This is a genomic window from Pelotomaculum sp. FP, assembly GCF_004369245.1.
GTDB lineage: Bacteria > Bacillota > Desulfotomaculia > Desulfotomaculales > Pelotomaculaceae > Pelotomaculum_C > Pelotomaculum_C schinkii.
On record NZ_QFGB01000015.1, the window covers coordinates 1 to 57,671 of the forward strand.

Sequence of the window (57,671 nt, forward strand, 5' to 3'; positions counted from 1 at the left end):
TTAAGGTTGAGTACGTTAACCCAAAACATACCAGCCAGAAATGCCCTGTATGTGGAGAACTCAATAAAGCTATTGATAGAAAATACAGATGCGGTTGTGGATATAAAACACATCGCGACAGGTTAGGAGCGATTAATATCATTTCTGCAACTGTGGCAGATGGTAACAGTCTGTCAGCCTGGTCTGCTATATGCACTGGACTAGGATGGGCTGATGGCACAGCCTGAACTTGGGGTCATACTCCGATAGCAGAAATGCACTTCGGTTTAATCACCCAAGAATCCCACGGCTTCAGCCGTGCGGAGTGTCAACCATACCTATACTGATCAATTGAGATAGAAATTGATTGGCGCTAACACCTTCTTATTTGGCAGTCTCAACTATTTTTCTGTGCAGGCTTGTTGGAATCCTTCGAGAAATACGTCCATTATATCTTCACTGCTTGATGGTTCCGGTATAGATAAGCGGTTCTCAAAAGCTGCTTTAATCCATTCACTTTTGGCAATAATGGAATCATTAATAGCTTCCTCTATTGTATCACCTGTGCCAACACAATAACGAAGGTCGGGATATTCAACAATAAAACCGCTATCATCGAGATCAGGTCTTACGGTAAAAGGATAGGAAAGATTGAGGTAATAATTCAGATTTTTATCTTTTATCGGCTTATCAATTAGTTTTTGCCTCCAGCTCAACAGCTATCACCTCTCTATAACATCATAAATGATGTCAAAAACAATGTAAATATAATCCAAGAACTGCTAATTTGTGCCTTGAAGAGAAAAAAATTTTTTCGAGAAAGATCCGTATCCTGAAACTTTTTAATTTTTCCCGTGTATTGGATAGTAGCGGTTGGAAGGGGGGCGCTCCCTTGGATATGGATGATCACCAGGTAATCAGCTTGTGCCGGGAAGGACGGGAAGAGGGTTACCGCCAGTTGCTGGCCCGGTATGAGGGCTATATCTACAGCTTATGCTACCGTCTGACCGGAAACCGGGAAGACGCCCTGGACTTAACACAAGAAACTTTCATAAAAGTGATCAACGGTCTGAACGGCTTTCAAATTAACCGGGCCTTTAAACCGTGGTTGCGCCAGGTAACTGTAAACGCATGTTACAACTTTTTAAACCGGCGGGTGCCTGCCGGTGTATCCCTCGAACAACCGCTTGATGAAGGCTTGACCCTGGCTGACGTACAGCCGGCAATTGAGGACCCGGCCCGGGAGGTGGAATGGCGGGACACCCGCCGTCTCCTTTGGGAGATGGTTGAACGGCTGCCGGCCTTGTACCGTCTGGTCCTGGTCCTTCGCCACCAGGAGGGAATGAGTTACCGGGATATTGCTGAGGTAACCAGGCTGCCTGAAGGTTCAGTTAAAACGTACTTATTTCGGGCCCGCCGGCGTTTGCGGCAGGGTATGGCGGAGCAATACGGCTGGGAGGGATAAAATGAACTGCAACCTGGAAAACTTGCAAGCATATATGGATAATGAACTGGATGACTTTGCCAGGCAGGAAATGCAAAAGCATTTTAACTCCTGCCGTTCCTGCCGCCGGGAACTGGCCCGCTTGAAGCTCATCTGGCTGGAATTGGCGGAAACGGAGACAGTTGCGCCTCCTCCCGAACTGCCTTACCTGCGCCAACAGGTAATAACTTCAACCATCCGCGGCCGGGCAGGAGAACAAAAAGACAGCGCCGGCATTTGGGATACGCTGGAGATGGCCTGGCAGCCGTTTTTATTAGGGGCCAGTTTTTTGCCCGGCGCAGGTCTGATTCCCTGGTTGAACCAGACTGTCAATCCGAAAATGCGCAAACCAGGCGCCATTTCTTTTAGCAAAAGTCTCTGGCAGTTTGCCCGGAGAAATTTGACCAAGGGGGATAAGCCTTGACTCCGATCCTGGTAATTATGACAGCAGCTGCAGGCATGTTAGTCCTCCTGCTGATCATGCCTTTTGACTTTACAGGCCGGGGTGAATGGGGGGACATTAAATATATTGAGGCCAGGCTTAAGTGGGCCGGCGGACTGGCGGCGATAGGCTTCGCAGTACGGGAAGGTTCTTTTAATACTACACTGAGCATAGGCGGGCTGACGCTATGGCGGGGAGGGAAGAAGGAAAAAAGCTTACCGCACCCTGGAAAACAAAAAACGGTCAAAAAGAAGAATGATTTTAACTTGCGTAAAACAATTGAATTATTGAGCGACGGAGAACTGTTTAAGGCGGGTATAGCTTTTTTGCGCCGTCTGGTCAGGGCTTTCAGGTTGGATATGAAGCTGTCCGGCCGGTACGGTGCAGACGATCCCGCCCTTACCGGCTTATTAGCCGGACTGGTGGCTCTGATCAACGGGGACAGGATCAAGCTCAAGATGCAGCCTGTTTTTACGGAAGCTGTTTTTGAATTAAGAGGCGCCTTGCGGAGCAGGGTTATCCCTGCGGAACTGCTGGGCATATGTTTAACCTTGCTTTGGCAGAAGCCGGTCAGAAGAATATGGTTGTCCGTCATTAAAAACAAGATGAAGTTTAAAAAGGAGGCAGCGCAGCATGTTTAAGGAGAATGTCGAAGCTATTCTTTCCAGCCTGAACAACATGGTTTCAACCAAGACGATCATAGGTGAACCGATTATTCATGGAAACACCACCATTATTCCCATCCTCATGGCCAGTTTTGGCTTCGGCCTGGGCGACGGGGAAGGCAGCGAACCGAGCCGGGGCACCGGCAAGGGCAGCGGCGGCGGAGCCGGCGCCAAACTGTCGCCGACTGCTCTGATTATAATGCAGGGCGATGATGTAAAGATCTATTCCCTCGCGCAGAAGGGCACTATGGAAAAGCTGGCCGAACTGGTACCCGTGATAATGTCGAAAATGAAAAAACCCGGTGAGGACGACTAGGATACGAGGAGCATTATCAACAGGATGAATTGAAAGGTGTAAACCCGGGGGAGCGGCTACCGTAAGCCGCTCCCTTTTGATAAGAAGCGATTCCCATATCTATAAAGAATTTTGAAAAAGGGAAAAAGACTGAACAAATTTATCCAGTTGTTCTCATTAATTTATAGAAGATAATTTTCAATTGGTCTGATGTAAAAATAATATATAATCATTTAATTTAATTATATACGTCACTTTTTTGCCGGTAGGTGTGTTATTATTTAGTAGGCTGAAATTTTGTAAATAGTTAAGGAGGATGATACCTTGAGAAAGAGTTTGTTTTTTGTTGTTATGGTGACGTTGATAACCATGGTCCTGGCTGTCCCTGCTTTTGCCGCCGGGGAGGTACAACTGCAGGTTAACGGCGACACGGTACCTTCGCCTGACCTTTACCTTGACAACGATGTAACAATGATTTCTGCCGACACTTTTGCCCGTTTATCCGGCGCCGATTTCAGCGAAAACGGGGAAGTCTTCACCATTACCGAAAACGGGAAGGCCCTAGCCCTGACCAGCGGCAAAGATGAAGCCGTGCTCGGAGACCAACCCGTAGCGCTGCCTCGTGCGGCGGTTAAAACCAACAATGTTGTTTATGTCCCGCTCCGTGCGGTCAGCAGCGCTTTTGGTTTTGAAGTAGGCTGGGACGCAGAGAAATTGCTGGTGTCACTGACCAGGGAGGAGACCAGGGACGGCATGACCCCGCTTGAGCTCCTGGCCAAGTCCAATGCCGCCTGTCAGGCCGTTAACACCTATTCTATGGACGGTTCCTTCGACATAGACATGGAGATTATGGCCGACGGGAAGGTCATGGAAGACGCCCCTAAAAATCTGGGCATGTCGTTAACCGGTCAGATTCAGAGCGATCCCCTGCAAATCTATATAACGCAAAAGGTCAATGCCGACGAAGCCGGCCAAATCCCTGAGATGGCTGTGGAAATGTACATGGATGAAGAAAAAATGTACATGAAAATGCCCGGTCAGGAATGGCAGGCCATGGATCTGCCTTTCTCCCCGGAATTTTGGAAACAGCAGCAGGATATCCAGTCCGATCCGCTTAAGGCTGTCGCGCAGATGAAGGAAATGGGGATGCTGGTGAACTACGGCAACGACACGACAGTGGACGGCAAAGACTACTATGTGTTGAATGCTTCTCTGGATGTTGATAAGTTCATGGAGAATTTCCAGGAAATGTTCCAACAGGCCATGCAGGCTGCGTCCAGCGGGGCGGCACAGGAAAATCCGGCCGATATGCAGCAGGAGTTGCAAAAGGTAATGGAAAACGCCAACCTTGATTACTTCTACACAATTTTGATCGACAAGGAAACGCTGATTAGCGACATCATCAATTTCGATGCCAAGATGGATCTGACCATGGAGAACCCGGACCCTGACACCAACCCTGGCACCGACCAAAGCGGAGAGCAGGCTCCTGAGGAAATAAGGATTCGGTATGACATGAACGGTCAGTTTACCATCAGCGGTCTGGGCGAACCATTTAAAGCCCCCGTTATTGATGACAGCGTGAAAAACCCTGTTGAGTAAACCGGACCTGTAATTTTTCGTGACCGGCGGTCAGCCGCCGGATAAAACGCAGTCAATGAACCAACAAAAATTTATAGAAGATAATTTTCAATTGGTCTGATGTAAAAATAATATATAATCATTTAATTTAATTATATACGTCACTTTTTTGCCGGTAGGTGTGTTATTATTTAGTAGGCTGAAATTTTGTAAATAGTTAAGGAGGATGATACCTTGAGAAAGAGTTTGTTTTTTGTTGTTATGGTGGCGTTGATAACCGTGGTCCTGGCTGTCCCTGCTTTTGCCGCCGGGGAGGTCCAACTGCAGGTTAACGGCGGCACGGTACCTTCTCCCGCCCTTTACCTCGACAACGATGTAACAATGATTTCCGCCGGCGCTTTTGCCCGTTTATCCGGCGCCGATTTCAGCGAAAACGGGGAGGTCTTCACCATTACCGAAAACGGGAAGGCCCTAACTCTGACCAGCGGCAAAGATGAAGCCGTACTCGGAGACCAACCCGTAGCGCTGCCGCGTGCGGCGGTTAAAACCAACAATGTTGTTTATGTCCCGCTCCGCGCGGTCAGCAGCGCTTTTGGTTTTGAAGTAGGCTGGGACGCGGAGAAATTGCTGGTGTCACTGACCAGGGAAGAGACCAGGGACGGCATGACCCCGTTCGATCTCCTGGCCAAGTCCAATGCCGCCTGTCAGGCCGTTAACACCTATTCTATGGACGGTTCCTTCGACATAGACATGGAGATTATGGCCGACGGGAAGCTCATGGAAGACGCCCCTAAAAATCTGGGCATGTCGTTAACCGGTCAGATTCAGAACGATCCCCTGCAAGTCTATATAACGCAAAAGGTCAATGCCGACGAAGCCGGCCAAATCCCTGAGATGGCTGTGGAAATGTACATGGATGAAGAAAAAATGTACATGAAAATGCCCGGTCAGGAATGGCAGGCCATGGAGCTGCCTTTCTCCCCGGAATTTTGGAAACAGCAGCAGGATATCCAGTCCAATCCTCTTAAGGCTGTCGCGCAGATGAAGGAAATGGGGATGCTGGTGAACTACGGCAACGACACGACAGTGGACGGCAAAGACTACTATGTGTTGAATGCTTCTCTGGATATTGATAAGTTCATGGAGAATTTCCAGGAAATGTTCCAACAGGCCATGCAGGCTGCGGCCAGCGGGGCGGCACAGGAAAATCCGGCCGATATGCAGCAGGAGTTGCAAAAGATAATGGAAAACGCCAGTCTTGATTACTTCTACACAATTTTGATCAACAAGGAAACGCTGATTAGCGACATCATCAATTTCAATGCCAAGATGGATCTGACTATGGAGAACCCGGAACCTGACACAGACCCTGGCACCGACCAAAGCGGAGAGCAAGCTCCGGAGGAAATAAGGATTAAGTATGACATGAACGGGCAGTTTAACATCAGCGGTCTGGGCGAACCATTTAAAGCCCCCGTTATTGATGACAGCGTTAAAAACCCTGTTGATTAAACCGGACCTGTAATTTTTCGTGACCGGCGGTCAGCCGCCGGATAATACTTAGTCAATGAACTAACAAATGCCGGCGAAAGCCGGCGTTCATAAGGAAGTATTGTTAACAGGGAACGGTGCAGCCAGAGGGCTACGCCGGTTCTCTGTTTTTGCGCAACATTTCATCAGTTGGTTCGTGGATGTTCAGGATGCCCAGGCTGCCTATATGGTTTTTACAGATCAAGGAATACCCTTTCTAAACGATTACTCAATCTGCTAAGCAGCTCATTGGTGATCGTCCCAGCGTTTACCGCCACCTGCTCTGCTGTAATTTCTTCGGAGCCATCCTTACCAATCAGCGTGACAACATCACCCCTCTTTATATCAGGAAGCCCGGTAACATCGGCCATAAGCTGGTCCATACAGATTCGGCCAATAATCGGCGCACGGCACCCATGAATTAAAACATGGCCTTTCCCCGTGGAAAGGCTGCGCGGGAAACCATCTGCATAGCCAGTGGAAATGACAGCAACTTTCGTTTCTTGCTCCGCGACAAACTCCCGGCCATAGCCAACACTCTCTCCCGATTCAATCGTTCTGGCCAGGACAACCTTCGATTTCAAGGCTAAAACGGGCCTTAAATCCAATGAGCATTTGGTCTGTGCATCAAATGTGCTTAAAACGCCGTAAAGCGCAATCCCGATTCGGGCATAGCTGCATTGTAGTTCAGGATAATTCAAAACCCCGTAACTGCTTTGTATGTGGATTTTGGGAAGCTGAATGTGTTTTGCCTTTAACCTGTGCAGAAGCTCATAGAAATGCTGAATTTGTGCTTTGGTAAAAGCAACATTGCCGGTTTCCGTGCTATCCGACACACACATATGGGAAAAAATCCCCCTAACCTTAAGATTTTCACAGTCAAAGATAGAAGCTATTTCAGATACATGCCGATAATTTTCTCCCAGCCTGTTCATACCTGTATCCACCTTAATGTGAATCTGTATCGGTTTGCCGAAACGATTCAACTCCCGCGCGTGCTCCGCATCCACTACGGTTTGCGATAAGCGGTAGCGAAAAAGCTCGGAGGTTCTTGCTTCAGATGTATAGCCTAAGATAAGGATTTCCCCTTTCGTTCCTTTCCTGCGCAGATGGATAGCTTCATCAATCGTGGCAACGGCAACGGAATCAACACCGATGCGATTCAGATAAGCCGATATTTCGGCAGCTCCATGCCCATATGCGTTTGCTTTTATAACAGCCATGATTTCGCATCCGACAGGAAGCGCATCCCGCAGGACCTGTACGTTATGGCGCAGGTTGAGCATATGGATCTCGGCCCATACCCGATCCTGATGCCGTTGCCTAGAATTGGACTTATGGGTACGTTTCCTATTCAAAATCATGACAAGCACGATGGCAGCGGCAAAGGAGCCTGACGCAACGGCCAGATAATGAATGACACTGTTATCTATCAGTAGCCCTTGCAGCCCTGTCGCTTTCGCAAAACCACGAACTACCACGATAACCGCCGGATGAATCAGATAAATAAGCATGGATAGGTTACGCAGATATTTAAGGTTTTTCCCTTTCCAAAAATGCAGGCTCTGAAACAGAAAAAACATGCAGGGCAAAAGCATCAAATACATGCTGTCGTGCTTTGGAAGCTTAAGACTGTGCAGCAGCAGTCCTTCTGTGAGCATGAACACAAAGGACACCGCAAGTCCAATTAAGCAGGTTTTCAGAGGTATCCTTTTCGTCTGTCTTGCAAGCAGCGCACCCAGCATGAAGAAAACAGGGGCGAAAAACAAGCCGTTTCGCGTGTAGTCGGAAAACCAAAACAAGTTCTGGTAAACTGCTTTTAGAAACGGAATTTTTTCAGAAATACCGTAATAGCTGTCACCGAATAGCCCAACGATATACAAAATCAGGCTGATGATAAATGCCTGTCTGGATGGCAGCCTTTTCAGCAATAGCCAAGTAATGCAGGCGCCAAAGATGGCTGCCGGAAGATACCACAAATGATAAAACGTACCGTCAAAAACAATGTCTTTCAGGAGATTGGGCAAGCACCTCCATTCTCCCAGTGTTCCCGCATAGATATTCAGCGGCAGATAGAGCAGGATGGCGATGCCGTATAGGAAAGCAGTCTTTTTCAAAAGCACCGCCAATCCATAGAAATTCAGCTTTTCTGCTTCCGTTTTTGAAAACAGGAAAAACCCTGAAACCATAAAGAAGAAAGGAACCGCAACACGGGCAAGAACCCTGGTTAAAACAAAATCGGCTGTTTCATTTAATCCCGCCAGGGGCGATGTATGAATCGCAACTACAAGGAAGGCTGCTATCACCCTGAAATAGTCAATGCCGGCGTATTCTTTTCTTTGAGGTATCGTCATCAGCGATCCCTCCATAAGGTCACCACAATGCCGTCCTCGTTGTTGCCTGAAACCTGATAAGGAACTCCATCGGAAATTTCTATAATCGCTTCATGATCACGCTGGACAGGAACATAGAAAATCTCAAAATCACGTCTATTGCGCTTGAAACGCAGGTGAGCGCCCCGGTAGGGGTATTGTTTCAGATAGTCCGTATATTCTTCCAGCGTCAACGCTCTTTCTTTCATCATTTGTGAATGGGGATACCCTACATAGCGGAAATGCCACGGTTCATGGGCAATGTGTGTAATCTGCTCACGCCCGGCCGGATAGCGTTCGGTAAATCCATATTGGATCGAGAACTCCCGAAAACGCCCGCAGATGCCGGTGTATGGAAAATCAGGGCGAATAACATCAATATCATCCTTGTTCTCGGCCAGATCAATCGCAAGGCCCGTCTGGTGTTCGCTGCACCCGGGAATGGCAACATATTTTCGGGTGAAATCCTCCCCGTGTTCATGCAGAGAATCCGCATAGATTGTCTGCTGTTCCCGCATGGTTCGATAGCCGCTGACCGGAACAATCTGATGCTCGCAGCCTAAAAAGGCCGTGACCTCCGCCAGCATTTTTGCGGCTTGCCTTTCCAAAAGAATATGCGTAGTATGGGGGCGCACGGATACAAGGCAATCCTTTGGCATATCGCCCCTAAAGGGATGCAATGGATTGACAAGGATCAAATTTCCTTTGGCAATGTCCGTCCTCCCAAATCGGAGCGTTCTCATGACTGCATCGCCAGCCTGATCAACTCATCTACAATCTGCTCAAAGGTCATCCCGATACCTTTTAGCATATTGGGGTAGCGGCTATGGGAGGTAAAGCCGGGAATGGTATTCACTTCGTTAAAGACGATTTCATTTTCAGGGGTCAGAAACAGATCCACCCGTGCAAAACCTGAACAGTTTAGCGTCTGATAAATGGTTGCTGCCGTTTGCTTGATACGATTTGCCGTATCTGCGTCAATGCGGGCGGGCATATGGATTTTAGAGGTTTTCAGCGTATATTTTTCCGTGTAGTCAAAGAAGCCTTGGGACAATTCAATTTCATCGACTTCGCCAATCGTAAGTGTTTCGTTGCCGAGCACAGCGCAGCCGACTTCAAAACCTGCAATGGCCTCCTCAATGATAACCTTATAGTCATGCCGGAAAGCCGCTTCAACCGCACCTGATAAATCACCCGCATTGTAAATCTTGGTGATCCCGAAGGATGATCCGGCATTGGCCGGCTTAACGAATAACGGGTATTGCAAATGAGCGGTCTGTTCTGATAACCTCTTAGCCGGGATTTGAGAAGGCAGGACAATGGAGTTGGGGGTTTTTATCCCCGCCAAGTGTGCCAGCCTGTGAGCAATATCTTTATCCATGCACAGAGCCGAACTAAGCGTCCCGCATCCAACACAAGGGATGCCTGCCATTGCAAGCAAGCCCTGGACCGTGCCGTCTTCGCCGTTTTTACCGTGCAGAACAGGAAACGCCACGTCAATGGGAATCGCCGTCGCCTTGCCGCCATCCAACACAAGCATGCCATGTGTATTGCGATCCGGTGAAATGACAGCCGGTACGCAGGAATCATGTTGCCGCCAGGTGTCGTTTTGAATTTGCCGGATGCCGCCACCATATTTCATCCATTCTCCTTGACGGGTAATGCCCAGCAGAATGACATGATACTTTTCAGGGTGAAGGTTTTCGATTACCGAACAAGCCGATTGCAAGGAAACCTCGTATTCGGTGGAATGGCCGCCAAACAAAACGGCTACTGTTTTTTGTTTCACAAAAATCACTCCTTTGGTCTGATCTTTCAAAAATACAAAAAGCCTGCCCTGATTCGGTAATTTCATCTTACCGAAGTCGGACAGGCAATATTGGAATTTTGGCTGATCAAAACCTTAAGAAAGACTTATGAAGAACTTATGATTTCCCTAAGATAGCTGTTTGCTTTTGCTCAACTCCAAATCTCCGGTTGGGAGAACAACGGTAAACGTTGTCTTGCTCACGTCGCTTTGGGCTGTAATCGTACCGCCGTGGGCGGTAACAATCTCTTTGGCGATTGCCAGGCCAAGCCCAGCGCCCCCTGTTTGTGAAGAACGTGAGGCATCCAGTCGAAAAAACCTTTCAAAGATGGTTTCTAATTTCTGTGGCGGAATGGGATCGCCCTTGTTTGCAAATTTTATTATGACGTCTTTCGCCTGCACGGAAGCTGTGATGTCAATGGTACTGCCGTCATAGCTATATGCCATCGCGTTTTTCAGAATATTATTAAACACACGCGAGAGTTTATCTGCGTCCCCCCATAAAACCAACTCATCCGGCGCTTGGACAATGGCCTGCTTGTTTTGCGGCGACAGCATCGGATAGAATTCATCCGCCATTTGCCGCAGCATAAAGGACAGGTTGATTTTCCCCTTGTTCAGCACGATAGAGCTTAGATTAAACCGTGTGATTTCAAAAAATTCATTGATCAGCTGCTCCAGACGATATGCTTTTTCCAGCGTAATGCCGGTGTATTTCGCTCGTTGCTCGGCCGGCATATCGGGCGCTTCATCCAGCAGGCTCAAATACCCGATGACGGAGGAGAGCGGCGTCCGGATATCATGTGCAAGATTTACGACCAGATCATTTTTGCGCTGCTCCGCTTCCCTTGCCTCACGCTCGTTTTTGAGGGCAGTCTTTTTGATCTGATTCATGCTGTCTTCAATTTCCCGAAGCTCTGCCGGAAGCTTGATGTCTATATCATCCGGCCGCACCAGAGCCGTGCTCGCTACGGCGATATCCTCAATATAACCGACTGTCCTGCTCCAATAAATATAAATGATGATCAGGACCATGACAAACCAAACCAGCGGGATTAAGAGGGTGGCATAATCCAAAAGTATATTTAAAAAATAATATAGGGGCGAGGGCTGCCAAGTGATGCTGTAACCTATATAGTAAGCGGTAACAATGATAGCCGCATACAGTACCGATGCCAGGATTTCCGTTCTTGCGCACCGAAAGATCGTCTTTTTCATAAATTCGGAACGAAACTGTTTATCCTTCAATTTTATAGCCGACCCCCCATACCGTTTTGATGTATTGCGGCCGTTCCGCGCTGTCGAGCATTTTCCCCCTTAGATGCCGAATATGCACCATTACGGTATTATTGCAGTTGGCAAAATACTTGTCGCCCCATACCTCGTGGAACAATTCTTCCGAGCTGACAACACGCCCCCGATTGGACGCCAGGACCCACAAAATAGAAAACTCTGTGGGAGTAAGGGAAAGCGGTTTTTCATTCAGTATGCATTCATGCTTGTCCTTATTTAATACCAAGCCGGAAAATACGATGGAATTTTCCTCCTGGCTCGGTTCAGCCGGATTGTATTTTGTAAACCTCCGCAATTGCGCCTTCACCCGCGCAACCATTTCAAGAGGCCGAAAAGGTTTTGTAATGTAATCATCCGCACCTAACGTAAGGCCGGTAATCTTGTCAATTTCTTCATCCTTGGCGGTTAGCATAATAATAGGGAAATTATGCTTTTCTCTGATTTGCTGGCAGATTGAAAAGCCGTTTACATCGGGAAGCATGACATCCAATATCGCTAAATCTATGTTCTCCTTCTCAATACATTGCAAGGCGTCATGTCCATTATAAAACTTAAGTACATTGTAGTTTTCGCTTTTTAGATATACTTCAATTAAGTCTGCAATAGACTGTTCATCATCTACCACCAGAATTTTTCCCATTATAATCCAATCAACCCCTTAAGCAGCAACAAAATACCATGATCAGTATCAAAAAACCGTCATTCATTTTGCTGTTTTCACTTATCAAATCCTTAAAATTATCTTAAGGCAAAACTTTTTTTCTGTTTTTCTCAATCTGCCATCGATAGGCCTTTTTGCATCCTTTGGGATAGCCCATGACCGGCCGAATCGCACACCGCCATCTATCCTATTTTCTTCACAGAGTCTTTATATCCTGCGTCCTGCAATAACCCATTTAATAGCAGCATCCCGATACCGTATTTACCGATTGTAGTGTTCAGTTTCGGGTAACGCCAAATCAGGCAGCAGGTAGTCTCCAACTTGTGAATAAATAATCTCTTACATTTGTTTTAGCTCCAATGCGTTTGTAGTTGCTGTTTCCAGCTTATTTACAATACCGTTTGACGACTATCCAATGTTTATTTGAGATTACTTCCTTATCATATCCCCGCCAAAGCCGGCGTTTTTGTTAATCCATATATGTATTGTATTATGGAACTGCATGGCGAATGAATTTGCCGGCAGCTGTGTTGGGCGGATTTTGTTCAAATTGTCAGTTGACATAGGTATATTCGTTATATAGGATTAGAATGATAGGCGTCAATTAACTAACATCTTCCATGCGGCCTGTTGGGCGGCGGGGTAAGTGGCGCCGGTATTAAAACGGGGAGGAGACTATAAGTGAAAAGAGTAATTTTTACAGTGTTGGCGGTACTTCTGGTTCTGGGCGCCGCCGGATGCGGCAGCAAGGAACAGTCATCGTCCGGACAACAGCAGTCTCAAAAGGTTGAGTTGGGTATTATTCAAATTGTGGAGCATCCGGCTTTAGACGCCGCCCGCAAAGGTTTCCTGGACGTATTTGCGGAAAACGGCTACAAGGATGGCGATAAGCTTGCTGTTGACTACCAGAATGCGCAGGGGCAGCAAGACAACCTGCAGACCATTGCCAACAAGTTAGCCCAGGACAAGAAGAGCCTGATCCTGGCTATCGCTACCCCTTCCGCCCAGGTCATGGCCGACAAGACGAGTGAGATTCCTATTCTGATAACTGCTGTGACCGACCCGGTAGAGGCAAAGCTCATCAAGAGCATGGACAAGCCGGATACCAATATAACGGGCACCACGGACATGAACCCGATTAAAGAACAGTTGCAGCTTATCAAGGATATCGTCCCCTCAGTAAAAAAAGTAGGCATCATTTATAACTCCAGCGAGATTAATTCCCAGGTGCAGGCAAAGGCTTGCAAGGATATAGCCCCCGAACTGGGGTTGGAGATCGTGGAAGCTCCGATTACTGCCAGCAATGAAGTGATGCAGGGCGCCCAGTCCCTGGTCGGCCGTTGTGACGCCGTCTACGTCCCAACCGACAACATGGTTGTGGCGGCCATCTCCAGCGTTGTCAAGGTGGGTGAAAGCAGCAAGCTGCCTGTCTTTGCCGCTGAGGAAAACTCGGTCAAGAGTGGCGCCATCGGCACTTACGGTATCGACTACTATAAGCTTGGACGCCAGACCGGTGAGATGGCCTTGCGTATCCTGAAAGGTGAGAAGCCGCAGGAAATGGCCATTGAGAGCCAGAAGGAACTGACCCTGACGCTGAATCCCGCAGCTGCCGCGCGCATGGGCGTGACGCTGCCTGAAGAGCTAAAAGCAAAGGCCACGCTGGTCGAGTAGCAAAAGCAACTTTTTAAACAGCAAAGGTGATAATATTGTCGTTGCACATTTGGATGGGCGCCCTGGAGCAAGGATTACTCTGGGGCTCCATGATCCTGGGGGTCTACCTGACCTTCCGGATCCTGAACTTTCCTGACCTCACGGTAGACGGCTCCTTTACCCTGGGAGCCGCGGTAGCTGCGCGCCTGATTCTTGGCGGCTGCGACCCGTGGCTTGCGACCATGGCCGCTGTCCTGGCCGGCGCCGCAGCGGGGCTGGTTACAGGACTGCTCCACACGCAACTGAAAATCGACCCCCTGCTTTCAGGTATTCTTGCCATGATAGCTTTATACTCTGTTAACTTGCGCATAATGGGTACGGCAAACCTGTCGCTGCTGCGCGTGGACACCATTTTTACCTCCGTCAGCGGTTTCACCGGCCTAAGCGCCTCAGCCCTTGCGCTGGGCGGCGCCGTCTCTCTGCTTGTGGTCATTGGCCTCTACTTTTTCCTGCAAACAGAAGTTGGTCTGGGGGTACGGGCGACCGGCGATAATCCCCAGATGATCCGCAGCCTTGGTGTTAATACCAACACCACCAAACTCATCGGGCTTTCCTTGAGCAACGCCCTTGTTGCCGTATCCGGGAGTCTGGTGGGACAATACCAGAGCTTTGCCGATGTCGGCATGGGCATCGGGATGATCGTCGTCGGCCTGGCCTCGGTCATCATCGGAGAAGTCCTGGTCCGCACTCCGACGATCTTCCGGGCGCTTGTGGCAGCCCTGGTCGGCTCAATCATCTACCGCGCCGTCATTGCCGGAGTCCTGCAATTGGGCATGCCGGCGACGGATTTAAAACTCCTCACGGCGGCTATAGTGACAGTCGCCCTGGCCTTCCCCGTTTTCCGGGCGCGTTTCCGCAAAATTCCGTTATCCCGGGAAAGGAGTGGTCAGAGTGCTTGAAATAAAAAACATCACCAAGGTCTTTCACCCCGGTGATATCAATGAAAAAACCGCCCTGCGGGACCTTTCCCTGCATCTTGCGCCCGGTGAGGTCGTTGCGGTGATCGGCAGCAACGGGGCCGGCAAGACCACACTGCTGAACGCCATAGCCGGTGTTTTTCAGATCGACGAGGGGCAAATGCTGATTGAAGGACAAGAGGTCGGCCGAAAGCCCGAGCATGTCCGGGCCGCTTATATCGGGCGCGTTTTTCAGGACCCCAATCTGGGTACGGCGGCAACCATGACCATTGAGGAAAACCTGGTAATGGCCCTGCAGCGCGGTAAGCCGCTGCGCCTGCGGCGGGGAACTGCAAAAAATAAGCGTGAACTGTTCCGCGAGCGCCTTGAGCCGCTTGGCCTGGGTCTGGAAAACAGGCTGACTTCCAAGGTCGGCCTTCTTTCCGGGGGACAGCGTCAGGCGTTGACGGTACTGATGGCAACCATCGCCAGACCAAAGCTCCTGCTTCTTGACGAGCACACCGCTGCGCTCGATCCAAAAACGGCAGCGGTGGTGCTGGACCTGACCACCAGGATTATCGCTGATGGAAACTTGACAACCCTCATGGTGACGCACAATATGGAACAGGCGCTGACCGTAGGCACACGTACGATCATGATGCACGAAGGCAGGATCATTCTCGATATCAGCGGTCCGGAAAGGGCTCGTTTGGAGATCCCCGACCTGCTCAAGATGTTCGAGCAGGCCAGCGGCAAAGCTTTAAATACCGACCGTTTACTCCTGGCCCAATAAACCGCCGGCGGAAATCACCCGCCGGCTTTTTTATTGACAAAGGGTTGACAGGGGTGCGGGGTTATGGACAACTGTCTTAATCTGGCAAGACAAGCAGAAAAGATGGCAGTTGATAAGTGATTTTAAAAAACTACTTAGCTTTGATTTAGCGGTTTATGGTAAACTAAAAGGATAGTATTAATAAAGCATAAATGGTAAAGGTGTCTTTAGTTATGTATAAGGATCGGATTTCCAGCGAGAAATTGTCGATCATGGCTGACGAGGCAACCCGCTGTATGGCCCGGGATGTATATGAGAAGGGGAAAGCCCTCTACGGTCATGACCGGATCAAATGGGTCAAAATATTTGGGCCAAGGATTTACTCGACTGTTGATGACGATAAAATGTATACTGTGACGGTACACATTGATAATTTTTCTCAAAGCACCTGCACTTGCGCAAAAAAACGTCTTTGTGAACATATTGCCGCAGTCTTTATTCATTACTACGGCCCCAGGGTGATGGAATTTGAAAATTCACCAAAGATGAATTTTTCGGCAAGCAAGAAAGCCCCCCCTAAAAACACCAACCTAAACCTAAAAAATCAGGCGGTTCAGAGTACTCCTGACAAGGAAGGACCTGTTGAGCTTTGGTATGAGTATTTTGAGAACACCTACGGCAGGATCAGGGAATCCAGGAAGAGGCCATCTCTATCGTATTCGGATTTTTTTGCCAGTGAACTGTATATTAGCGCCAGGTTATATGACGAGTTTATGGACGTGGTGAACGTTTACAGCCAAAGCTGGCCTTCCTTAAACAGGGACTTATACCGGTTTCACAGCGACCTGTTTTTTATGGACATGCTGGAAAAACAAATAAAGGATGTCCAACCGGCATACGTGGACCATTATCAAATGGAAGAAATATGGGATGATTTTATGCGGGCCTTTGCCGCCATTCTGTCCAATAAGCAACAGGAAAAAAATAAACCGTTGTTTCAGACGTTTTTTCAGAAGGCTATACAAGTTGCCCGCGAACGTCTTTTTGTGGTGAAAACCCCTCTTTTTAGCTGGTTAATGGTCTACCGCCTGTTGTGTGTCACTTCGTATAATGATTGTCTGGAAAAAGAGACACGTTACCTGGAAGAATTCTTAGCTGGGCATGAGCCGAACCAGCAAAGCTATTATTACGCGGTCCTCGGGCTGGCCAGCCTGAGATTGGCGGCCAACAGGGAAGAGGACGCCCTGTCCGTGCTGCGGCAGCTTAGAGACAAGCGCATAGATGACCTGCTCTTTTACCTGGAGTATTTTGCCGGGGCGAGGGAATGGGAAAAACTCCTGGCTTGGGTCAACTGGCTGGCTCCCGATATAAAGGGAGCAAATGCTGTTGTATTGGAGGATATCTGCGAGTACTGCCTTCAAGCGGTTGAAAACAGTAAATTCGGGCAGGAATTTATCAAGCTTATTCGCTCCTGGCTGCCCCGCAGCCTGGACTGCTATGCCCAATATCTTCTGGAGGAGGACCTGTTCAGGGAATGGGTTGAATTACACATGAGCTACCGGGGATACACCTGGGATAATATCGACAAGGATGTATTGCGGCTCATTGAAGCAAAGGACCCGGCCGCCCTGATACCCCTTTATCACCAGTGGTCGGCCATGCTGATAGAAGGGAAAACCAGAAAATCTTATCAGGCGTCGGTCAGAGTGCTCAAAAAATTGCGCGCGCTCTATAACAAGAGCAAAGCCATCAAGGAATGGAATACCTTCATTTACAGCCTGGCTGCGCGTTACCCGCGGATGAGGGCGCTGCAGGAAGAGTTGCGGAAAGGAAAGCTGATTTCTTCATGACGGATAACTGCATCAGCGTTTTTTCGGAATGGCTGCCCGGTAAAGGTTTCATGATCTGGGCAGCGGGAGCCGACCATACAACCGTTTTTCATGAATTGAAGTACCTGCTTTTTGCCAGGCACAAAGCTTCATATTACGGGACCTTTATCGATACCGGCAGCCACCGGGGCAGGGAGGCGCTTTACCTTTCTCCCCTGACTTCGCTGGACTTCTTCACCACCCGGACCTGGTCCGGAGAGCTGGACTGGCGTTGGAGCGACGAAACCAGAGCGTTGATGGAAGCAGCGCCGCGGTTCAGAAAAGCCCTGGCCGCCGGCTGCTGGAAGCCGGATTTCGACAAGTGGCGGGAAGGCAAGCGGGGGTGGCGCATGGACTGGGAGCGCGCCTCCGGTTGCGGCGACTTGCCGGTCATAGTGCCCTTTATTGATGAATGGGCCGACCTGATTATCAATAATCTGATCGAAGAAAAACCGGAAATCGGCCGGACCTGGGAAAAAATTCTGTCGTCATATCCGGTACTGATTTCCGCTCAGGATAGAAGTCAGCCTTTAACCGGTGATGAAGAAACGTGGCTGGAAGCCGCCGGCTGGCAACAGGACCACACCCCTTTTCGGACTTGCCTGGAACTTGCGGAACCGGACGGAGAAGACACCGCCTGGCTGCTTAATATTATTTTACAGGACAAAGAGGACCGCGGCAGCCTGGCAGTCTGGGAACCTGGCGCCATGCGGCCGGATTGGCAGGAGCATAGCGACCGTGTCGAACGCGATATTCAGAAATGGATCGACATCCTGCCGTGGCTGCAGGATAACCGCGGGGAAGGATCAGCAGGACTGCGCCGGGAACTTAATGAGGTTGATGCCTGGGAATTTCTCAATACCGGCAGTATCCAGCTGGCGCAGGCCGGCCACACCGTCTTTTTGCCCAAATGGTGGCAAGAAGTACAAAAGCTTGTGCCGTCGCTTAAAATCAGGACCCGCTCCTCGGTGGGCTCATCGAAAGAAAGCCTCCTGGGTGTCAGCCAGATTGTGCAATTTGACTGGAATCTGGCTGTCGGCGGCCTGGAACTGCCGGAAGAAGAGTTCAGGAAGCTGGTTGCAAAAAAACGGCGTCTGGTGCGGATCCAGGGCAAGTGGATCCAGCTCGACCCTGCTTTTGTGAAGAAAATCCAGCAATACCTTCGTAAAAAGGACGGTATTTCGCTGGGTGAAATCCTGCATATGCGCCTGCTTACCCCGGTTGACGAAACTTCTTTGGAACCGGAGCCCGGCCCGGCAGAAGCTCTGCAGGTGGAGGTGGAGCTAAGCGGACAGCTCGCCCGGATGGTGGAACAACTGAACAACCTGGACCAGATTCCCATACTTGAGACGATAGCTTCTTTTCACGGCTCGCTTAGAAGATACCAGCTGGCAGGCGCCTCCTGGCTGTTATTCTTGCGCCGCTTCGGCCTGGGCGGCTGCCTGGCCGACGATATGGGCCTCGGGAAAACAATCCAATGGATTGCCTATTTGTTAAAAGTCCAAGAAAACGAAAATCCTCCTTGCCCGTCACTTTTGATTTGTCCGACCTCAGTCCTGGGCAACTGGCAGAAGGAGTTGGCCCGTTTTGCGCCTTCACTTAAGGTACAGCTTCACTATGGCCCGCAGCGGGCAAAAGGTCCTGATTTCCTATCCTCCATTGAAGGCGCCGGCCTGGTGATTACTTCCTATAATCTGGCCCACATAGACGAAGAAGATTTGGCTGCGGTGGAATGGGACTGCATTTGCCTGGACGAGGCCCAAAATATTAAAAACGCCTACACCAAACAGGCCGCCGCGGTACGCAAATTTAAAGGACGCCATCGCATCGCCATGACCGGCACTCCCATGGAAAACCGCCTGACTGAGCTGTGGTCGCTATTTGACTTTATCAACCCTGGCTACCTCGGCAGCAGTAAGGAGTTTAACCGCAGCTTCATAAGCGCTATTGAGAAAAAAGGGGACGCGGCAGACATCGGCCGGGTGCAAAAGTTGATCCGCCCGTTCCTGCTGAGAAGGGTGAAAAATGACCCGGCTATCGAGCTGGACCTGCCGGAAAAGCAGGAACAAAAAGAATATATTCCCTTGACCGTTGAACAGGCGTCTCTTTACGAAAGCGTATTGGAAGACCTGTTTAATAAACTGGAGAAATCAGACGGCATGGCCCGGCGGGGTTTAATCCTGTCCACGCTGATGAAGCTGAAACAGATCTGTGATCACCCGGCGCTTTTTCTAAAAGAAGGTCCGCTTGAAAACATCAATGCAGGTTCCAAAAAAGTGGAGCGTCTTCTGGAAATGATCGCGGAGTTGCGCCAGCAGGGCGACCGCTGCCTCATTTTTACGCAGTTTATCAGGATGGGGCAATTGCTACAGGAAGTTATATTAAAAGAGCTGGGAGAAGGGTCCTACTACCTGCATGGCGGTACTCCCAGGAAGGAGCGGGACGAAATGGTAGCCCGTTTCCAGGATACAGGCTCACACAATTACAATATTTTTATACTGTCACTCAAAGCGGGCGGTCTTGGCTTGAACCTCACCGCCGCCAACCATGTCTTTCATTTTGACCGCTGGTGGAACCCTGCCGTGGAGAACCAGGCCACCGACCGCTCGCACCGGATCGGCCAGAACCGGCACGTCATGGTCCATAAATTTATAAGTCTGGGCACGATGGAAGAACGTATCGACGAAGTGCTGGAGCGTAAGTCGAGCTTGAATGAACAAATCATCGGCGCCGGTGAAGCCTGGGTAACGGAGATCTCCACCAGTGAGTTGCGGGAGCTTTTCTCCCTCCGCAAGGAATGGGTCGGCGCCTAAGACGCGGCAGCGCCGGTTGCAAGGAGGCGATGCAAGTGGGACGCAAGAAGAAAGAGAAAAAAAAGAAAAAGCCACAGGCTGTGAAAAACATCAGCGCCGTGACCAAAAATACCACCGTTAGTTCCGTACAGCCGGAGCAACCCGACCAGCCGGACCTCAGCCACCTCTCCGGTGACTGGCGGGAATTTTACCGTCGGGTGATTGACCAGGTGCGATAACAGAAATTTTTGATGTTGTTTCATGAAAGCCATTGCAGTTGCTAAAGGAGCTAAAGCGAAGGAGATGGGATTGCCCATCTCCTTTTGCGTGCAGGTTGCTTTGTTCCCAGGCGTCATCATAAAGGACATCCATTTCAATAACTCCAAAGCAATTTTCTGAAGATCATATTATTCCCATGAAGCCATATAATGGATTATAATCCACTTAAAGGGGTGGTGGGATGCTTCTTTATTTTAAAAGAGTACTGTTGTTACTTTTGATAATAATTTTTTTATTGATAATGCTGTCTATAGTATTCCCAATAGATTCATCAAGTTCCTCAATCAGCAACCTTGAAGTAAGCAGCCGGCCTTTTCTTGCTCTTGATACAGTCGAGGTGGATGGCCGTATGCTCGTTCCGCTGGAACAAATCAGTAGGCCCCTTGACTTAAGCTATGCCGTAAATGGTGAGACACTGTTGCTGTCCAAGGCAGGTACTTCTTTTGAACTCACAGCCGGCTCGCGAGCGGTCTGGTCAGCTGGTAAGGTGTTTTGTCTCGATGTCCCGCCGCAGATTTTAAACGGCAAGCTTTATGTCCCTTTACGCTTTATTTGCGAATCTTTCGGAGCTGGCGTAATCTATAACAACGGCGCCGTAGATATTGAATATCCCGCCGACAGAGGCAATGACCTGGCGCTGAACTTTGCCGGGGACACGACGCTGGCTTGGAGCTTCGAAGACGCGGCGGGGGACGATTTGACTTACGCGTTTGCTGACGCCGGTTGGTTCGGGGAGGCCGACGTCACCATGGTCAACCTGGAGAATGCGGTTACCGACAGGGGTTATAAGGCGCCAAAACAGTTTAATTTCCGCATGCCGCCCAAATACACGCAGGCTCTTTTAAACGGTGGTATCGATATCGTCAACCTGGCCAATAATCATGTTTGGGACTACGGGGCGGTCGGCTTGCAGGATACCATTGCCTATCTGGACGCAGCCGGGATCGAGCACGTTGGCGCGGGGGAAAGTATAGATGCAGCCGCTGAGCCTGCAATTATCGAGGTCAAGGGCAAGCGCATCGGCTTCCTTGGTTTCTATTTCAACGAAGGGAATGTGGAGGAAGGTGTAGCAGCCCTGAAGCAAAAGGCGGACGTGGTGGTGGTAAACTTCCATTGGGGTACGGAAAGGTCCAACTATCCTGATGATTACCAGGTTGATTTGGCGCACAGGGCCATAGACGCCGGGGCCGATCTGGTCATAGGCCACCATCCGCATGTCCTGCAGGGTATGGAAAGGTACAAAGGCGGTGTCATAGCATATTCTCTGGGCAATTTCATTTTTGGCGGCAATAGCCGCCGCCAGCACGATACCGTTGTTTTCCAGTTGATCATCAGGGGCCGGGAAAAAATTCCGGCCATTATCCCCGTGCGCATCAGCGATTGGCAGCCGTACCGGTTAGCAGGCGAAGAAGGCCGGCAGGTTGTTGATTCCATCCGGGAGTATTCCAGTGGCTTTGCTGAGCCTCTTTTATGATGTATAAGATCATAAGCCGGCATAGGCCTGACCTGGCAGAAAATTTACCTTGCACTTTATATCGTCGCGACATCATTTTTTATTCAGGGTAATCTCGGATAAGGTGGTGGTAAGATATTCAAAAAGGTACTTCGGCTTGTCCGGTTCAAAATAACTCCATTTCTTCAAAATCCAGGTATGGCTTTTTAAACATGGACATGGCGTTTACGATCAACTCTACCAGACCGCCATACCGAATATTATATTTGGTGGAAGCCTGGTAGTAATCCAATAGATCCCGTATAGCCCCCTTGCAGTTGGAGCAGGGAGTGCAAACGTACTTGGGGGTCAAGGGTTCTTGAACTTTATCCTGGAAAGCCTCAAGGATTTGCTTGAACTTCATCCTGCTGGCTACCCTATAGCGCCATTCCGGAAAGTTCATACTTCTCATCACGGCAAAGCCACCGCCTCCGCCGCAGCAGTAATTTTCAACCCCGTGAGGCGTCATTTCTCTAAACTGCGGGCAAAGTGCTTTAACGATATCGCGCTGGGGCTTAACGATGCCCATTGATTTAACAAGGTTGCAGGGGTCATGTAGGGTAACCGGGAAATTGTTGCGGGCAGGGTCAAACTTAATGCTACCCTTTTGGACAATATCCCTGAGAATCGGAAAACAGCTTTCCCTTGGTATATTGTCCTCTCCCGCCAGCATCCGGTCTGAGATTAGGAGCGACGCCCTGCTGGCATGACCACACTCGCCAATCACAATTCTTCTTACACCAAGTTCTTTGGCTGCTTTTCTCTGGGCTACGGCTACCTTGCGAGACTGGACGTCATCATACCAGATCCCGTAGTTGGTGCAGTCGTAGCCCGCCAACCCGCTGTGGAGCGTCCAGTTCAGGCCGGCTTCTTCAAAGAGAATGGCAAAAGCTGCGGGGCCGTCAGGCCAGGACAGGTACTCACCGGCATTGTGAATAAGTAGAATGTCCGCTCCTTTTTTATCAACCGGTATCCTGTACCGTTTGCCGGTCCGCTCTAAGATATCCTCTTCCATAAATTCAATCAGGTCAAAAAATGCGGCACTGTTCAGGCCCGTGCTGGAGCCTGTCTTCAGTTGAAGGACGCTTCCTTTTTCATGGAGAAGGGTCGGGGCTATGCCCATCTCCTGGCTGAAAATCACCCTGATTTCCCTTGCCAGCAGCCCATTGTCAAGGCCCATCGGGCAATACTGTGCACAGCGGCGGCATAAATTGCAACGGTAAGCCAGTTCTCCCAGGCGCAGAACAGTTTCCGCATCAATGTCGCAGCCACCGCCCAGAAATTGCGCTAGCAGGCTGCCGCCCTTCTTGTACTTGTAGTAAAGCTGGCGTAGCGCCTCAGAGCGGAAAATGGGCCTGTAGATTTCTTCCCTTCCACTGCCCAGGAAGACATGACAGGCTTCTGAGCAAGTAGTGCATTTTGTGCAGTACTCAAAAGAGAGAGTAAACGGCAGAAGATAACCTGAGTTGGTATCCCTGGAAAAAAGTTTATCCAGGCCGCTTAAAAATTTTCCAAGCAGATCCCTCTTCTCATCTTCTGTTTTAGGCCTGGTCAGCCTGTCGTTAGCGATGGCTCCATCCAGGCTGGCACAGTATTTGTCTTTCCAGGCTTCTTTAATAGAACCCGGCGCAGGTGCTGCACTTGAATTGGCGTAAGGCGGCGGCAGGGGCATCAAATCTTTTAGACTGGCGAGTTGTTCTGATGAAGGTCGGCCGAGATTACGAGGCTTAAACTGTCCCATCTTTGCCCCCATATTTTATCTTTAAAATTCATGTGGCAGTTATGCCTGGTCAATGTCTTTATTAGCATGAGGCGCCGACCAGGTATCCTTTGGACGGTATGACAGGAGCTCTTGGACTGCTTCCTCCGTCCTGGAGCCCCTTAAATTTGGTTCGTTGTCCCACAGGACTCTATGGTAAATAAAAAACTTAGCAACGTAATGGTTCATTGTAGTCCAGGGGATATACATAAGCAGGGCGCCCAGCAGTATAAGGTGTAGAGCCATTACCGGACCGGCCTGAACAGGTGCAAAGGAAAGCAAGGCGATCATGACATCCCGCCCTCCTTCCCAAAAAGGCTCTTTGTACCAAGCCAACAAACCGGACGCAGCAGTTGCAAAAATAAAGAGCAGGTTAAAGTATTCCTGAGCTCTGGTATATGTACGCAAGGTGATGTTTAAAACCCTTCTTAACAACAGAAAGGCCGAACCGGTGGTTACCAGCGCAATTCCTGCCGCGCCACAGAAGGATGAAGCGTAATAGATAAGGACGGTCCATGCGCTGACCGGGCTTTTGACCGGTGCGGCAGGAAGCCAGGCCAGCTTAGTAAGAGCGCCGGTTAACAGCAGCAAGGAATAAATAAAGAGTAAAAAGATCCCGGCATGCATGGGATAACTGAATAACCAGTGAAAACGCTGGTTTATAAATAAACTTTTCATCAGCAGAATTTCTTTCAACATTTCCAGGAGTATCCCCGCATAGCTGACACGCCTTGACTTATTCCACCACTCCGCTTCTTCAAGGTAAGAGCCGCCATAGCGCCTTTTTTTAGCCGGCTCGCCTGGAACCGGGTAAAGTTCCCAGCGCATCGGCAGAGGTATGCCAACGAGCTCACGGAATCGTTTGATAGAGCCCAGAACAAAAGCAGCGACAGAAAAATACATAAAAACCGTCAAGAACAAAGACAATCCTCCGCTTCAAAGCAGTATCACTTCCCGTATGTAAATCCCAGTCCCAAAGCTGATTTTTATCCAGTTTGGCTATTAGAGCCCAATCCACTTGTGTATTTTTTTATTAACATTATAACATTATTTTTACAAACACATGTACAAACTGTACCAGGTTAAGGAAGGTCTGCTTGAACCGCCTTCCCTGGATAAACAGAGCAATTTGGGGAGGCTGCGGCATTCAATTGAATTTGTTTATCATATTATCTCTGTGTATAAAATATTAGAATTTATGCTATAGAGGATTTCTATGTAAAAATTTTGAACATATATGTCTGAAATATTCAGCACTTATTTTTGGATTCAATTTTGATAGGGGATATTATGGAAATGAAAAAAGGGCCATTGTATATTTTAGCCTCGCTGACGATACAGGCCGTCCTTGATCCTGGCAGGGTCGTTGGAGTCGGCTGTCTCTATTGCCTTTAGCAGCATGATCGTGGAATCAACTATATAATAAAAGATAAAAAGAGGTGCATTCCAAACATGCTCCTCTTTTATCTTTTTACCACCTGGTTTTGTATACGTCGCCTTTTATACCTTTTCGTTTTTACTTTGTTACAAAGTGGTTGATATGTTAAGCTAATACTCAATTAATTGTAAATTCCCAGCGCTGCTTTCGTTTGCGGACCAGCAATGCCGTCTACTATTAAATTGTGGCTTTGTTGAAAAAGCCTCACTGCATTTACAGTTTTTGGTCCATAAATCCCGTCAATACCGCCCGTATCATAACCGAGACTGACAAGCTTTGCTTGAATGGCTTTAATTTCCTCACTGCTTTCTCCTAAAATCGTCCCGGTGATGGAGTAGGCGGGAGTTAGGCTCGGGGCTGTGGGGAGGATGGGTTCGTCCAATCCTTTTTCAAGGTTGATCGTGCCGTTAGGATTCAAGTGTCTTGCTACGATGTCATAAGATTGATTTTCTGCCGCAGATGCCGTACATAGTCCTACAGACAGCGCTAACACAAAGAGCAGCGCCATAATCAGGCTTACTTTTCTTAGTTTAGCTGCATTAGTAATATTCATAATAACCCTCCTTTCAAATATATACCGCTAAAAACAATAATTGGAATATAGCGGTTGATACATAGTATGAATGGTACTTTCATTGGTGACAGCGGTATGGTAAATTACAGCAAAAAAAAGAAGGCCTCTTTACATTGGATAAATGGGCCTTAAAATCCTATTATGTCTTACAATCCCATCAGAATTTTGATGACAGCATATTCACTCTCTAGCTCAGGGTAGGTCCGTCGGGCTTTTTCCTGCAGGGTTGCTCCGGATAAGTCACCAGACTTTTGCATGGCTATGCCCAGCCACAGTTGTGCGACAGCTTGTGCTTTTTGATCTTCCGCCTGGCAGGCGAGGGTAAGAAAACCCCTGGCCTGGTTATAATCTCCAAGGAGTAATGCCGACTGACCAGCGGGCAGGGCTAAGGCCGGGGTAAGGCTGAGAGCTGATTCGCTTTCCCACAAGCTAATCAGCCGTGGTGGTAAAGTGTCTTGTTTGGTAATGGCTTCATGGGTAATTGCCAGCGCCTGGCGGAGAGTAATGCCGGCAGTTTCCTTTTGACCACGCAGGAATTGCTGCACGGCTACGTTTACATAGATACTGGCAATTTCTTCGTAGGTATTTATTAACCACGGCTGTAGCGTCTTGGCTTGAGCGGCCTCTGACAGGGTTTCTTCCAACTGGCCGTTGGCAAGATATAACCGGGCCAGCAAAAAGCGATGCTCCGGGTTGTAGCTGTCCAACTGCACAGCCCGTCGAACCAGGTCGAGGCTCGCAAGAGCCAAAGCCCTTTTGGCTTGCTGATCCGGCTCGTGCCCGATCTCTGCTATTAATAAGTATGCCTGCGCGCTTGGGTATTGGGCTGACCACCGGTCCCACCGGCTGGCCGCCCGGATGTACTCCAGAGCCGTTTTCTCATCACCCTTTTGGACGGCCAAGGTATACGCCTGAGCTTTTGCTACCGCAGCCCGTAGAGTGAAAGTACCTGCTGCCAGGCAAATTGAGGCCAAACTGAGGAATAAGAGCAATAACAAGGTCAGCCCTGGTGTATCTAATCCTGTGTAACCATTTCTACCATAAAAATTCTTTTTGGCTGTTGCTGCACTGGTTGAATGTAAATGCGAATTCATTCTCGTTGAGGTTCGGTTAGATCCAGACAAATATGGAGCTGATGCGATGTGTTCAGCCACTTCCCGGTAGGCAAACAGCGCCAATAAAGCCCAAAAGAGCAAGGCGATACTGCCGAAGGAAAGGTCAAAATCAATCACAGCATGCATGCCAAGGGCTAAAGCAGCCGTGCCTGCGGTCCAGGTTTCCGGCGCCAGGGCATAAGTTGTACGAATACTGTAAAGATGCCAAAAGCTGCGGAATAAAAACAGGAAAGGTATGATAAACATCATCAGGCCGATAGTACCTGTCTCTACCCAGACCTGTAAAAAATGGTTGTGTACCGTTGTGGAAGTGTAGTTATAAGACTGGTAGGCAGGGTAGCCGCTCTTCCAACCGCCTCCTCCCCAGCCCAACAGGGGACGAGCTTTAACCATTCGCAGGGCGTCAGCATAATACACCAGACGAGCCTGGAAGCTGTTTTCTACCATACCGGTGTCCGTGATCCTGCTTGTTAAGGTTTTGCCGGTTGACGCCGGGGCAAGAGCGTCAGGTGGACGATGGTTTATCAGTGCGGCTCCCGCTGCGACAATTAGAATGAGGCAAGACGCCGCGATCATTGATATAACTTTTTTACTATAAGGCTTTTTTTGCTGTCGCACTGCACAGGCTGCCCAAGTGGTTCCAGAGATTAAACAGCCTGCCAGGGTCCAAAGGAAGGCACACCAGTTGGGCTGTATCTCCTGCACCTGCGGGGCCACAGTGAAGCTGCTCAGGATGACGGCTAGCCCGAGAAGTCCTGCTGTTAATAATATCATTTTTTTTCTGGCCGTTTGCCCCAAGAGCAATAAAACCAGGATGAGCGGCAGCATGGTCCAAATTCCCCGACTCTGGCTGCCGATGATAGCCAGAAAAGTCAGAAAACCCATCCCGGCCAAAACCCCGGCTTTTAAAGGCCGGGTGTTTTGCGTCGCCAGGTGGATAACCATCAATACTGTGGCCATGAGGTAGGCTGCCATGGAGTTTGGGTAAAGAAAAGTAGAGCACAGACGGCCGAAAATAATCCCGCCTTGAATCGATACAATACCCTGGCCGGTCAGGATGCCCCCGGCGGCAACAATTGTTCCTGAACATGCAAAAACCGTTAAAGACCAACGCCCAAAGGCAGCTTGCGGCCTGCCCTTTTCCCATATTCCGGTTGCTAAAAAAACAAGTACAAAACATAACAGGTAATCTAGATGTCTTAACCAGGTAAAAAGGGCTTCCCGGGCGTTAATGGCCTGAAAAAAGGATAGTCCATATAAAATTGTCAGCGCAGCCAACGCCAAAAAAAACGGAGATGTTGCCAGCTGTCGCAACAGTAACTGATACCTTTTGTTAGCAGTACCATCGGCGCTTTCCGGCTTCAGGCCGCTGCATGCCGGTCCAGGACACTTATTGAAGAGCCTGCATGGGAGCAGTATAAGCACCAGCATTGAGACCACAGCTGCAAGGTAATGATGGACGCTCATTTCCCGCTCGAAAATCAACCCTCTGAAAAAAGGGGCTAAACCAACAAGGCCCGGAGCAAATACAGCCAAAACCCATTTGATTGTTGTCCTATGCCAATTTACTGCGACCATGTCGGCTGCCTCGCATTATCAGTATAGTATCCGTGCCACAAGTGGCATAGTAGATGATGAAATCTGGGCGATGCGGGTTCGATTGCATTCGCACAACGTGCGGATTTGCGGGGACGAATATAACATTTGTGTAAGTTAGTCACATCCACATTTTTCAGGGGATGCCGGCATTAGAATGATAACGTTGATTTGATGATTTTTAGTATATGCAAAACAAGAACTCTTGTTAACAAAATATGGGGGTTATATAATCACCACTGGAATTGGATTCTGTAAGCATAACGGCTGTGGCCTGCCATCGCGAAAGTAAAATAGTCCCCCATAAGTTATGATAAAAATCGGCAAGAGCCTTTTTTCTTTCCGTTAAATCATTCATACTATAAGGAACCGGTTCAATTTACGACTTGAGAAATGATAGAAAAAGGGGATGCGTTTTGATAAAACAGGTAGATATTATTGCTATCGTAGCCAAAGAAACAGGTATTCCTCGGCATAAGGTCGAGCAAACGGTCAAGCTTTTGGCCGATAACACAATCCCTTTCATTGCCCGTTACCGCAAAGAGCAGACAGGAGAGCTCGACGAAGAACAGATCCGCAACATTGATGAACAGCACAGGTACTACACCAGTCTTGAACAGCGCAAGGAAGAGATAATCCGCCTGATTGACGAACAGGGGAAACTTACTGAAGAGCTGCAGGCTAAAATCATTAACTGCACCAAACTCTCAAAATTGGAAGACCTGTACCTGCCCTACAAGCCCAAGCGCAAAACCAGGGCCGGCGTTGCCAGAGAGCACGGGCTCGAACCTTTAGCTAATTTTCTTTTGTCCTTCCCCAGGTCGGAAAGCCCGGAGGAAGAGGCTTATGCCTATATATCTGAATCAGTTCCCACAGTTGAAGAAGCCCTGCAGGGAGCTATGGACATCGTTGCCGAGAGTGTGGCCGAGGACGCCGATGTGCGCGGCTGGGTGCGTGAACATACCAGGCGGGGAGGGCTCCTCGTCACCAGCGGGCGCAAGACGGAAGAAGACAAAACTTACCGGGATTATTACGATTACAAAGAGCCAGTGAACAGGATACCTCCGCACCGGGTGCTGGCTATTAACAGGGGTGAGAAAGAAGAAGTACTGAGTGTCTCCATTGAGGTGGATGAAAGTCCTGTACTCCAATGGCTTAAGCGTAAATTTTTAAAAGAGGGTTCAACAACCTCTGCGTACGTGTCAAAAGCTATTAAGGACGGGTACAAAAGACTCATTGCTCCTGCTGTTGAGCGGGATATCCGGAATGAATTAACTGATAAAGCACAGGCCCAGGCCATCAGGGTTTTCTCAAAGAACCTGCGCAGCTTGCTGCTCCAGCCGCCGGTCCGCGGCAAGGTGGTCCTAGGGTTAGACCCGGGCTATCGTACCGGCTGCAAGTGGTCTGTCATAGACAAAACGGGGAAATTTTTAGAGGCCGGCGTCATTTATCCTACTGCTCCGTGGAAAAAAATTAAAGAGTCCGAAGATGTCTTAACCGCTCTGGTAGAAAAGTATGGAATTAATGCAATTGTCATAGGCAATGGCACCGCTTCCAGGGAAACAGAGGTGTTTGTCGCAGATTTTATCAAGTCTTGCGACAATCCCGGCCTGTCTTATACTATTGTAAGCGAGGCCGGCGCCAGCGTTTATTCAGCCTCCAAACTGGCCAAAAAAGAATTTCCCGGCCTCGATGTTTCAGAACGCGGCGCGGTATCCATTGCCCGCCGCATTCAGGATCCCTTGGCCGAGCTGGTCAAAATTGAGCCCCGTGCAGTAGGTGTCGGGCAGTACCAGCATGATTTGCCGCCCAAACACCTTGATGAAAAGCTTGCAGAGGTGGTGGAATCAGTCGTTAACTATGTGGGTGTTGACCTTAACACAGCTTCTGCACAGCTTTTGAGCTATGTTGCCGGAATCAAAACGACCGTTGCCGAGAATATCGTGCATTACCGTGATGAGATTGGTGGTTTTAAGCGCCGCAAGGAGTTATCCAAAGTGCCCAGGCTTGGTCCCAAAACACTTGAGCAGTGCGTGGGGTTTTTGCGTATTAACAACGGAGACAACCCGCTGGACGCAACACCAATACATCCGGAGTCATACGACCTGACCTACCGTCTCCTCGGCCAGATCGGTTCCGGGGTGGATGAAATAGGCCGCTCCAGCATCAGATCAAAAATTGCCGGAATGGATGTTGAGGAAATCGCGGCGCAGCTTGACGCCGGTGTCCCGACTCTTAAGGATATCGTAGACTGTTTGGCCCGCCCGGGCCGGGATCCCAGGGAGGAACTGCCGGTACCTGTGTTCCGTACGGACGTGCTTGGCATCGAAGATTTAAAGCCGGGCATGGAACTCACCGGCACTGTCCGTAATGTTGTTGATTTTGGCGCCTTCGTGGATATTGGGATCAAAAACGACGGTTTGGTCCACGTTTCGGAAATGTCCGACACCCGTGTGCGACACCCGATGGACCTGGTTTCAGTGGGGGATGTGGTCAAGGTATACGTGCTGTCGGTAGAAATGGAAAGAGGCAGGGTCGCTCTTTCTATGAAAACAAGGCTGTAGTCACTTTATTGATAAACAAACAGAGTTACCAGGAAGTCACTTGACAAAACAGGTGGCTTCTTTTTTGTGCGCTTATTCACCAAAAAAAATTCAGCTAACTTTCATGAAATCTTCACGAATTATTAAGAAAGGAAGGCTACAATGAATCCTAATAATGTTATGGGGCAAGGGAGGAACTGCAGTTGTTTAATTCGCAGAAAAAGGGTGTTAAAACAGAAGAAATCTCAGGCCTGGCCCTGGCTTTAGTGTTGGACAGGTGTTTTATCGATTTATTTGATTTGTGGGAAAGCGATAATAAACCTCTTAGAAGATTTAGACCCCAGCAGTCTTTACCGGCGAAAAAACAGGTCGCGCGGGTTGCCGGGAAGGAGGTTTTTTTAAGTAGGTTTTAAACATTTTTCTGGAGGCCGATAAGGTTTGCTCGAGTCCCTAAATGGTAATAGATATTAGATAATACAAGAGGTGTGTTTGAAAGGTGTTTCAAAAAATACCCAGGGGGATTCGTGATGAAAAAATGCCGTCAGCTGCATTTATGGATTGGTTTGTTGACTTCTTTATTAATACTGATTGAGGCTGTCACAGGACTCATTATGGTTGAACCGTGGCTTATCGGCTCCAATATGCCGTCCACGGAACAGTGGGCGCAAGTGGACAGAACAGGAGCAGGTGGAGCGGCTCATGGAAGAGAGGCGCCGGAATACAAAGGAGCTGCTGAAGGAGAGGCGGCCCAAGGTGGAGGCGCGAAAAATTACAGCGGGCAAAATAATATAATGGGTTTCATTAAAGCGCTGCATTCCGGAAAAGTAAACAATGCAAACCTTTCTATCCTTCTGGATATAGCGGCAATTGGATTGATTTTTTTGACCACAACCGGGATTATCCTGACAGTAAGAACATTGAAAGCACAGGGCGCTGCGAAAAAGAGATATTAGTGTAGGGGCTATTGTGTTTTTAAAGCTGGTTTTGCATCCGGCGCCTTTATAGCCGGGGAACTTGCAGCAGGTCCCACCGGTTTTTTCTTGTCCTTTAGCCAAAAACAGAGTATAAGTGCGAGCAGACACATCCCTGCCGCTACAATAAAGCAGTCGCCTATGGCGTTAACCATGGAAAGCAGCGTGACTCTTTGTGCTACTAAACCCAGGCCGACACCTTGCGCGGTACCATAGCTAAGTCCCTGGTGGATAGCCATGTCCTGCAAAGCGGTCTGCAAAGCATAAGCCTCGTTGCCGTTCATATTTACTGATTGAGCCAGGTTGGCAAAGTGGAATACTTCCCGTTTCTGCATTATGGTGGTAAGTATGGCGATGCCGAAGGACGCGGAGACCTGCCGGACCACATTGCTCAATGCGGATGCCTTACCCACCAGGTGAGGCGGTACTGTATTCATGCCGACGGTAGTTACAGGCATCATGCACAGACCCATTCCCGCGCCGCGGATGGCCATCCAAAAGGTGATGGCGGCAAATGGGGTAATCAGGTTAAACCCGCTCATTATGTAGGTAGTCCAGGTGGTAATGACCAGCCCTATGATCACGATGCCTCTGGCTCCATACTTATCAAAGATTTTGCCGCTGACCGGCATCATCAGGCCTGAAGCGACGGCGGCCGGAAAAGTGAGCAGACCGGATTTCATGGCTGTTTGACCGAGTACGTTCTGGATCAAGATTGGCATCAGGAAAATTGCCCCGAACAATCCGATGGCAAGTATTGCTCCGATTATGTTGGAGAGAGCAAAGAGAAAATTTTTAAACAGCCGCAAATCGAGAATGGGCTCAGGATGGCGAAGTTCGTTGATGGCCAGGGCCACCAGACTGGTTATAGCGATGGTCAAAAGTGTTACAATATAGGGTGACGTCCAACCTTCACCGGCGCCCTCGCTCAAAGCCATCAGCAGGCACAGAAAACCGACCGTTGAGAAAATAACTCCCAGGAGGTCAAAATGTTTACCTCTGACCAGTGCTGTTTCTTTAAGGTTTGCTGCCGCCAGGAAGAGATTAATGATGCCGATGGGCAGGTTGATATAAAAAATCAAACGCCAGTTGGCGTATTCTACCAGGTAGCCGCCCAGGGTGGGCCCAATGGCGGGCGCGGCCATCGCTGAAATGCCCCAGACCCCGAGCACCATGCCGATTTTGGAGCGGGGGCAATCTTTGAAGATCATAGCCATGGAAATGGGCTGCAGGAGACCACCGCCAAGCGCCTGAATAACGCGGGCAGCGACCATGCTGTTAATACTCCAGGACATGCCGCACAAAACGGAACCCAGTATAAACAGGGACAGGGCCATAATAAAGATGCGTTTATAACCGAAGGTGTCTCCCAGGTAACCGGACAACGGCATGACCACGCCCAGGGTCAGCATGTAGCCTGTTAAAATCCATTCGGCTTTTTTGGTGGATACGCCGAAGACGGCCATCATTTTTGGCAGGGCCACATTCACTATGCTGCTGTCCAGAATAGCCATGAACGCAGCGATAATGAGCACTATGATAACTGACCAGTTCACTCTCTCGGCATCAGCTAAATTTACGCTTGTTGAAGACGTCATCTGTTATCCTCGATCCTGGAAATATGCGAACGGCTATTCTCAGATAATGCTACTCTTACAACCCAGTTAAATGCAGGTGCGAATTCATTCGCACAAATGTAACATTAGGTCCAACAAGTCCGGGGCCAGCCGCCGGGTGCGATTGAAATCGAGCCTGCATCGATAAGTGTTACCCGCCGCCGGCGCTGCGTAGCGGCCATATCTCTAGGTCGCAGTATGAATTTTGACAACTGCCGACATACCGGGTTTGAAGATCTGGTCTTTTTTATCCACATTGATTTTTAAAGGCAGCCGTTGTGTTACTTTGGTGAAGTTGCCGGAGCTATTCTGGGTGGGCAGCAATGAAAAGGTTGACTGGGTGGCTCCTCCTACCTCGATCACTTCACCGTTAAAAAACTTACCTGGATATGCGTCAATTTTAATATCTACTTTTTGGCCCACGTTAATCCGGCTGAATTTTTTCTCTTCAACATTGGCTGTTATTAGGGTCTTATCAAAATCGACTATAGAAAGAATGGTTTGACCCGAAGTCAGGTTCTCACCCTCGTGAACAGGAATGCGTACGACTGTTCCGCTTTTGGGGGCGTAAATGAAGGAGTTGTCATAAGTAAGTTTGGCATTGTCATAAAGCGCCTGGGCTTGCTGTAGTTGTGCGCTATAGCTGTCTGCACCGGTTTTGTTGATGGAATTTAATTTGGCCAGGTTCTCCTGTAAGGACGCCTCGGCAGCTTGCACGTTGGCCCTGGCGTTTTCCAGGTTGGCCTCCGCTTTTTCGTAGCTGTTGCGGCTTGCGTCAATTGTTTCTTTGGAAATGGCGCCACCGGCATACATGGCTTCATTTATGCCAAGTATGCGCTTGGCGTCATCCAGGGCGATTTCTGCCGTTTTAACCTGGGCCTGGGCAGCGTTTAAACTCCCCCTGGTTTTGTCTACGTTAGCCTGTGCCGACGTTATATCGTCAGGTAGTTTGGCATGATTGACCCTGGCTAGGTTCAATCCCGCTTCTGCCTGAGCCAGGGCGATACTGTACTGGGCGTTATCCAGCGTGGCTATTTTCTGGCCGGCCTGGACATATTCTCCCTCTGAGACATATAATTTTTCCAAACGTCCGGCTATTTTAGGGCTGACTTCAATAATGTCGCCGGTTACCGCGGCGTCATCAGTGCTGATTGAAGTTTGGAGATCACGCCACCACCACAGCCCTGTTGCGGCTGCCCCCAGTACTACAATTACCAGGACGATGAGACTAATTGTTTTTTTAAATCCTTTTTTGTTTATATTCGAACCGGTATTAACTGTTTGCGTTTCTGCCATTTGTCTCACCCCTCAAGATTATTCCATTTGATACAATCAGCTTGATTAACTCCAGGTCTTTTTCGGCATCGCCGTCTGTGGCTTTCATCTCAGGACCTTCGAAAATTAATCCGATTACAAGCTTATTTAACAATCTGGCAAGTTTGTAACTGTCGGCTGCAATAAAAACTTTATCTCTTATACCCCTTTCGAACACTTGAGCCGTGAGGCTTGTTCTTCGTTTTATTAGTGTTTCAATTTCAGTATACAACCCGATATTCAAGCTGCCGTCAAGCTTCATGCGAAGCAGAGAGGGGAAAAGGTGGCCATATTTTTTATAAAAGCGGTAATGCAGGGTGATCAAATTATTCAATGCTGCCTGGGGAGTGAGGTCGGACGGGCATTCCTTTTCTATGTATGCGCAAAGCCTGTTGAGAACTGTCTCCAAAGTGTAGGAAAAAATTTCTTCCTTGCTTCCAAAATACTGGTATAAAGTACCCTTACCGAATTCAGCTGCCCTGGCGATATCTTCAACAGTTACCGCTTCAAAAGAGCTGTTTGAGAAAAGCCGGTTAGCGGCCTCAACAATAAGCTGCTTCTTGAAGTCCTTTTCACGTTCCCGTCGGGATATCAAGTGCGCCACCCCATTGACTGAATAGTTTTAAAACCGACTGATTGGTTCCAGAGTTAATTTATACTACAGCATGTTTAATGTCAACGGTTATATAGGTAATTTTTCAGTCCATTAAAGCTTAAATAATATAGATAGACCTTAAATAGCTGTTCGGATAAAATGTAATTAAAAATCGCAGGCAGTTTGCACAAACAGCTTCATGAAGGGGGCAAAAAAGTGGGTTTACTTGGCAAACCGTTAAAAATTAACAGTATGGAAATCAAGAACAGGTTTTTACGCTCGGCTACTGTGGAAAACATGGCAGATATTGAGGGGTACGTCGCTGACGCGCTGTTAAAACTGTATTATGATTTGGCAAGGGGAGGGACGGGCCTCATAGTGACCGGCGCCGCTTCTGTGGAAGCCTCGGGCAGGGCTTTTGTAAATCAAATGTCTGTTTATGATGATAAATTTATCCCCGGCCTGAAGAAATTGGCTAAGGTTGTGCACGCATACGGAGACGGCTGCAAGTGCGCCGTCCAGATTTTTCACCAGGGCACAGCAGGCTACGGCTATTCTTATGGCGCGATGGACGGTGGCTACAGGCTTAATGATTTAAAGGAAGATGAGATTCAAAAAACGATAGCTGCCTTTGGTCGGGCGGCGCGTAGAGTCAAAGAAGCCGGCTTTGACGCTGTTGCGGTACACGGGGCGCACGGTTACCTGTTGAGTGAGTTTCTTAGTCCCGTCACCAATAACCGTGATGACCGATGGGGGGGCAGCCTGGAGAACAGGATGCGGTTTTCACTCGAAGTCTATTCTGCCGTCCGCGGGCAGGTAGGTACGGACTTCCCTGTCTTATGGAAACTAAACACGATGATTATCTTGCAGGCGGCAATACCATTAAAGATTATGTACAGGTGGCCAAACGGCTGGCAGATGCGGGCGTGGACTTGATCGAACTGAGCGGGGGGATTAAAGAGCAGTCAAAGCTGCGGGCAAAACTCAAGGCGGAGGCGGGAGCAAAAGAAGCCTATTTTCTCCAGGCTGTTGAAGCCATGCGAGAGGCTGTGGCAGGGGCCAGGACAGCCCTGTCGTTAACCGGCGGTATCCGTTCCCTGCCGGTAATGGAGGAGATCCTGGGAAAAGGGGTGGATTTAATAGGAATTTGCCGTCCATTAATATGTGAACCGGACCTGCCGGAGAGGCTGTTATGCAGCCCCGACAAGAGGCCGTCTAAATGCACCTCGTGCAACCTTTGTCTGCATCACATTGCCAGGCAGCCGGTCAAGTGCGTTGAATATGATCCGTTTCGCAGTATACTGAAAAAGATTTAAGGGTAACACGGTGTCAGCCGAAGCCATGGCATTTCATTTTGAGGAGCTATCTTGATGTCTTAAACTGAACAAAAAAGGTGGTCCCATTTTGGCTTGTCTGAACATCAATGGCAGCCTCATGCCTGGTGGCGATGCTGTAACAGACAGCCAGTCCCAGACCAGCTCCTTGTTCTTTAGTTGAAAAGAAGGGGGTGCCGAGCTTTTCAATTACATCGGGATTAATTCCAGGACCTTCATCTTGTATAGACAGAATTGCTTTATTGCCTTCTTGATACGTTCTAATTGTTATGGCGCCGCCGGCCGGCATTGCTTCCAGTCCATTACGAATGAGGTTAAGGATAAGCTGGCGGATTTCCTTCTCATCCAGAAGCAGGTCCGGAATACCGGCCAAATCCAGAACGACATATTTATCAGAGACCATGGCGTCCGCCTGGATTAAAGGGAACATAGTTTCCAATATGGCATTGAGATTCTGGTTCTTTAGGTTTATAGTTCTATTTTTGGCCAGGGATAGATATTCTGAAATGATTGAATTTGCCCTGTTTAATTCATCTATCATCAGGTCGTAGTATTCCTTATATTTAGTGCATTCTTTTTTGTTCGAGAGCCACTGTAGGAAACCGCGCACGGTTGTCATCGGGTTCCTGATTTCATGACCGATTCCGGCAGCCATTTCCCCGATCAGGTTTAGCCGGTCCAGACGGGCGATCTCATTTTCAAACTGTTTGCGCTCGGTGATGTCCAGGAGCACGCCTTGTATCATATAAGGCTGCCCTGTTTCGTCCGATAGGATCGTAGCCTCATCTCTGACCCATACCTTACGGCCATTACGGCTCAGCATGCAATATTCGGATCTTATTGGAGTGACTCACAGTATCTTGATTGAGTCGTCAAGCGTATTTAATTGCTCCAGGCCGCTTTCAGTCAAAACAAACGTGTCTTCAACACCGACCGTCCCCTCCCCTGGAAAGACGAACTTTGGCTCCAGCGCCAAAAGCATGCCGGCCTGTAAGGTGACATGGTGATTTTTGGCTATGACCGGCAGTTCGTCAAGTTCCAATCCCAGGCCGTGTCCCACGAAATGAACGCCGGATCCCATGAAATGGCTGGAAAGCCCCGCCTTTTCAGCCATGTTGACCGCCATATCATAGAAATCCTTGCCGTTGGCGCCGGGCTTCATTTCTTGTATAAACCTGCGCTTGATCTCCAGGGCGGTGTTGTGCGCCTCGACCAGTTTGTCAGAAAGTGGTCCGATGGAAAAAATTCTGGTATGGTCGACCACATAACCATTGATAACAGCGCTAAAATCAACCAGGATGGGTTCGTTCCGGCCGATTGTTTTAAAGCCCGGTCCCTGTGGGAAAGCAGGGCTAAGGCCGGCGCCGCCTGTGGGTCCGTCGAAAAAACTGGGGTAGGCTGAGTTTCGCCCCGACAAGACATGCGGGGGCGCCTCCTGGTTAAATGCCCGCAAGCGAGGGTTGCCCTGGTTTCCTTTTACCCGCATGAACAGTTCCAGCCTGCTGGATAGTTCAATTTCGGTCATGCCTTCTTTGATCAGATTTGGAACCTCATTGTACATTTCAGAAGTCACGCGGATGCATTCTTTCATACATTCAATTTCATAGGGGCTCTTGATCATCCTGATTTCCCGGATTGCCCCCGATACATCAATGATTTCTAGCGGTTCGAGCATCTTTTTGTAACGGAAGAACAGGTTGGCCGGCAAAACGTCAAGCTCCAGCCCGATCCCGCCTCTGTTTTTTAAACTTCCGGCAATGCTTCTGCCGATGTCTTTGTAGCTTTGTACAGCGATAATTTTGTCCAGGGCGCTTTCTTCAAGCGCTCTTTCATAGTTTTTTCTAACCATCAAAAGCGGTTCGCCCCGGGCGGGAATCAAAAGGTGGGCATCCTGGCAGGTTCCGCTGAAATAAAACAAATCGGCATTTTGCACAATCAGGGCTGCTTGCATACCGGCTGTAAGCAGATGCCCCTGGAGTCTTTCTATCCTTGTGAATAGCTCCTCCTGTGGTGTATAACATGTTTGGTTATTCTCGAACACGATCCGTACCCCCTGGTTAGTTATTACCATAAAATAAAAACCTCCTATCCCAATCAATTGGGACAAGAGACTAATCCTGCGGTACCATTTATGTAGGTAAAATTTTCGGCTATAATTATGGACCATAATCCATGTTCAATTGATAACGGTATTTTATTTTATAATAGTTTATTTTATTTTAATACTTCCATAAAGTAAATCTTTATTTGAAATCATAATTGCCGTCAGCACGTAAAATGTTTAAAATTTTAATAGGCCGGCAGTTTTCTATGAATTTTTGACTGTTGGGTTAAACCCGGGCAGGCTTATTGACGTCAAAGTAGTAAGGTAGTGTTTAGGCGGTGGGCCTTAGCTGGTTAACTAGCGGCATTTCATGACCAGCCCGTACATAAGGGAGGAGGAAAAAATGAAATATCGAGATTTGGTTGCGTCAAGGTTGTTTGCGCTGGTCCTGGCCCTTGGCTTCTTTGTGACGCAGGTTGCCATTGGGCCGCCACAAGCTGCGGCTGCGGATGCCCCGGAAAAAATTGCAGCCCCAGCCCAGGCTTCAGACAACAATGACAAGTCACTGGAAGCGGGACAGCAGGCTGCCGTAAGCCTGGAGCAGGCGATCAAGATTGCCCGGGGCGCTTTCCAGGTCCCGGCGGACTTTGACAAGTTCACGAACGGGTTCGAACAGTCGGAACAAGGGTCTTTTTGGGAACTGCACTGGAACCGCAGCGCCAAGACCGGAGGTTACTTTGATGTAAGAGTCAACGCCCAAACCGGGGAAATCTGGAGCATGTCACAGTGGAATCCTTCGCTTGACGGAAGCGGCTACCAGGGGCTGCCCGCGTACAGCAGGGAGCAGGCCCAGGGTATCGCGGCCGCCCTGGCGGAGAGATTACAGCCGTCACGTTTTAAAGAAACCCGGCTGCAGCCCGGACGGGATTACTTCCCGCCGCTTCTTTCCCAGGTGCGGAGCCAGGTGGAATACAGCTATCGTTTTGCCCGCGTGGTAAACGGTTTCCCCTACCTGGAAAACAGTATAAACGTCACGGTTAACGGCGACACCGGCGAAGTAACCGGATTCAACCTGAACTGGGACGACGCCGCGAGCTTTCCCGACCCAAGCGGGAGCATCAGCAAGCCGGCGGCCGAACAGATCTTTCGTACCCAGGCAAGCCCCCAGCTTTACTACTTCCGGCCGCGTATACCAGGCGGCAGCGAGGTTCCTGTAAAGCTCGTCTACTGCTTGCCCGACCAAAGATCACAGCTTCTGATCGATGCCCTGACCGGGAAAATCCTGGATAATGGGAGTTACTACGGGCTTTACGACGCGGCCGGCGGCGCCGGGATGATGAAAATGCCCAGTACCGCGAGGGAGGAATATCAGCTGAACCCGGTGGAAGTAAGCGCCGTGGAAGGCGCCAAAAACCTGCTGACGCAGGATGCGGCGCTGGCCAAGGCCAAGGCGGCCGTAAATGTGCCGGGCGAATACGCCTTGCGCAGCAGCAGGATTGAGCAGGACTATCTTTTCACGGACAAAAAGACCTGGCATTTTAGTTGGGAGGCCGGTACCGAGCCGGACCGGAAGTGGCTGGACATTTCCGTGGACGCCGCCGGCGGGGAACTGGTATCCTTCAACTTGAACGAATCCAATATCTGGGACAGGCTTGGAACAACAGAACCCCAATTCAGCGAGGCGGACGCCCGCAATGCTGCTGAAAGTTTTATTCAAGAGGTGCAGTCTGAGAAGTGGGGACAGGTAGTCTTAAGGGACGCCCAACCGGTGATGGGACCGTTAGTAAGTAAAAAGCAACTCCCCGGCGCTTACACTTTTATCTGGTCCCGGGTGGCCAGGGACGGCATACAGTTTCCCGACAACGGCTTTACCGTGGATGTGAACGCAGTGACCGGGCAAATAACCGGTTTCCGTATGAACTGGTACGATGTGGACTTCCCGGACCCCCAGGGCGTTATGGACGCTGACGCCGCAGCCGGCGTCTTTCTGCGGGAGGCGCCGCTGACCGAGGCTTACCTGGGCCTGTGGCCGGAGGAGCGGTGGAAGGGAAGCACGGTTAAGGCTGAAATCTACCTGACCTACCACCTGAACAACCAAAATTTCACCATGCTCGACGCCTTTTCAGGCCAACCCCTGAATTCTGAAGGAGAAGCTGTGGAAGCGCCTTCCGAAGGGAGCGGGTTTACCGACCTGGCCGGCAGTCCTGCCCGGGAGGCCGTGGAAATGCTGGCCGACGCGGGCATTATCAGCGCCGCCGGCGGCTTATTCAGGCCAAACGATGCGGTGACCCAGGCTGAACTGATTGCGATGCTGGTTAAGGCCGGCACCTATTCCGAAGGAGGAGTAAGACCGCTGTCAACGGGCAATAATGAGGCCTGGTACCAGCCCTACTACGAACAAGCCGTGCAGCTGGGTATCCTCCAAAAAGGCGAGCAGCCCGACCCCGACGCTCCGGTCACCCGCATCTTCATGGCCAGGTTGTCCATCCACGCCATCGGCCTGTACCGGGTAGCCCGGCTGAGTGATATTTACGTCCTGGATTTCCAGGATGCGGCTGAAATTCCCGAACACCTGCGGGGGCACGCAGCCATCTCCGTTGCTATGGGTCTGCTTGAGCCGCGGGAGGGTTATTTCCGGCCGCAGGACCATGTATCCAGGGGTGAAGCGGCCATAACCCTGGTCAAGCTTCTGAAGAGCTGGAAATAGGGTATTAGGTTTTTCAACAGTCCTAAAAAATATTTGCATCAGTATTTGACGCGTGCAAGAATAGGGATTATGATATGGGTAAGGATGCAAAATTAAATAAATAAAATGTCCTGACTGGTAGGGTGCGCCTGGCTGGAAGGGAGGTTTGACTATCTGAGGGGGAAGAGGTTGCTCTGAGCCCAGGGGTACGTGGATATATGATATATATTTAGTCAATTAAACCTTCCATACGGGAGGTTTTACTTTTTTTGCAGTCCGGGACAATAAAGAAAGGAGCATGAAATGGAAAAAACCTATTGTGCGGACTTTATTAACGAATTTTTAATCAATCAACTGTTGGAGGAAACGGCTTCCATCCCTGATAGCGAAGTGGAGTCCATTATTGAAAAAGCAAAAGCGGCAAAAGGCCTAACCCCCCGTGAGGTGGCGGCTTTAATCCAGTTGGAAGATCCAGAGTTGCTGCAAAAAATGTTTGCCGCCGCTTTATACATTAAAGAAAAGATTTATGGAAAAAGGATCGTGATGTTTGCGCCTCTATATTTGAGCAGTTACTGTGTGAACGGCTGTGTTTACTGTGGTTTTCACAGTACCAGCGACGCGGTCCGCAAAAAATTGTCCATGGAAGAAATCCGCGAAGAAATAGAGGCCATGGAAGAGCTGGGCCATAAGCGAGTCATGCTGGATATGGGGGAAGATCCCAAAAATGCTCCTATTGAATACGTAACAGAGGCGATGAAAACAATTTATGATACCATGAAGGACAACGGTTCGATCCGGAGGATCAACGTCCAGATTGCCGCCACTACCGTGGAAGACTATCAAAAGTTGAAAGCGGCCGGTATTGGCACGTATATTCTTTTCCAGGAGACCTACCACCGGGAAACGTATGCCAAAATGCATCCCTACGGTCCCAAACGGGATTATGACTGGCATACCACCGCATTGGACAGGGCTATGGAAGGCGGCATCGACGATGTGGGGATGGGAGCGCTTTTTGGCCTTTACGACTACCGGTTTGAAGTAGTGGCTCTTATATTCCATGCTTTACACCTGGAAGAAAAGTTTGGCGTGGGTCCTCACACCATTTCCTTCCCGCGCCTGCGAGCGGCGGAGGATGTGGATTTAAGCGCCTTTCCCTATCTGGTTAACGATGACCAGTTCAAAAAAATAGTGGCGGTTTTCCGCCTGGCGGTGCCTTATACCGGCTTGATCATCTCTACCCGTGAAAAACCCGGCTACAGGGACGAAGTCATTGACCTGGGCATATCCCAAATGAGCGCCGCTTCCTGCGTCGGCATAGGCGGATACAAGAAGAAGCTGGAGGAAATCAAAAACGGTATTAGTCTGGAAGAAGAAAGCACTCCTCAATTTGAGGTGGAGGACACCCGGACTCCCGATGAAATTCTCCGCCATCTTTGCGAATCCGGCTATATTCCAAGTTACTGCACCGCCTGTTATCGCAAAGGCAGAACGGGAGACCGGTTTATGCCCCTGGCCAAAAGCGGGGAAATTCAAAACGTCTGTCAGCCCAACGCCATACTGACGTTTAAAGAATATCTGATAGACTACGCCGGTCCGGAAACCAGAGAAATTGGGGAAAGGACTATTCAAAAGCATTTAGAAATGATCCCGGATCCCAGGATTAAACAGATGACTATTAGTGAATTAAAGAAAATAGAAGAAGGTACAAGAGACTTATATTTTTAGGTCCAACGCGTTAATGTTCTGATTGATATGCGCTGGATAAATACTGAGTTTTTTCATAAAGAAAGGCTATGATAAGAAAAATATTTCATAGCTTTTCTTTATCTTAATCTTCATCTGTTTTACCGGCCTTGGTCAGGTTATCCGTATAACCGTGATGGTGAAAAATCTTGGAGGAAATTGTATTAAACAAACAGAATATATTAAACGGCGCCGGGTTTAAAACTTATTTTTTCGAAGGCCTGGAACAGGGGGACTGCTGATGACGGGAGGACATGATGAGGTATAGGGTATTGGGTCGCACGGGTTTGCAGGTTTCAGTAATCGGGTTTGGCGGTATACCTATTCAACGGGTCTCAGCTGCCGAAGCTGGTTTAATAGTTCACAGGGCTTTGGATCTGGGGATAAATTTTTTTGATACGGCCAGAGGCTATACCGACAGCGAAGCAAAGCTGGGCTCCGTTTTGCGAAAGCGTAGAAATGAAGCAATCATTGCCACAAAATCTATGGCCCGGACAGCTGGGGACATGGCGTCGGATATCCGGACCAGCCTGAAAGCCATGGGAGTGGACTATATCGACCTGTACCAGATGCATAACATCAAGCACAAAGCTGCTCTGGAAAAGGTCTTGAGCCCCGGCGGCGCTTTGGATGCTTTGCAGCAAGCCAAAGAAGCAGGGTTAATCGGACATATAGGTGTAACCGGACACATCAAGGAATTTTTGTTGAAAATCCTGCGAATTCCTGAAATAGAAACCGTCCAGTTTCCGTTCAACCCCGTGGAATCGAACGGCGTACGGGAACTGCTGGACCTGTCCGGACAAACAGAAACCGGTGTGATTATCATGAAGCCGCTGGCCGGGGGCGCTTTCAGCAATGCCGGCCTGGCCTTGCGTTTTGTGCTGGAGCATCCTGTTTCCACGGTGATTCCGGGTATGGATTCACTAAAGCAGTTGGAGGAGAATGTCAAGGCCGGGCTTGACCCGCTGCCTCTTTCAGCACAGGAAAGAAGAGTGCTGGATGAAGAGACCGGCCGGCTGGGCACTGCTTTTTGCAGGAGATGCGAGTACTGCCGGCCTTGCCGGCAGGGCATCGATATCCCGTCGGTGTTTTTACTGGACGGCTATTACCGCAGGTATAATTTGCAAGAATGGGCCAGGGAGCGCTACCATGGTTTAAAAGCAACCGCGGACCAATGCGTCGGTTGCGGCGAGTGCGAGGAGAGATGTCCCTACAACCTGCCCATCCGCGAGATGCTGGCGGAAGCTTCGGGACGGTTGGCTTGAGCCACATCCTGGAAGTAAGTGGAATACAGCCCGGGAAGGTTAACATTCCTCCAAAATTAGTGATTATTTGGGCTTGTGATAATAATTATGCCAGTTATCAGGAAATGCATTGCTCTTCCCAGGAATAGTTTGTATGCATAATGGATCTTGGAGATAAGCAGGAGGTTCAAATTTTGGACCAGGTTCATTTAAAGGTTTTACGAGACTGGTTTGACGGCTACGTGAGAGGTTATTACAGTGATGATCCCGAACTGCAGGTAGGGGTGCGGCTGAAGGAAGAGCATACCTCAAGGGTGTGCCGGCAAATTGTTCAGATCGGCCGCAGCTTGCAACTGACGGCAGAAGACCTGAATTTGGCTGAAGCCGTAGCTTTGCTGCATGACCTCGGGCGCTTCAAACAGTATGCTCAGTATCGTACTTTTAACGACAGGCGCTCAGAAGACCATGCCCTGCTTGGCTTGCGGGAACTGGATCGAGTCGGGGCGTTGCGTGGCTTGCCGGGGCCGGAACAATGCGTCATCAGAACGGCCCTTGAGCATCATAACGCCTGCGACCTGCCCGGGACGCTGCAGGGCCGGGAGTTGTTGTTTTCCCGCCTGATCAGGGACGCGGACAAACTGGATATTCTGGAGATGACCGTGCAGTTTTTAACCAGTCCGAGTGAGGCGCTAAAGCCCGTACTGGGGCCGAACCTTCCCGACACCGGGGAATGTTCAACGGTCCTGGTTGAGAACCTGCTGCAGCAAAAAAAATGCTACTATGATGACGTAAAAACCCTGAATGACAGGAAGCTGCTGCTCCTCTCGTGGCTTTACGATCTTAATTTTCCTTACTCGCTGGCGGAGGCAGCCAGAAAAGGCTATATTAATAAGATAATTGACAGCCTGCCGGATACAGAAATTATTCGTTCGGTTGACTGCTATCTGCAGCACTACCTGATGGGCAGGCTCCGGCTTGGAAAATGACAACTGTATATTTACGAACAGACAGGAACAAATTTTTGGTAATAAAAAAATTTTGTATTTCATATGGGCCAGAAGGCTGTATAATGGATACGATGCCCCTTGGAGGCAGGAGATGCTGGGCAGGGCAGAATATATCAGTATATTGCCATAACTTGGGAGGCGGCATGTGAATGGATATTTTTGATTCTATCGGGAATACCCCGCTTGTTGAGTTGAAATCACTAACGAACGGTTCGAAGGTCAAGATATTAGGGAAGCTGGAAGGTTGTAATCCAGGCGGTTCGATTAAGGACCGTACAGCCTATTATCTAATTAAAAAAGCGGAGGAATCCGGTGAACTGACAAAAGGCAAGATTATCCTTGAGCCGACTTCAGGAAATACCGGGATTGCCTTGGCTATGATTGGAGCGGCCAAGGGCTACAAGGTGACACTTGTGGTGCCCGGCTGCGTCAGCGTTGAGAGGAGCCGCATCCTGGAGGCCTTCGGCGCGGATGTTATTATTACTCCGGCAGAGGAAGGAACGGATGGATCGATCCGGAAAGCCCATCAGGTTATTAAAGAAGAACCTGACAAATATTATATGCCCAACCAGTTTGTCAACGAAAACAATTCCCTTGCCCACTATGAGACATTGGGGCCGGAAGTATATGCCCAGACGAACGGGGAAATCGATGTGTTTGTGGCGGGTATGGGTACTACAGGCACTTTAATGGGAGCGAGCAGGTATCTCAAAGAGAAAAAACCGGGGGTTAAGGTAGTTGGTATTGAGCCTACCGTAGGCCATGCTATCCAGGGGCTCAAAAACATGCAGGAAGCGATTGTGCCGGAGATCTATAACCCCGGCATGCTGGATGAAATCATAACTATTGAGGATGACGAGGCTTACGAAACCGCCAGGTTGCTGGCCACCAAAGAAGGAATTTTTGTCGGTATGTCCAGCGGAGCGGCCGTAGCCGGAGCTCTCAGGATAGCCGAAAGGATGAATACAGGCGTCATAGTGGCGATTCTACCCGACCGCGGCGACCGCTACCTCAGCACGACGCTGTTCCGGTCCATCTGCGCCAAGTGCTCCCCCTAATCAAAGGTTAATCATCCGGGCAAGATATTTGAGGTTGGATTTGGAATCGGCTGATGCCGGTTCCTTCTATTATGTTCTTTGTATTTTCATGATACGTGCCTTATATTAATTCACCAATTTCTTTAACAGGAGATTTATCTATGCAACCTGGCGATACACGTGATGCGGGTATTTTAAAGGAACAAAAAAGCAGCCGCCAGGGACTGGGAGTGGCTCTGGTCCTTTTTTCGACTATTTGTCTAAGCATAGAGGCGGTGGCGGCGAAGCTGGCTTACCAGGGTGGGGCCACCGTCATGATCACGCTTACCCTGCGCTACATCCTGGCCGCAGTTATATTCTGGCTGATTATCAAGGCGGGAAAATATGCGTACAGACTGCCGCGACAGCAGTTGGCCGCAGTCGCGGCGCTCTCCCTGGGCGCCCAAACTCTCACCGTCCTGGCCTTGTTCGAGGCCTTTCGCTACATACCTTCCGGCATGGCCATTTTATTTCTTTACCTTTATCCCACCCTTGTCGCGGTCCTGGCTGTTTTCGTCCTGCGGGAACCTTTTACCTGGCGAAAAGCCGCGGCCCTATTGCTTACTTTCGCGGGCTGCGCCATCATCCTCGGGCAGCCGTTGAACGGGCTTGATTTGCGCGGAGTCCTGCTTTCACTGGCGGCCGCCTTTACCAATTCCATTTTTTTGGTTGGGACGACCCGCCTGCTCAAAGACATTGATACCACGGTCTATAACGCCTACGTTACGACTATCGTGGCGTTGGCAACCGTCATAATCACTTTTGCCCGCGGCCAGGTCAGTTTTGACTTTAACCTGCAGGCGCTGTTAGCCATCATCGTCCTCGGCATCGTATCGACGGTCCTGGCCATGGCGGCGCTACTCCGGGGCGTCAAAATAATCGGGGCCTCCCGAACGGCCATCATCAGCACCTTCGAACCGGCAGCGACGGCGGTGCTTGGTTTCTTAATCCTGGGCGAGCTCCTCACGGGCTGGCAGATGGCCGGCGGGCTGGTGGTGCTGGCCGGCGTGTTCGTACTCAGAGGGCGCTCATAGAACAACCAATTTGGTTTTAATTTCTTCAAATGTATAATTAAATTGTTTTTTGGGCAATTATATAAAACTTAGTATAAGATGAGAGAGGGGTTTGGGATGTCCAAAAGAGGCGTGGGGTTCGGATTTATTGCCTTAGGGGTTATAACATTTTGTGTCAGGTATTTAAGCGCAGCAATCTTTGTCTCAGAAAAAGAAATTGAAACCTTAAGCGGCATGCAAAGCTTGGTGCAGGATTCATTGAGATTTGTGGACACGCCTTTAACTGAGATCAGTTTGTCACTTGGTGTTATCGGCCTATTCTACCTGTTATGGTCAGAAATAGAGCAACGAGTACAAAAGAAGGCATGGTAGGGAAGCAAGGGAAGCAAGGGGACGGTTCTTTTGCTTCCTAAAAATTTATGCCCTCAAATGGTCTCAGCCGTTACGTAAGCGCGAAAGTTTCCGGTGTGGTGCTGGCAGATCAAATAAAAAGCCTTGACTGGCAGCTGAGGAAGGCAGAATTTGTATGTAAAGCCCCAGATGATCGGCTGTTCCCAGCCTGGTGAGAGATATTTGGGACTACATACCAGGACGAGGTGATATTGTCTGGCTAAATTTCAATCCCCAGGGATATCCCAGCGGTAAGATGAAAACCAGTTTTGCCATCGGTATGGAGTTGAACCATGGGGTTGAAAATGAGTTGCATTCCGAGGATGTCTATCGCTTTCAGAAGGACATGTAAAGGCTGTGAAAGCCTTGCGCTGATTGATTTTTTAGAGATTTTATGCTAGACTGAATATGAAAACGAGGTGTTTTTATGAAAGATTTAGAGCGGATGATTGAGGATGTGAACGCCTCTATGGCGATGGAAGGTATGCCTCTCACAAAAGAAGATAAAGCGCGCATGCGATATTGTGCCGGAGATAAAAAGAAAACGGATCAGGTTGTCGCTGATCTTATACGAAAGCATTCGGTCAAAGCGAGGGGTGTTCATGAACAAAAATTATAAATATGACTATGAATGGGATAGCAGATACTGTTATCCCAATTCTTTTGTTCTGAAGAACAAACTGGGTTTAAGGGATGCCGAACAACTGCATATTGCGGAAAGGGAAATCACCTCCGTTCGGATACTGGAGGCAAGGGTTAACCCTATTCCCGGCAGTTTTGATTTAAAGCATCTGCAGGACATACACCGGTACATTTTCAAAGATATCTATGAATGGGCAGGCAAACTGCGATGGGTAAACGTCTCCAAAGGAAATCAGTTCTGCCTCTATCCGTACATAGAATCAATGCAAACGAGCTGTTTGGCAGGCTGAAAAAGGAGACATACCTTATCGGTACTTCGGAAAATGAGATCCCCTTCCGCCTATCCTTTTATCAGTGAGATCAATATGCTCCATCCGTTTCGGGAAGGCAACGGACGGGTACAACGGCTTTTTATTCAATATCTTGCCGAAAACGCGGGATACCAGGTAGACTTTTCGCAGGTTACAGACAAGGAAATGATAGAGGCCAGCGCGGAAGCCTTTGCCTGTCATTACGGTAAAATGGATGCGCTTTTTCAGCGGATCACTACACCCTTATAGGAACTAACGATGGGACAAACCTTCCGAAGAACAAGAAACGGATTGAGCGACCCAAATCGGAACAACTGCGGTTCGAGAACACACACGAGCCGCTGGTGACGAAGGAAACCTGGGATATCGTTCAGGATATCCGAAAGCATAAGCGGCGCAGAGCCAACATGGCTGAGCAGAATATTTTCTCTGGTCTGGTCTACTGTGCCGACTGCGGCGGGACGATGGTACTACACTGAGCACATACAATGGACGCGGTGAAAAACAACTTCGCGTGTTTCACCTACAAGAAGCGCGGTAAGGAGGTCTGCACGGGACACTATATTCGGGAGAGTCAACTGGCGGAAATCATTTTAGACAGGGATGCACACGGGCATAATAACCCAGTCCTTTAACAACTTCGTGGTCAAGAATCCTTTTGCGCTCTTGCCAATCCGGCATGTGTACGGTCAGAAAATCATAGAAATCTTTATTGTGCTTAGGATAAAGGAAGTGTGCCAGCTCATGTAAAACAACATAGTCAATACAAGGCGGTGCAGCTTTATACAGATAGTAGTTTAGATTGATTTTATTGTGCTTTCTTGAACAGCTGCCCCATAGGGTTTTCATTTTTCTAACTTGCAGGTTTGGTTTGTTGATGCCATGTTTGGCGATAATCGGATACAGCCTGTCGATAACCGCCAGAAAGTAAGACTTGCTCCGGCTGAGCCACCAGCGCTCAAACTGCTTTAATAAAGCCTGTTGATCCCCGGCAACAGGAGATTGTATATAAATATAGTCCTCTTTCTGCTCTATTATGCGTTTTTTGGCTTCATTGACAATGATTCTAACTTGCCTGCCCAAAATGCGGGTGGACGCGCCGCTGAATATGCTTGTTTCAAATTCAGCGGCCTCTGTTTCTTTGAAATAGTGCAGGGACTTTTCAATCCAGGGGGTATTGCTGGTGAGAAAATCATCGATGTACGCGTCCGGCACGCCCAGGGGCGCGGATAGCTTGATAACGCTGTTTGGGCACACCTTGAGCCGGATTTTTTTTACGTTTTTACGTTCAATGATTACTTCAACATCGCTCAATGGTCTAGTTAAAAATAGTTTTTTTGTATGCACGGCTAATACCTGCTCACCGCGGTTTTCATGAGTCCTTCGAGCATGAGATCAATTTTATCGACAGACAGTTTGATCCCGTGTTCTTCGATAAAATCCCAAATAAGGTCGTCCAGCGCTTGCTGCATGTCTTTATTAACCGCCACATTAAAACGCCAGTCCACCTTGGCCCGGCTGAAAATTGCCTTTTTAACCTCAATGGCCATTTGTCCCATAGCTTCATCTAATTCGGTTGAAACGTCCTTTATTTCCCCGGCAATGATGCTCTGAATCGTCCCGTAAAAGGCCTTGGCGTCACTATCATTGTCTATGCAGGCGGGATAGCGGTGACCGGTGTAGCCTCTTTTGAAATCATCCGCCATTCTCTCCATAGCATATAGATAAGTTTTATCATTTCTTGATCCCATGTATTCAGCAAGGGTTTCCTTGACCTGCTCGGAAAACTTCTTGTACAGTAAAGGGTCATCGTAGCGGCAGGTTTCCAGTTCTCTGTCCATGCGGGTACGAATGGCGTCCCCTTTGGCGGCTTTACTATCCAATTTTTCAAGCTGCGCTTTCATACCTTCGGTATCGTGGATGGAAACGGGTTCAACAATGATTTGGCTTGGTTCGGAAAGCACAAAGTTATTCAGCAGGCTGCGAATGCCGTCTTCATATATACCGAAATCAACTCTTTCACTGTAACGCAGCAAAACTGCTCCACGGAGTTTTTGGAAATGAAGCAAGTCTTGCTTGTATTTCTGGACCTTCTCGTATCCGACAGCATTGTAAAGCGCGTAACTTCCCATGGCCAAATCCAATAAGCGTGAATATATTGAAAGTCTTTCATAAAACATCTTTCTCAAATCATCATCTGCCAACACGCTTTGCCAGCCCTCGGAGCTGTTCCGGTCCAATTCTTTTCCTTGAAATATTGTCCATAAATCCTGATGGGCTGCTTCCAGCTTGAGCTTTTGATCACCGGCCCCAAGAATTGCATTTTCTATATCAGCCTGATCATATCCATCCATACCGGATTTTTCGTCCGAGTACATATCCATGGCATTGTTCAGCTTGCTGAAAATACCCCAATAATCAACGATGAGCCCAAAGTCCTTGCCGGGATACACGCGGTTGACGCGGGCGATGGCCTGCAGCAATGAATGTTCCTTCATGGGTTTATCTACATACAGGACGGCGGCGATGGGCGCGTCAAAACCGGTCAGCAGCATATCTTTGACGATCAGCATATCGATGTCGTTGCCGCCAACGAAACTGTTCTTCGCCCAGTCCGCATATTCCTCGTAATTGTTGCTGAAGAGGGGCTCGACCTCCTCTTTGAAAAAGGCCCTGATTTTCTTCCTGTTTTCAGGCGTGAGCTCTTCACCCTCCTTAACATTTTCGGGTGATATCACCACCGCTGTTTTTACCCCGCCAAGCTTCTTTATGGATTTATGCAGGTCAATGGCGGCCGGGCGGGATGAGGACGCCACCATTGCTTTAAAGCCCTTTGGTTTGGCGAAACGAATGAAATGCTCATGGATATCAAAAGCCACCATGTCGATACGCTGGCGTGTCTGAGACAGGGGCAAAAAGCGGCTCCACTTGCGCTTCATATCTTCCCGCCGCTCATGGTTCAGCGGCGCGATGATGTATTTGAGGTAATCGTCTATCTTCTCGCCGGCCACATCCTGGGGGATGATTCTGCCCTCGTATACCAGGGGAACGATCACACCGTCTTCAACTGCCCGGTCAATGGGGTAACTGTCAATAAGCGGACCAAACCTTGTATAAGTGTTGAACTTGTCTTTCTTGAGCAGAGGCGTGCCGGTAAATCCAATTTTTGTCGCGTTCGGTAATACGTCAATCATCATGTTGTGCAGCTGGCCATACTGGCTGCGGTGGCTCTCGTCCACCAGCAAGAAAATATTTTCGTCTTGGATCTTAATCCTGCTTTTTGCCGCCGCGTCGAACTTATGCACAAGGGTGGTAATGATAGTTTCGCCTTTGTTATTTAAAAGTGAAATCAAGCCCTTGCCGGTTTTGGCCCTGGTTGGGCTGAGCTGGGTCTTGGCAAAGTTATCCCGAAGCTGTTTATCAAGATTGATCCGGTCGTTAACCAAAATAAAACGGGGGTTTTTAAGATCCGGATCAGCCAGGATTTTTTTAATCAGCATGACCATGGTCAGAGATTTACCGCTGCCTTGTGTATGCCAAATCACGCCGTTTTTGGTATTCTGGGCGTCTGCGCCTTTTATGCGCTGCATGGCTTTTTGGATACCGAAGAACTGCTGGTAACGGGCTATTTTTTTGACATTGTTATCATACAGGGTGAAATGACGAATCAGTTCCAGCAATCTATCCCGGGAGAGCAGGGAAACAATAGCCCGATCCTGCTCCATAACCCGTCCGTCGGGGCTGACATTTTTGCATTTTCCCTGCTGCCATTGATAGTCTTTTTCCCGCCAGACATTAAAGTATTCGGCCAATGTGCCGCAGGTGCCGTATTTAACGGTGTTGGGGTTCATGGCCATGACGATCTGGGTAAATTTAAACAGATGGGGGATATATTCAGGCTGCCAGTTGCGTATGTTTTGGGCGACGCCCTGCTCCACATTCGCACCGGATTTTTTGCACTCGATCACCACCAGGGGAATACCGTTTACCAGCAGCACGATATCCGGCCTTGCATATTTGCCGTTGGAGCATTCTACAGAGAATTCATCGGTAACCTGCCAGATATTGTTTTCCGGCTGTTCCCAATCAATAAATTTTAAGTCGAAGGATTGCCGGACACCATCAAATAACTCCTCTTCATAGCTGTTGCCGGAGATAAGCAGGTCATAAATTGTCCTGCTCGCGGACATCAGACCAGAAAAAAGCGGCACATCAATATCATTGATGGCCTTGCCTATGGTACGGTCGGAAAAGGGCGTTCGCCTGCCTCTGTACACAAAAGACTGACGGTGCAAAAACTCCCGTAACACTTCAGGAAACAGAACACTGGAAAGCCGTCCCCGCAAAATTTCCGCATGGGAACGGGGTATATATTGATAGCCTAATTTTTCCAAGACCTTAATCGCCCGGTTCTGGCTTTCAGGCCGTTCATCGAATATGGTATGGTCGGGCACCAGGTTCACCTCTGTTGTCTATTTGATTTCAGTCATTGCGCCCTGCGCCATTTTGGCCGCCACAGCAGAGGCAACTTTTCTTAGAGTTTCAATCATAAAAGGTAATCTTTTTTCGCTAATTACAGAATTCGTTTTGTTCGGATTAATTTCATATCTTAGCGGATCAAGACACCTCCAGTGCATTGACTCTCACTATTCCAGCTAGTAACAGCTGTATCAGGGCGTTTTTCTGCTTTTTTATCTCATCAAGCTGTTTTTCGTGTAGGCTAATCTCACGATCTGCTGTGGATAAAATTTTGGCGATGGCGGCTTGCTCAGGTAGGGGAGGGAGATTAAATGTCATTTTAAGTAGTGTTTGCAGATCTATCCCTTTAACTGTAGAACCATTGCCTAGTCTTTCTAAATTGCTTCCGAGTTCAATAAAACTATAATATGCGAACTCAGTAGATACTAATTTATCATCAAGTATAATGCCTTTCATATCTTGATTGATTGCCATATCAACCATGTTAATAAAACCCCGTCCTAATCCCATTCTGGTTGCAACTATCAGATTGCCTTTTTGTATAATTTTTGAAGTGCTTTGCTGGACCGCATCTATGGTGATATGTTCAATAGAATCGTATTTTTGTTGTACCCCGTCCAAATCTTTTACTGTAACCCATGGGATGCTTCCCTTATAATAATGCTCAATGTTTCTTGGCGGCGTTCCACCACCAAAAACATTTTTGCACACATCCCCCAATCTTACCCTTTGCCAATCACCGCTAAAGCCGGGGAGGCGTTTTCTTCCTGTCATCAGATTCTGCATTAGCCATTGCTTCTGCCGCTTTTTCTCGGCGATAAGCTGTTCTTTTAATTCGATGGCGTTATCCCAGGTTGAGAGGATTTTAACAATTTTTTGTTGTTCTTTAATATTTGAAGGTATACAGACCAGGGTTTTATTGAATTCGTCCTGGACGAGCGTCTTATTTCTCCCTGCTCCACCAGGTGAGGCCAATTCAAGAAGATGCCTGCCGAACGGTGTCAAAAAAAACCTCAGTAAATAGTGTAACTCCACATTTCCTTTTGACTGCCACATTGGGAATCTGTGCGAAGCAATCATTCCTTTTTCATGGGTTGTAGTAATTCCTACGGCTTGCTCCCAGGCAAAAACAATATTAATAATTAAACAGTCCACCTCAACCCAAAAAACGGATTTATTCCCCAGGCCGCTTCCTGTAACGGGTTCTTTATGAAACAGACCTTTTCCATGAGAACGGATACCAATTTCCCGGTATTCATGATCAGGAATGACTTCTACGGGCTTTACCACCCTTTCGAGCAACTCACCCAATTCAGTTATGATCCAGTCGTCCGGATAACTTGCGTAATGCCTCCTTATGATAGAATGCTTGTTGCCGCTTTGCATAACCGTCTCCTTTGATTCATGCCGTCACTGAATTTGGAGTTCTTCCTATATTATGTTAGCTGATTTTCTCTCTAATTGCGAGACTTTTGTATTTTCATCCAGTGTTGGATCAGCATTTTGCACAATTAAATAACAGGCATAGCGCGAAAGCCCAATATACTCAATCTCACGTTTGGCGCCTTTTGCGAGATCGATCATTTTGCTGACGTTAGCAAAATGATCATCGACGTTAATACCACTTTTGGCACAGGATTCCACTGTTTTTTCAATTACGCTTACAAAATTTCGCCATTGTGTTATTTTTTGAATTACTCACAATCCCAACTCCTTTAGATATTTGGCCATCTGTGTTTCAACTTCGGCAAGTTCCTTTTGGATATTTGCAATATTTGTTTTTACCTCTTCAATATCCACCAGGGCTTCTTCTGCAAAAGTATCAACATAGCGTGGAATATTCAAGTTGTAGCCATTGGCTTTTATCTCATCAAGGGTTGCCACGCGGGCAAATTTATCAATATCTGTCCTGTTTTTATAGGCGTTTACGATATCCTCGATGTGCTTTGGCTCGAGACGGTTTTGGTTCTTATCTTTTCTATAGCGGAGGACGCCATTTTCATCCTTGCCGGAAGCGTCAATGAAAAGCACATCGTCACGATTGCGGTTTTTCTTGAAAACTATGATGCAGGCCGGAATACTGGTACCGTAAAACAAGTTGGCAGGCAGCCCGATAACCGCGTCCAGCAGATTTTTTTCGATGACGTTTTGCCTGATCCGGCCTTCCGAAGCGCCTCTGAACAAAACGCCATGGGGAGCTACCGCGGCAATCCTGCCGCCGCTTTTGAGGCTGGCTATCATATGCAGCAAAAAAGCCCAGTCCCCTTTACTGGCAGGCGGTACGCCCCAATCAAAGCGATGATATTTATCAAGGGACGCTTCCATCTTGAATTCTTTGCCTTTGCCGTTCATTGCCCCGCCGGTGTTAAAACCAGCCGCCCATTTGTCCTGGGAAAAAGGCATGTTGGCCACAATGACATCGAACTGCATAAGATTGCCGTCAGAATCCAGGTGCAGGGGATTGGCCAGGGTATCGCCCCACAGGATCTTGGCGTCCAGAATATCATGGAGAAACATGTTCATTTTCGCCATGGACCACGATGATCCATTCATTTCTTGACCATATAAGGTAAGTTTTTTGATCGCGTTGTTTTCCTTGGCCTGGGCGGTCTTTCCGGTCTTGATGAGCAGGGAGCCGGAGCCGCAGGTGGGGTCGTACATGGTATCGCTTATTTTGGGATCAACAATACGCGCCATTAGTTCCGACACTTCGGACGGTGTGAAGAAGGAGCCGGCTTTTTTCCCGGCCTGGCCGGCAAATTCGCCGATCATATATTCGTAGGCGTCGCCTATGGTATCTGCGGGGACCTTGCCTTCCTCCGGCTGGATAGATGAAGGGCGTAAATCAAGGGACTCAAAGTCCTCCAAAAGCTCCCTCAAGCGAGTATTCTTTTGCTTGTGATTGCCCAGCATGGCTTCACTATTAAAGTCTATACTTCTGAATACTCCTGCAAATAATGAGGGATTATCATCTTCTATGCCGCGTAAAGCCACATTGATGAGTTCCCCCAGATTATCGCTATATCTGTTGTCATAGAGCCAGTCGAAACTGTGCTCTTCCTTGATCACAAACGGGAGTCTGTCGATGGCCCTTTGCAGCCTCACCGGGTTTTCGTATGCTTTTTTTAAGTTATCGACCTTTTCTAAATATGTGTCGCTAAGATATTTAACAAACAGTATCGGCAATATGTAATCTTTATAATTAGCCGCGTCTATAGCTCCCCTGAATGTATTCGCGCCTCTCCAAAGAGCGGCCTCAATATCTTTTCTGGTAGTGGCCATCATTCTGTCCCCCCCGTGCATTTTTTTCTGTAATATTCTTTATGGCGGCAGCCATAAGCCTTTGATCTTCAGCAATCAAGTTGATCATCAGCTGTTTTCGTTTTTTGCATAGCAGCCACATCTGACCAATTGCTTCTTGTTTTTTATACTCTATGACAGGTATATTCAACTCAGCTAATGCTTTGATTGATATGGACTTAATAGGCGCAATGGAACCGACAATATTGCCGTTTAGCCAGGCGATGCCATGGTTTTCCAGTAAGCAGGCTATGTAGGAAGGGCAATAGTCCTTGAACACCCGGATAACAAAGAGGTTGCTCGAAAAGGTTGTATTTGATATATCCTCATTTATTAGCGTTGCTGCGTCCGGATTAAGGCGTTTAAGCAAAATATCGTTTTCCCGAATGAAGTAGTTCTCATCAACGGGAGTTGTCCTTTTGATTTCCGAGACACTTTGTATATTATTGAAAATCCCCAGATGATTGGGCTGAATAAAGTTGTATGTTATCATATCTGCTTTGTTTGCCGACTCAAGCTGCTTGGAATCAGGAATACCGTTTAATATGTCGGCAATTTTTCCGAGTTTAACATCTTTGAACGCGGTCATTTTTCACTCCCTTTCAACCGGCGACCGGGAGCATAAATGTATACAGGCCGCCCCAAAAAAGTATGCCAAAGCCGCTTCCATTGGGGAGAATGGCTTTGGCATTTAAACAAATTAACCTATTGGCGGGAACGGATATTACCGTGGCTCTCTTTTTGTTTTTTCTACCGTCTGTGCTGCGCATCACCGGCTTGGCGCCTTATTTCTCTGCCAATATGAATAGCGTCCTTATACTGTCTATTTTTCAGATGGAAAAGAACACGTCCAATCCGGCCAGTCGTCGCCTTTGCCCCGGTTGTTGCGCCAATGCAGCGCTTGGAGGTTTTTTAGTTCATCTGTTCCACCCTTGGCCACCGGCTGTACATGGTCGATTTC

At 48.7% G+C, this 57,671-nt stretch carries 54 protein-coding genes and 1 pseudogene (1 of these 55 running past the window's edge); 32 read left to right on the plus strand and 23 right to left on the minus strand.

What is annotated here, in order from left to right:
• A partial coding sequence (locus Psfp_RS07980) for a zinc ribbon domain-containing protein (protein WP_153189509.1) occupies positions 1-227 on the plus strand: 227 nt, incomplete at its 5' end.
• A 153-nt stretch (positions 228-380) separates the two neighbouring features.
• On the opposite strand, the gene Psfp_RS07985 is transcribed toward Psfp_RS07980, so the two are convergent.
• Positions 381-695, minus strand: coding sequence for a type II toxin-antitoxin system HicB family antitoxin (locus tag Psfp_RS07985; protein ID WP_192895320.1), 315 nt, complete (start codon positions 693-695; stop codon positions 381-383).
• A gap of 182 nt (positions 696-877) precedes the next feature.
• On the opposite strand from Psfp_RS07985, the gene Psfp_RS07990 reads away from it, so the two are divergent.
• The 6 genes from Psfp_RS07990 to Psfp_RS08015 all read left to right on the plus strand — a co-directional run bounded on the left by Psfp_RS07990 (position 878) and on the right by Psfp_RS08015 (position 5,957).
• Positions 878-1,444 carry a sigma-70 family RNA polymerase sigma factor gene (locus Psfp_RS07990; protein ID WP_134218079.1) on the plus strand — a complete coding sequence of 189 codons (567 nt, stop codon included), beginning with the start codon at positions 878-880 and terminating at the stop codon, positions 1,442-1,444.
• A 1-nt stretch (position 1,445) separates the two neighbouring features.
• Positions 1,446-1,886 (plus strand): zf-HC2 domain-containing protein, encoded by a 441-nt coding sequence (locus tag Psfp_RS07995; protein WP_134218022.1) that lies wholly within the window; start codon positions 1,446-1,448, stop codon positions 1,884-1,886.
• Positions 1,883-2,545 (plus strand): DUF2953 domain-containing protein, encoded by a 663-nt coding sequence (locus Psfp_RS08000; protein ID WP_134218023.1) that lies wholly within the window; start codon positions 1,883-1,885, stop codon positions 2,543-2,545. The genes Psfp_RS07995 and Psfp_RS08000 overlap by 4 nt, the downstream gene beginning before the upstream one ends.
• Positions 2,538-2,885 (plus strand): spore germination protein GerW family protein, encoded by a 348-nt coding sequence (locus Psfp_RS08005; RefSeq protein WP_134218024.1) that lies wholly within the window; start codon positions 2,538-2,540, stop codon positions 2,883-2,885. The genes Psfp_RS08000 and Psfp_RS08005 overlap by 8 nt, the downstream gene beginning before the upstream one ends.
• A gap of 303 nt (positions 2,886-3,188) precedes the next feature.
• Positions 3,189-4,466 carry a copper amine oxidase N-terminal domain-containing protein gene (locus tag Psfp_RS08010; protein ID WP_134218025.1) on the plus strand — a complete coding sequence of 426 codons (1,278 nt, stop codon included), beginning with the start codon at positions 3,189-3,191 and terminating at the stop codon, positions 4,464-4,466.
• A gap of 213 nt (positions 4,467-4,679) precedes the next feature.
• Complete coding sequence (locus Psfp_RS08015) at positions 4,680-5,957, plus strand: copper amine oxidase N-terminal domain-containing protein (protein ID WP_134218026.1); 1,278 nt, start codon at positions 4,680-4,682, stop codon at positions 5,955-5,957.
• Positions 5,958-6,169: 212 nt separating this feature from the next.
• On the opposite strand, the gene vanT is transcribed toward Psfp_RS08015, so the two are convergent.
• From vanT to Psfp_RS22180, 6 genes and pseudogenes are all read right to left on the minus strand, one after another.
• Positions 6,170-8,323 carry a serine racemase VanT catalytic subunit gene (vanT, locus tag Psfp_RS08020; RefSeq protein WP_134218080.1) on the minus strand — a complete coding sequence of 718 codons (2,154 nt, stop codon included), beginning with the start codon at positions 8,321-8,323 and terminating at the stop codon, positions 6,170-6,172.
• Positions 8,324-8,328: 5 nt separating this feature from the next.
• Positions 8,329-8,955 carry a M15 family metallopeptidase gene (locus Psfp_RS08025; protein WP_243120533.1) on the minus strand — a complete coding sequence of 209 codons (627 nt, stop codon included), beginning with the start codon at positions 8,953-8,955 and terminating at the stop codon, positions 8,329-8,331.
• Between the two features lie 131 nt (positions 8,956-9,086).
• Positions 9,087-10,136 (minus strand): D-alanine--D-serine ligase VanG, encoded by a 1,050-nt coding sequence (gene vanG / locus Psfp_RS08030; RefSeq protein WP_134218028.1) that lies wholly within the window; start codon positions 10,134-10,136, stop codon positions 9,087-9,089.
• A gap of 147 nt (positions 10,137-10,283) precedes the next feature.
• Positions 10,284-11,402: a HAMP domain-containing sensor histidine kinase gene (locus Psfp_RS08035; protein ID WP_243120534.1), complete on the minus strand. Its 1,119-nt coding sequence runs from the start codon at positions 11,400-11,402 to the stop codon at positions 10,284-10,286.
• On the minus strand, positions 11,392-12,090 hold the full coding sequence (gene vanR / locus Psfp_RS08040; protein WP_134218029.1) for a VanR-ABDEGLN family response regulator transcription factor: 699 nt from the start codon (positions 12,088-12,090) through the stop codon (positions 11,392-11,394). The genes Psfp_RS08035 and vanR overlap by 11 nt, the downstream gene beginning before the upstream one ends.
• Before the next feature lie 81 nt (positions 12,091-12,171).
• Positions 12,172-12,369 (minus strand): annotated as a pseudogene (locus tag Psfp_RS22180) (DNA-binding protein).
• Between the two features lie 420 nt (positions 12,370-12,789).
• Between Psfp_RS22180 and Psfp_RS08050 the strand changes: the two are divergent.
• From Psfp_RS08050 to Psfp_RS08080, 8 genes are all read left to right on the plus strand, one after another.
• The gene (locus tag Psfp_RS08050; RefSeq protein ID WP_134218030.1) at positions 12,790-13,779 is read left to right on the plus strand and encodes an ABC transporter substrate-binding protein; all 990 of its coding nucleotides are present in this window, start codon (positions 12,790-12,792) and stop codon (positions 13,777-13,779) included.
• A 35-nt stretch (positions 13,780-13,814) separates the two neighbouring features.
• The gene (locus tag Psfp_RS08055) at positions 13,815-14,717 is read left to right on the plus strand and encodes an ABC transporter permease (RefSeq protein ID WP_192895321.1); all 903 of its coding nucleotides are present in this window, start codon (positions 13,815-13,817) and stop codon (positions 14,715-14,717) included.
• Positions 14,710-15,507: an ATP-binding cassette domain-containing protein gene (locus Psfp_RS08060; RefSeq protein WP_134218031.1), complete on the plus strand. Its 798-nt coding sequence runs from the start codon at positions 14,710-14,712 to the stop codon at positions 15,505-15,507. Before Psfp_RS08055 ends, Psfp_RS08060 begins: the two co-directional genes overlap by 8 nt.
• A 212-nt stretch (positions 15,508-15,719) precedes the next feature.
• Positions 15,720-17,336, plus strand: coding sequence for an SWIM zinc finger family protein (locus Psfp_RS08065; RefSeq protein WP_192895322.1), 1,617 nt, complete (start codon positions 15,720-15,722; stop codon positions 17,334-17,336).
• The gene (locus tag Psfp_RS08070; RefSeq protein ID WP_134218033.1) at positions 17,333-20,167 is read left to right on the plus strand and encodes a DEAD/DEAH box helicase; all 2,835 of its coding nucleotides are present in this window, start codon (positions 17,333-17,335) and stop codon (positions 20,165-20,167) included. The genes Psfp_RS08065 and Psfp_RS08070 overlap by 4 nt, the downstream gene beginning before the upstream one ends.
• Before the next feature lie 35 nt (positions 20,168-20,202).
• Positions 20,203-20,385 (plus strand): hypothetical protein, encoded by a 183-nt coding sequence (locus tag Psfp_RS08075; RefSeq protein ID WP_134218034.1) that lies wholly within the window; start codon positions 20,203-20,205, stop codon positions 20,383-20,385.
• A 22-nt stretch (positions 20,386-20,407) separates the two neighbouring features.
• Positions 20,408-20,545 (plus strand): hypothetical protein, encoded by a 138-nt coding sequence (locus tag Psfp_RS21565; protein WP_192895323.1) that lies wholly within the window; start codon positions 20,408-20,410, stop codon positions 20,543-20,545.
• A gap of 229 nt (positions 20,546-20,774) precedes the next feature.
• Positions 20,775-21,899, plus strand: a complete 1,125-nt coding sequence (locus Psfp_RS08080; RefSeq protein ID WP_192895324.1) for a CapA family protein — start codon at positions 20,775-20,777, stop codon at positions 21,897-21,899.
• A 145-nt stretch (positions 21,900-22,044) separates the two neighbouring features.
• Here Psfp_RS08080 and Psfp_RS08085 read toward each other — a convergent pair whose 3' ends face one another.
• From Psfp_RS08085 to Psfp_RS08100, 4 genes are all read right to left on the minus strand, one after another.
• Positions 22,045-23,658, minus strand: a complete 1,614-nt coding sequence (locus tag Psfp_RS08085; protein ID WP_134218036.1) for a (Fe-S)-binding protein — start codon at positions 23,656-23,658, stop codon at positions 22,045-22,047.
• A 39-nt stretch (positions 23,659-23,697) separates the two neighbouring features.
• On the minus strand, positions 23,698-24,597 hold the full coding sequence (locus Psfp_RS08090) for a nitrate reductase gamma subunit (RefSeq protein ID WP_134218037.1): 900 nt from the start codon (positions 24,595-24,597) through the stop codon (positions 23,698-23,700).
• A 638-nt stretch (positions 24,598-25,235) separates the two neighbouring features.
• Positions 25,236-25,667 carry a peptidoglycan-binding domain-containing protein gene (locus Psfp_RS22480; protein WP_134218038.1) on the minus strand — a complete coding sequence of 144 codons (432 nt, stop codon included), beginning with the start codon at positions 25,665-25,667 and terminating at the stop codon, positions 25,236-25,238.
• A gap of 167 nt (positions 25,668-25,834) precedes the next feature.
• The gene (locus tag Psfp_RS08100; RefSeq protein WP_192895325.1) at positions 25,835-28,339 is read right to left on the minus strand and encodes an O-antigen ligase family protein; all 2,505 of its coding nucleotides are present in this window, start codon (positions 28,337-28,339) and stop codon (positions 25,835-25,837) included.
• A gap of 476 nt (positions 28,340-28,815) precedes the next feature.
• On the opposite strand from Psfp_RS08100, the gene Psfp_RS08105 reads away from it, so the two are divergent.
• The 3 genes from Psfp_RS08105 (at position 28,816) to Psfp_RS08115 (ending at position 31,895) form a co-directional block, all read left to right on the plus strand.
• Positions 28,816-30,963 carry a Tex family protein gene (locus Psfp_RS08105; RefSeq protein WP_243120535.1) on the plus strand — a complete coding sequence of 716 codons (2,148 nt, stop codon included), beginning with the start codon at positions 28,816-28,818 and terminating at the stop codon, positions 30,961-30,963.
• A gap of 182 nt (positions 30,964-31,145) precedes the next feature.
• Positions 31,146-31,355: a hypothetical protein gene (locus Psfp_RS08110; RefSeq protein ID WP_134218040.1), complete on the plus strand. Its 210-nt coding sequence runs from the start codon at positions 31,146-31,148 to the stop codon at positions 31,353-31,355.
• A gap of 72 nt (positions 31,356-31,427) precedes the next feature.
• Positions 31,428-31,895 (plus strand): PepSY-associated TM helix domain-containing protein, encoded by a 468-nt coding sequence (locus Psfp_RS08115; RefSeq protein WP_282434331.1) that lies wholly within the window; start codon positions 31,428-31,430, stop codon positions 31,893-31,895.
• 8 nt (positions 31,896-31,903) lie between these two features.
• On the opposite strand, the gene Psfp_RS08120 is transcribed toward Psfp_RS08115, so the two are convergent.
• The 3 genes from Psfp_RS08120 to Psfp_RS08130 form a co-directional block, all read right to left on the minus strand.
• Positions 31,904-33,511 carry a DHA2 family efflux MFS transporter permease subunit gene (locus Psfp_RS08120; protein ID WP_134218042.1) on the minus strand — a complete coding sequence of 536 codons (1,608 nt, stop codon included), beginning with the start codon at positions 33,509-33,511 and terminating at the stop codon, positions 31,904-31,906.
• 204 nt (positions 33,512-33,715) lie between these two features.
• Complete coding sequence (locus Psfp_RS08125) at positions 33,716-34,825, minus strand: HlyD family secretion protein (RefSeq protein WP_134218043.1); 1,110 nt, start codon at positions 34,823-34,825, stop codon at positions 33,716-33,718.
• Entirely contained in the window at positions 34,803-35,438 is a 636-nt protein-coding gene (locus Psfp_RS08130; protein ID WP_192895326.1) for a TetR/AcrR family transcriptional regulator, read from the minus strand. Before Psfp_RS08130 ends, Psfp_RS08125 begins: the two co-directional genes overlap by 23 nt.
• Positions 35,439-35,654: 216 nt before the next feature.
• Here Psfp_RS08130 and Psfp_RS08135 point away from each other — a divergent pair, with 216 nt between their 5' ends.
• Positions 35,655-36,374: an NADH:flavin oxidoreductase gene (locus Psfp_RS08135; protein WP_134218045.1), complete on the plus strand. Its 720-nt coding sequence runs from the start codon at positions 35,655-35,657 to the stop codon at positions 36,372-36,374.
• Positions 36,338-36,754: a hypothetical protein gene (locus Psfp_RS08140; protein WP_134218046.1), complete on the plus strand. Its 417-nt coding sequence runs from the start codon at positions 36,338-36,340 to the stop codon at positions 36,752-36,754. Before Psfp_RS08135 ends, Psfp_RS08140 begins: the two co-directional genes overlap by 37 nt.
• A gap of 46 nt (positions 36,755-36,800) precedes the next feature.
• Here the strand turns inward: Psfp_RS08140 and Psfp_RS08145 are convergent, their stop codons facing one another.
• Both Psfp_RS08145 and Psfp_RS08150 read right to left on the minus strand, forming a co-directional pair.
• Positions 36,801-37,613 (minus strand): ATP-binding protein, encoded by an 813-nt coding sequence (locus Psfp_RS08145; RefSeq protein ID WP_348981122.1) that lies wholly within the window; start codon positions 37,611-37,613, stop codon positions 36,801-36,803.
• A gap of 9 nt (positions 37,614-37,622) precedes the next feature.
• The gene (locus tag Psfp_RS08150; protein WP_134218048.1) at positions 37,623-38,843 is read right to left on the minus strand and encodes a Xaa-Pro peptidase family protein; all 1,221 of its coding nucleotides are present in this window, start codon (positions 38,841-38,843) and stop codon (positions 37,623-37,625) included.
• Positions 38,844-39,219: 376 nt separating this feature from the next.
• Here Psfp_RS08150 and Psfp_RS08155 point away from each other — a divergent pair, with 376 nt between their 5' ends.
• The 12 genes from Psfp_RS08155 (at position 39,220) to Psfp_RS22485 (ending at position 49,410) form a co-directional block, all read left to right on the plus strand.
• Entirely contained in the window at positions 39,220-41,523 is a 2,304-nt protein-coding gene (locus tag Psfp_RS08155; RefSeq protein ID WP_192895327.1) for an S-layer homology domain-containing protein, read from the plus strand.
• Between the two features lie 282 nt (positions 41,524-41,805).
• Entirely contained in the window at positions 41,806-43,230 is a 1,425-nt protein-coding gene (gene hydG / locus Psfp_RS08160; RefSeq protein WP_134218050.1) for a [FeFe] hydrogenase H-cluster radical SAM maturase HydG, read from the plus strand.
• A gap of 272 nt (positions 43,231-43,502) precedes the next feature.
• The gene (locus Psfp_RS08165) at positions 43,503-44,513 is read left to right on the plus strand and encodes an aldo/keto reductase (protein WP_348981121.1); all 1,011 of its coding nucleotides are present in this window, start codon (positions 43,503-43,505) and stop codon (positions 44,511-44,513) included.
• Between the two features lie 173 nt (positions 44,514-44,686).
• The gene (locus Psfp_RS08170) at positions 44,687-45,478 is read left to right on the plus strand and encodes an HD domain-containing protein (protein ID WP_134218051.1); all 792 of its coding nucleotides are present in this window, start codon (positions 44,687-44,689) and stop codon (positions 45,476-45,478) included.
• Between the two features lie 170 nt (positions 45,479-45,648).
• Positions 45,649-46,557 (plus strand): cysteine synthase family protein, encoded by a 909-nt coding sequence (locus Psfp_RS08175; protein WP_134218052.1) that lies wholly within the window; start codon positions 45,649-45,651, stop codon positions 46,555-46,557.
• A 140-nt stretch (positions 46,558-46,697) separates the two neighbouring features.
• On the plus strand, positions 46,698-47,609 hold the full coding sequence (locus Psfp_RS08180) for a DMT family transporter (RefSeq protein WP_134218053.1): 912 nt from the start codon (positions 46,698-46,700) through the stop codon (positions 47,607-47,609).
• Positions 47,610-47,705: 96 nt separating this feature from the next.
• On the plus strand, positions 47,706-47,960 hold the full coding sequence (locus Psfp_RS08185) for a hypothetical protein (protein WP_134218054.1): 255 nt from the start codon (positions 47,706-47,708) through the stop codon (positions 47,958-47,960).
• A 190-nt stretch (positions 47,961-48,150) separates the two neighbouring features.
• Positions 48,151-48,330 carry a hypothetical protein gene (locus tag Psfp_RS08190; protein ID WP_134218055.1) on the plus strand — a complete coding sequence of 60 codons (180 nt, stop codon included), beginning with the start codon at positions 48,151-48,153 and terminating at the stop codon, positions 48,328-48,330.
• A 75-nt stretch (positions 48,331-48,405) separates the two neighbouring features.
• Positions 48,406-48,597 (plus strand): antitoxin VbhA family protein, encoded by a 192-nt coding sequence (locus Psfp_RS08195; protein WP_134218056.1) that lies wholly within the window; start codon positions 48,406-48,408, stop codon positions 48,595-48,597.
• Positions 48,581-48,910 (plus strand): hypothetical protein, encoded by a 330-nt coding sequence (locus Psfp_RS22195; protein WP_243120536.1) that lies wholly within the window; start codon positions 48,581-48,583, stop codon positions 48,908-48,910. The genes Psfp_RS08195 and Psfp_RS22195 overlap by 17 nt, the downstream gene beginning before the upstream one ends.
• A 33-nt stretch (positions 48,911-48,943) precedes the next feature.
• Positions 48,944-49,180 carry a Fic family protein gene (locus tag Psfp_RS22200; RefSeq protein WP_243120537.1) on the plus strand — a complete coding sequence of 79 codons (237 nt, stop codon included), beginning with the start codon at positions 48,944-48,946 and terminating at the stop codon, positions 49,178-49,180.
• Complete coding sequence (locus Psfp_RS22485; RefSeq protein ID WP_282432452.1) at positions 49,177-49,410, plus strand: recombinase family protein; 234 nt, start codon at positions 49,177-49,179, stop codon at positions 49,408-49,410. The genes Psfp_RS22200 and Psfp_RS22485 overlap by 4 nt, the downstream gene beginning before the upstream one ends.
• A gap of 109 nt (positions 49,411-49,519) precedes the next feature.
• Here the strand turns inward: Psfp_RS22485 and Psfp_RS08210 are convergent, their stop codons facing one another.
• The 7 genes from Psfp_RS08210 to Psfp_RS08235 all read right to left on the minus strand — a co-directional run.
• A complete protein-coding gene (locus Psfp_RS08210; RefSeq protein WP_192895328.1) occupies positions 49,520-50,245 on the minus strand; it encodes a SprT family zinc-dependent metalloprotease in 726 nt (241 codons plus the stop codon).
• A 35-nt stretch (positions 50,246-50,280) separates the two neighbouring features.
• The gene (locus Psfp_RS08215; protein ID WP_243120539.1) at positions 50,281-53,394 is read right to left on the minus strand and encodes a type I restriction endonuclease subunit R; all 3,114 of its coding nucleotides are present in this window, start codon (positions 53,392-53,394) and stop codon (positions 50,281-50,283) included.
• 154 nt (positions 53,395-53,548) lie between these two features.
• Positions 53,549-54,796: a restriction endonuclease subunit S gene (locus Psfp_RS08220; protein ID WP_134218059.1), complete on the minus strand. Its 1,248-nt coding sequence runs from the start codon at positions 54,794-54,796 to the stop codon at positions 53,549-53,551.
• A 45-nt stretch (positions 54,797-54,841) separates the two neighbouring features.
• Positions 54,842-55,054 (minus strand): hypothetical protein, encoded by a 213-nt coding sequence (locus Psfp_RS21290; protein ID WP_153189510.1) that lies wholly within the window; start codon positions 55,052-55,054, stop codon positions 54,842-54,844.
• Between the two features lie 54 nt (positions 55,055-55,108).
• Positions 55,109-56,695, minus strand: a complete 1,587-nt coding sequence (locus Psfp_RS08225) for a type I restriction-modification system subunit M (RefSeq protein WP_243120540.1) — start codon at positions 56,693-56,695, stop codon at positions 55,109-55,111.
• Positions 56,667-57,299, minus strand: coding sequence for a hypothetical protein (locus Psfp_RS08230; protein WP_134218060.1), 633 nt, complete (start codon positions 57,297-57,299; stop codon positions 56,667-56,669). Before Psfp_RS08230 ends, Psfp_RS08225 begins: the two co-directional genes overlap by 29 nt.
• A gap of 234 nt (positions 57,300-57,533) precedes the next feature.
• A protein-coding gene (locus Psfp_RS08235) for an HNH endonuclease signature motif containing protein (RefSeq protein WP_134218061.1) crosses the window boundary here: on the minus strand, positions 57,534-57,671 show its final stretch. Its footprint extends 180 nt past the window's final position; the window shows 138 of its 318 coding nt (coding positions 181-318); the start codon falls outside the window, past its right edge — the gene reads right to left on this strand; it ends in the stop codon at positions 57,534-57,536.

Coding starts and splice junctions, on each gene's coding strand:
- Psfp_RS08080 (WP_192895324.1), top strand. CDS start 20,775: ATGCTCGTTCCGCTGGAACAAATCAGTAGGCCCCTTGACTTAAGCTAT.
- Psfp_RS08150 (WP_134218048.1), bottom strand. CDS start 38,843: ATGGTAATAACTAACCAGGGGGTACGGATCGTGTTCGAGAATAACCAA.
- Psfp_RS21565 (WP_192895323.1), top strand. CDS start 20,408: ATGAAAGCCATTGCAGTTGCTAAAGGAGCTAAAGCGAAGGAGATGGGA.
- Psfp_RS08165 (WP_348981121.1), top strand. CDS start 43,503: ATGATGAGGTATAGGGTATTGGGTCGCACGGGTTTGCAGGTTTCAGTA.
- Psfp_RS08180 (WP_134218053.1), top strand. CDS start 46,698: ATGCAACCTGGCGATACACGTGATGCGGGTATTTTAAAGGAACAAAAA.
- Psfp_RS08085 (WP_134218036.1), bottom strand. CDS start 23,658: ATGGGACAGTTTAAGCCTCGTAATCTCGGCCGACCTTCATCAGAACAA.
- Psfp_RS08185 (WP_134218054.1), top strand. CDS start 47,706: ATGTCCAAAAGAGGCGTGGGGTTCGGATTTATTGCCTTAGGGGTTATA.
- Psfp_RS08220 (WP_134218059.1), bottom strand. CDS start 54,796: ATGCAAAGCGGCAACAAGCATTCTATCATAAGGAGGCATTACGCAAGT.
- Psfp_RS08125 (WP_134218043.1), bottom strand. CDS start 34,825: ATGGCAGAAACGCAAACAGTTAATACCGGTTCGAATATAAACAAAAAA.
- Psfp_RS22480 (WP_134218038.1), bottom strand. CDS start 25,667: ATGAATATTACTAATGCAGCTAAACTAAGAAAAGTAAGCCTGATTATG.
- Psfp_RS08005 (WP_134218024.1), top strand. CDS start 2,538: ATGTTTAAGGAGAATGTCGAAGCTATTCTTTCCAGCCTGAACAACATG.
- Psfp_RS08230 (WP_134218060.1), bottom strand. CDS start 57,299: ATGACCGCGTTCAAAGATGTTAAACTCGGAAAAATTGCCGACATATTA.
- Psfp_RS08065 (WP_192895322.1), top strand. CDS start 15,720: ATGTATAAGGATCGGATTTCCAGCGAGAAATTGTCGATCATGGCTGAC.
- Psfp_RS08070 (WP_134218033.1), top strand. CDS start 17,333: ATGACGGATAACTGCATCAGCGTTTTTTCGGAATGGCTGCCCGGTAAA.
- Psfp_RS07995 (WP_134218022.1), top strand. CDS start 1,446: ATGAACTGCAACCTGGAAAACTTGCAAGCATATATGGATAATGAACTG.
- hydG (WP_134218050.1), top strand. CDS start 41,806: ATGGAAAAAACCTATTGTGCGGACTTTATTAACGAATTTTTAATCAAT.
- Psfp_RS08225 (WP_243120540.1), bottom strand. CDS start 56,695: ATGATGGCCACTACCAGAAAAGATATTGAGGCCGCTCTTTGGAGAGGC.
- Psfp_RS08155 (WP_192895327.1), top strand. CDS start 39,220: ATGAAATATCGAGATTTGGTTGCGTCAAGGTTGTTTGCGCTGGTCCTG.
- Psfp_RS08175 (WP_134218052.1), top strand. CDS start 45,649: ATGGATATTTTTGATTCTATCGGGAATACCCCGCTTGTTGAGTTGAAA.
- Psfp_RS07990 (WP_134218079.1), top strand. CDS start 878: ATGGATGATCACCAGGTAATCAGCTTGTGCCGGGAAGGACGGGAAGAG.
- Psfp_RS08120 (WP_134218042.1), bottom strand. CDS start 33,511: ATGACGTCTTCAACAAGCGTAAATTTAGCTGATGCCGAGAGAGTGAAC.
- Psfp_RS22200 (WP_243120537.1), top strand. CDS start 48,944: ATGAGATCCCCTTCCGCCTATCCTTTTATCAGTGAGATCAATATGCTC.
- Psfp_RS22195 (WP_243120536.1), top strand. CDS start 48,581: ATGAACAAAAATTATAAATATGACTATGAATGGGATAGCAGATACTGT.
- Psfp_RS08195 (WP_134218056.1), top strand. CDS start 48,406: ATGAAAGATTTAGAGCGGATGATTGAGGATGTGAACGCCTCTATGGCG.